The organism is Methanosarcina sp. MTP4 (genome assembly GCF_000970045.1).
In the GTDB taxonomy this organism is placed as follows: domain Archaea; phylum Halobacteriota; class Methanosarcinia; order Methanosarcinales; family Methanosarcinaceae; genus MTP4.
This window is the reverse complement of the sequence record NZ_CP009505.1, coordinates 1,672,472-1,730,142: the sequence shown is the minus strand read 5'-3', so window position 1 is coordinate 1,730,142 and position 57,671 is coordinate 1,672,472. Positions and strand designations below refer to the sequence as shown.

Below are 57,671 nucleotides of genomic sequence, written 5' to 3'. Positions count from 1 at the left end.
TTTTTATTTGCGCTTTTCTATTTACGTTTTGTTTAAGTTGCGTTTTGTTTAAGTTGCAATTTCATTGTTACATTATATTAACTGTATATATTTAGAAACCCGGAACAATAAAAAGGTGCCGGAAAAAAATCAACAGGATGACCGACAGGATAATTGGCAGGATAATTGGCAGGATGATTGACAGGATGACCGACAGGATAATTGGCAGGATGATTGACAGGATGGTCAGCAGGATGATTGACAGGATGGTCAGCAGGATAATTGGCAGGATGGTCGGCAGGATAAGCGGAAGGATTGGCAGGATAAGCGGGAGGATGATTTGCAGAATATGAACTGTCGGTTTGCCAGCGAAAAACTATGGTTGCTGCAGGCCACGCTGCAGCAGGGAATTTAAAGCCGCGTCCCGAAGGTCACGGGCAGTTCATCAGTTTTGCAACGGACAGGCCTTCTTCCACGTCCAGGGAGTCCGCAACACATTCGCATTTTGTAAGGAGGAGGTAGGCAATGGGCCCGAAGTTGTGTTCGGAGAGGGTCTCGTAGTTTGCCATGCCCTTGCTGATGATGAGGGTTGCGTTTTTCATGGCCTCCAGCAACTCATTGGGAGCTTCCTCAACAAGGACACCTATAGCGTTGGAACCGGTGGTAAGGACCCTGTCGACCTTTTTATCGATCTCGTATTTCCGGACATCTTCCATGGTCACGTCGGTAAGAATTGGACCACCACGGACCACGAGGGTGATTTTTCCGCCGAGCTTTTTGATGATTTCAAAGACAAAGATGTCAAAGAGGATCTCCCCGCAGTTGTCGGCAATATAGACAACGTCTTCCATTAGCCCGAGCATCTTCCGGGTCTCGTCCACATCGAGCCCTTGCTCGAAGTATTTCTGGAAGGCAGCCTCAAACTTGTCCTCGCTGGCATCAAAGCCCATGATCCCGAAGTCAAAGTAGTTCGCAATAACGGAGGCAAGCACGGCCCGCTTGAAAACTTCCGCGTCATCGGGGTTTCCTTCGTAAATTTTCTCCCTTGCGAAGGGCAGGACTTTTTCCGCAGCCTGGTTGATCAGTTTCTTGGTAACGGCATAAGGGTCGTTGTCCCCCAGGACTTCATAGCATTTCCTGTGGACTTTGGTGGCAACAACGGAAGAAACGGCATCAGGGCTATAGTTATCATTCAGAACGCAGAGACACTCACGAATTGTTTTGTTTATCAGGTCTTCGTCGTCCGTGGACAGCTTGGACTGGAAGTGCACTCTGGAAAGCATACAGTAAGTACATCGTGGGCTCATTTTCATGGGAACATTACCTGTTTTTTGAGTAAAATGATAGATTTTTCCGGGATGTTTATGTATATTTGTTAGAAATGTAATATGAAGCTACGCAAACTAAAGAAAGTTAAACCTTTAAAAAGATACCCAAATCAGGGAGAATATGTGGCAAAACCCATTATTCTAACCGGGACAAATTATTTATCCCGGATGAATAAAAAAGGTGCAAAAGCAAATTCTTTATATCTGATATCTAAATTAATTTATAATGAAACCAGGAATCCCGAAACACCGCCTCTTTTCAGCGGCAATCCTTTTTGCAGCTGCCTCTGTTTTTTTCGCAATATTTTCCTGCCCGGCCTTCGCCCTTACCGAAGTGGAAATAAGCCCGGTGCAGACCCCTAACGGAGCCGTACTCTTTATCGCAGACGGCATGAGTGCTCCTTTCGTATATCCCGAACTGACCCCTTACGCCCTGGACGGCAGTCCCCTTGAAAGAGCCAGGCTTGAAGCGATTCCCGAAATCAGCAAAGAGAGCGCAAAAGTCCTGGAACTCCGAGTCCCACAGACCTTCACGGGAGGTGGACATTCGGTCCTGGTTACGGGGAACCCCGGGGCGGACAGTGAAATGGTTAGCTTCAGGGACGCCACTCTTTTTGATGTTTTGCATGAGCAGGGCTACCTTTGCATAGGGGTGATGGAAAAGGGGGATTCCTGGTCAATCTGCGCCGAGCATGACGCCATCCTGAGAGACGAAAAAAACTCAATTAGTAAACTGGCGCCCACCCTTGAGAGCTACGAACACAACCCTGGGCCTTCGAAAGTCCCGCCAGGGCTGCTTGTACTTATGGAAGAAAAGGCAGCCGGGGCTCCCGGCTATGTGAGCTCGAAAGAGGCAGGGGAAAGGTACAGCGGGTACAACAGGTGGGGCATCGATACGGCCTATGCCCTTGTGGAATACATAGCCGAGGAATATCCCGGACAGAAATACCTGCTCACGGTCAACGTGGGAGCCGTGGACATGAGTGGGCACTACCGCGGCAACTACGGATACCTGGACTGCATCGAAAACCTGGACGCTGACCTTATGCCCCTCTACGAACTCTGCAAGAGAAATGATATCGCATTCATCCTGACCGCCGACCACGGGATGGCTTTTCCAACAGAAGATTCCAGGGGAGGGCACCAGGGCGAAAAATACTCCGTATCCGATGAAGCCCAGCTGGTCCCCCTGATAATCCGGGCCCCGGATGTGGAAAGAGGAGTGATAAAAGGGGAATTCGGGCAGGAAGATGTAGCTCCGACCCTGCTGGGAGTCCTCAACGTCCCCGGAAAGCCCCGCTTTGCCGACGGGGAGCAGATTGTGCTCAAAAGCTACGTGAACCTGGAGGTAAAACTGCCCGGGGAAGGCTCCGTAGAACTCCTGAAAGCCGGGAAACCTGTAGCTTCCCCTAGGAATGATGACGAGTTTCTTTTCCTGGGCCTTGAACCGGACTTCACCTACACGGTAAGAGCTACCTTTGAAGGCGAAAACGGCCAGGAAGAAAAAGAAGAAGAACTATTTCTGGAAACCGACTCTGTTATCGAATTCAGGAACCTTGAGCTGAAACCCGGAGCCGACGATGGTTCCGGAATTGAGAGCGCCACCGCCAGTGAAGCCCGGATTGGGAGTTGTTCAGGCACGGGAAACAATGGAATATTTGGAATAGATTTCAGGCAACTTATAGGCTATTTCCTGATAGGGATAATAAATCTGACCGGGCTGGTAGTTATTGGAAAAATTCTGAAAAAAACCTGAAAGATCTGAATGAAGGCTGAAAAAAACCCTGCAAGATCTGAATAATACTGATAAAAGCCCTGAGATCTGAATGAAGGTTAAAAGTCAGGATAGACCTCAGGAGGCCGGAAAGGCTGAAAGGGCTGAGAGATTTGGAAGGGTTGGGAGGACCTGAAAAGCTGGAATGGCCCTGAAAAAAACCTTAAAAACCTTAAAAACCTTAAAAACCTTAAAAACCTTAAAAACCTTAAAAACCTTAAAAACCTTAAAAACCTTAAAAAAACCCCTGTGGGCCTGGACAATATTAAAATCCATTTAAATAATGTCTTATAAAATTTGAATGAAATAGGGGTTTCAACTCCCCAGACTAATAATAAAAAATCAAGAGGTACTATTTTAATATATATAACAACATATTTAATGTTTGTATATTGAGCTGACTTTAGGCCGCAAACCCCCGGGAGAAGCCGGAACCCCCAATTTTGCGTGATTAAGGGCGAGATGGGACCGGACCAGAAACGGAGAGGAAACTTTCCGGGGGACCACTGCAGTGGAAGTGATCCGGAATATGGACCAGGATGAGCGTTTCGAACAGGCAGTACGGGTAACGGGCGCAGGGCTATTCGTGAACCTGGGGCTAACTATTTTTAAGCTGTTTGCAGGAGTCCTGGGAAACAGCGCGGCGATGCTTGCGGACGGTGTCCATTCCCTTTCCGATTTCCTGACCGACCTGGTGGTGATCCTGGGCTTCGAGATTGCCAGGAAGCCTGTGGACAGGACCCATAACTACGGGCACGGGAAGGTCGAGACCCTCTCTGCAAGCCTCGTCGGGCTAATGCTTTTCGTAGTCGCAGGGCAAACTTTTCTCTACGGGCTCCGGAAAAGCCTGCTTGTCATAAATGGGGAGACCCTCCAGCAGCCAGCCCTGATAGCACTGTATGCCGCTATTCTTTCCATCCTCTCCAAAGAACTGATGTACCATTACACAATCCGCCATGCAAGGAAAATCAACAGTATGGCCCTGACCGCAAACGCCTGGCACCACCGCTCGGACGCCCTCTCTTCGGTCTGTACCATGATAGGAGTCGGAGCCGCTATTTTCCTTGGCGGCAGGTGGACGGTCCTCGACCCTTTGATGGCGGTTTTCCTGAGCCTCTTCATTTTCAAAGTTGCCCTGAAGATTTCCTGCAGCAGCGTAAACGAACTTATCGAAGCCTCCCTTGACGAAAAGACAAACGCGGAGGTCCGGGAAATCATCCTGAACACCGAAGGTGTCCGGGCTCTTTCGAACATGAAAACCCGGAAGATAGGGAGCAACATTGCCGTGGACGTCCACATAAAGGTGGACAGCGGCCTGAACGTCGGCGAAGCGGACAGGATTGCCCTCCACGTCGAACACTCCCTGAAAAAAACCTTTGGTCCCTACACCTACGTCCTTGTAAAAGCCGAACCCGATATCCCCGAGCCTCCCATCCACCCCGGAAAAACCGGCGTATGCCTGAGAAAAGAAGCGGAAACCAGGCCTGAAGAGTGGGGGTCAGAAGAAAGGAACCCGGATGAAAACAGGTAACGAAAATATACATATGGAATTCAGCAAAAACAGGATATCCAAAGTGGACCAAAAAACGGCAAGATTGGACGCAAAAAGAAACTAATAAAGCCTGCAAAATACTCTTTTCAAGATCTCTTTTTTATTCATTTTGGGGAGGCGCCGCCAGGCAAGCTGGCGGGGGCACTCATATAACACCCGGATCTAAAAACGGTTTCCGGTACCGTATGAAGTAATTCACGGATCCGGTTGATCATAACTCAAGGCTGAAACGAAGACTCGTCCATATTGCCTGTGGGCTCCATAAAAGTATGATAAACATTATCTACACGGGCGAACGTGGGCCCCTCCCACAAATCTTTTATCAGGAGCTCAATGGCTGCACGATGCCCCTCGGCAATTACGAAAACCCTTCCATCCCTGAGGTTCATGGGATTGCACTTTACACCCAGGCGTTCTGCAGAATTTCTCGCAAACCAGCGAAAACCCACATGCTGAACCCTTCCTGAAACATAGATTTCCGCACGCATAATATTTCCATAGGTCACAAATGGCTATTTTGAATAAACATGATATATATCTATGGTTATTCCGATTTGTAAAATTAGGCAAAAAATGGTTTTCAAGATAAAGGAGAAAGATGCAAAATAAGGAAAACAGGTTAAGCTTTTCCTCTGGTTAAGTTTTTCCAAACATCGTTCGTATTTAGTTTTAAATGTTTGGACACGGGATAAATCCCACATCTACATATAAATGTGTCCGAACGAACCACCAGCCCGATTACCCGGACGACCAACCAGGCCACTAATGCGATTGCTATCAAAGTAATTAGGGCAGCAGAAAAGCCTTTCACCCTGAGACCTTTTACGTAACTGTCCGCAGACGTTAAAATAGCCGCCGTAACAAACTCAGTACTGCAAAAAAGATCACCGCAATGGCAGCGCCAAGGCCGTAACCCCCAATTCCTGATTTGCCCACAATCCAGATTATAAATGCGGCGAACAATATTCCTATCAGTATTCCTGAGACTAACCTAACGAATTTACCAGCGGGGCGCATGTCAGCCACAAAAATCCTCCTCCCTGTTTTATAATATTGCACATATATTAAAAACACTTTTCTTTTAACGTGCCTTCCTCAACTCGAACCAGACAAGGTTCCAGTTATCCAATCATATGGGTGGGCGAGTTTTGAGACAAACTTCTTAAAAACAGCCTAGTTTATGTCTTTGGCTTACCGGGTTCCGGAGTGCTCTCAAAAAAGATCTAATTTTAATTTACGGGAAAGCCATATGAACGGAAAAAAGTTCACGTATGAAGACTAAAATTATAAATCAATTTAAATATATATCATACATATTTATACACTCATAAGGGGGGAACAGGTCTGGAAAACTTCGAGGACTCATCAGTCCAGACCATAATGGGAAGAATGTTTGAGTGTTACTGCGTTTTTCAGGGCTGGTAAGCTAACAGGGATTATCCCCCCTTATTCTATATCAGGATCAGGCAACCCTCAAGGGAAGGGACCTGGAATGCAATAAACATAGGGAGTGATTCTTAATGCGAAGAATGATGGGCGGCCTCCGGGGCCGCGGAGCAGAAAGCACACAGCGCTACAAAATGCGCGAAAAACTCATTTCCATCGGGGATGACTACTGGATCGAAAACGAACACGGGGAGAAGGCATTCTATGTTGACGGCAAAGCTATCCGCGTCCGTGACACCCTGATCATCAAGGATGTGCAGGGAAACGAGAAGTACAAACTCAAGGAGAAGCTGCTCCGGGTCAGGGATACGATGAGCATCCAGGACGCAGGAGGCGGAACGGTAGCGACAGTCAAAAAAGCCCTGATCACGCCCCTTCGCGACCGCTGGAAAGTGGATTTGGCGAATGGGTCTGAAATGAAAATTCATGGCAACATCCTGAACCACGAGTACAAAATTGATGCAGGGAGAGAAAAAGTTGCAGAAGTCTCAAAAAAGTGGTTCCGGGTACGGGATACCTATGGAGTGGAGGTTTCTCCCGGACAGGATGACGCCCTGGTCCTGGCCATTACGGTTGCAGTCGACCAGATGGCTCACGGATGAACTGAGAGTTTTAAAAGAATAAGAGGAAAGATGGGAGGAAAGATGGGAGGAAAGATGGGAGGAAAGATGGGGAGATAGATGATAGATGATAGGATAGATTGGAGAAAAAAGGGAGAAATGGTGGGGAGATAGATGATAGGATAGATTGGAGAAAAAAGGGAGAAATGGTGGGGAGATAGATGATAGGATAGATGGCGGGAAAGAATTGGGGGAAGGATGGTTGAAACCGCCTCTTTTTCGAGTTTCCTTGAGACTATAGGTGTCCTTGCCACACTGATCTTCGTGCTTACCAGCATGCTTGGTATGGGGTTCTCCCTTACAGTACCGCAGATAGTCGCCCCTCTGCGCAACACTAAGCTTGTACTCCTTTCGCTGGCAGCCAATTTCATACTTGTCCCGCTGCTTGCTCTCGGGATACTGTTTATCTTCCCGCTCTCCGAAGGGCTTTCAATCGGCCTTTTCCTTGTCGGCACTGCCGCAGGAGCTCCTTTCCTTCCGAAGCTCGCACAGGTGGCAAAGGGGGACACTGCGTTTTCAGTAGGGCTGATGGTGCTCCTGATGGTGGTGACGATTATTTACGTGCCCATAGTCCTGCCGCTCCTGATCACGGGGGTTACCATCAATCCGTGGGAAATAGCGAGATCCCTTATCCTGCTGATGCTCATTCCGCTTGCGATTGCCCTGTTTATCCGGGCCAGGTACGAGGAAGTGGCAAACGGGCTCCTGCCCCTGATGAACCAGGCTACCAGCCTTTCCCTGCTTGTCCTTTTCGTGGCTTTCTTTGTGGTCTACATCTCCGACCTCCTCGGCGTTATCGGGACCACTGCGGTTATTGCGGCGGTGCTCTTTCTGCTTGTTTCGTTTATCATCGGCTATTTCCTGGGAGGAGCAGCCCGGCCTATCAGGAGCGTGCTTGGCCTCGGGACCGCGCAGCGCAACCTATCGGCAGCCCTGGCAATTGCCGCGCTTAATTTCACGGACCCGGACGTAATGGTCATGATTCTGGTGGTGTCCCTGGCAGGCCTCATACTGCTGATGTTTATAGGAGGAGAACTTGGAAAACGTGCTGAAGCGGCGGCAGGAACCTCCCCGGAGCAGGGAAAAACTCCCACGGAACCTGAAAGGTGAAGAGAGAAGCAAAAAAGCAGCTAATGAAGTAAAACGCAGCCAATGGCATAAAAAAACAGTTGATGACACAAAAAGCAACTGATTACCCAAAAAGCAGCCAATGGCAAAAAAGCAGCTAATGAAGTAAAAAACAGACGATTGCACAAAAGGCAGCTGGTGACTCAAAAACGCGATGAAGTAAAAGTGACAGGCGTCACCGAATGCATGAGGATTTCCATGACATCAGAAGCCACAAGTTTTGTCATTGCCTTTGCAACGCTACTCTTTGTCTTCAGCCTTGTCTCCCGAAAAATCTCGGGTACCGTGGTCACTGCCCCGATGATATTTGTGGCGGCCGGACTGCTGCTCAGCCCGGAAGGGCTCGACCTGGTCGAACTTTCGGCAGGCAGCAGTTTCGTCCTCCTTGTGGCTGAAGTGGCACTGGTACTCACGCTGTTTGCCGATGCTTCCAGGATCGAACTGAGGGCGCTTGGCCAGAAGGGGGGACTGCAAAACCGCCTCCTTTTCCTGGGACTGCCGCTTGTAATCTTTACCGGAACTGCATCTGCTGCGGTTATTTTTACGGACCTGACCCTTCCCGAAGCTGCGCTTCTTGGAGCCATCCTTGCCCCGACCGATGCCGGGCTGGGCCAGACGATCGTAAACAACCCGAAACTGCCTATCCGGGCCCGACAGGGCCTGAACATCGAAAGCGGACTAAATGACGGGGGGGCAATCCCGTTCTTCATCTTCTTCCTTGTGCTGGCTAGCGGAGAGGAACTTAACCAGCCAATAGGTACCCTTCTCTCCCTGGCACTTGAACAGATAGGGTTTGGAGCATTTGTGGGAATCGCCCTGGGTCTCCTTGGGGGATGGCTTTCCGGAAGGGCTTCCAGGGCAGGATGGACCTCAGAGCTTTATCACAGGATAGAGTTTCTGGCCCTGGCTATCACCTCCTGGCTTGTGGCTGATGGGATAGGAGGAAGCGGATTCGTGGCGGCTTTTTTAGCGGGTATGGCCAGCGGAGCCATGGGCAGAAGGGTCGAAGAGGAGGAAATCATCTTTACGGAAGCCGAAGGGAGCATCCTGAGCCTTGCGGTTTTCTTCATATTCGGGGTCGTTACCGCAACAAGGCTTTCGGCCATCGGCTTTTCTGAAATCGTTTATGCAGTGCTGAGCCTCACTGCCATCCGCATGGTCCCGGTGGCAATCTCCCTGATAGGTACGAAACTGCACCGTGAAACTGTCCTCTTCCTGGGCTGGTTCGGCCCGAGAGGCCTGGCATCAGTCGTCCTGCTGCTCATCGCCATAGAGGAGGCAGAAGGGATTCAGGGGCTTGAAACGATAAGCCTGGTCGTGACCACCACTGTCCTTTTAAGTGTCTTTGCCCACGGGATTTCTGCAAACCCTGCAAGCGAATGGTATTCAAGAAGAGTAGCTGCACTGCCGGAAGACGCGCCGGAACTGGGTGAGGTGAAGGAACTGCCCGCACGTCCGGAGTTTAATGCTCCCGAAAATCCACAGGGAAACTCCCGGGAGAAAACGCAGTAAAGAGAAAATAGGGAAAAAGGAAAGTGGGAAAAGAAAATCAGGAAGAAGAAAATCAGGAAGAAGAAAATCAGGAAGAAGAAAATCAGGAAGAAGAGGATCAGAAAAAAGAAGATCAGGAAAAAGAGGGAATATTCCAAAATTATATATGTTAATTTATATATATTCTGGGATTTATACATATATTGTATCAATTCAGTAACCTGATACCTTAATTAAAAAAGAGGGGAGATTGGGGTCTTTACACTCTTTCTTTAGTTAAACGGCAGCTGAAAAGCCAGGATGTAATGCTACTGATATTTAATTTTCTTGACTGAAATGCATTGGAAATCCATGGAAATTAGGGAGCAAGACAGGGAAGTGATCTATAATAATTTGAAAAACAAGAGTCGGCAGTAAAAGAAAAATTTGGGGTAAGAAAGATTGGGGGATATAAATATGAATGCAACTACTAGTTCAACGCCAGCCAAAGTTCTAATTTACAGCACTGCTGCAGTTCTCCTTACACTAGGTATGGAAGCGATTTCAAATATACTTGTACCGATTTTTTTTGCTATTTTTGCCTTTCTAATCTTTTCCCCTCTGGTTCACTGGCTCATTAAGAAAGGGGTTTCGGGAAAAGTTAGCGTTCTTCTGGTAATCCTTTTTTTCATAATTGTTTTTGTTGGAACCGTGATTCTTTTCTTAAGCTCTTTAGTCCAGCTTAGTGACCAGATTCCAGACTATGAAAATCAGTTTGATAGCACTCTGGACAGTATTTCAGCATATTTGCCTACAGTTGGAGTTTCCTTGGAATCGATCCTGCGCAATGTTGCAACATTTGCTTTCAGCGTGTCAGGGGAAATTATTTCAGGAGCCTTAAATGCCGGATCAACAATTGTGCTCATTTTTGTCACGACAACATTTTTACTCCTGGATTCTGCAAGTGCGCCAAAAAAGGTGCAAAAAGAAGTTGAAGGTGAACCGGTACAGCTTTCGAAGTTTACCCAATTAAGCAGCAGCGTCGTAAATTACATGGTCCTGAGGACTGAGACCAACCTGCTTGGGGGAATCGGAACTGCCATACTGCTCCTTATAGGAGGCATAGATTTTGCTATTCTCTGGGGACTCCTGACATTCATATTCGGTTATATCCCTTACCTGGGCTTTTATCTTGCCGCTGTTCCACCTATGCTCCTTGCCCTGTTCAAGTATGGGCCTATAGGGGCAGTAGCTGTCCTTGCCGGAATCAGCATTATCAATATGCTCGTGGAAAATGTTCTTTTCCCGTCTCTTGCAGGAAAAGGCCTTAAATTGTCTCCGACGATTGTATTTCTTTCCCTGTTTTACTGGTCCTTCATACTGGGAGCTGCAGGTGCACTGATTGCCGTCCCCCTCACAATGGTTGTAAAGATGGTCCTGGAAAGTTCCGAGGAGACACGCGTGATGGCTAAAATGATGGAATCAAGCGGGGATAGAGATCAGGAAGAGGAAAAGGCTGAGGAAAACGAAGGCGAAAATTAATCCTGAGGTCCTGAAGCCCTTAACCGTATTCATTGCTGCTGTTCCGGACCCATGCCCCGGAAACCGGCGACTGCCGGATTCTATATTTTTCATAGAGGTTCTGGTTTCCACTGTATACATTCCCCCTAAAAACCTCCTTTTCGTTCAAAAGAGAACCTGACTTTCAAAGTAAAAACGATATGCATCGAGGGTAAAAGCATAGGTATGCATATATATTATAAAACCTTTTTTATAAAATAAATTATCTAAATAGCCAGCCTGGGCTACATATTCAGACCTCTAAAGGGGTAGGGAATAATATAGTGGGAAAAGAAGGCACGGATACTCCAGAATTCTATAGCATTATGGCGCTTTGCTTCGACGGATAGAAAAAAGCCGAAACCAAAGAGGCTCCTGCGCAGTGACCCGGCTGCTTTCCCGAGCATAAACAGCCTTTGAAAGCATGGATACCATGTTCACTCCGGAAAGAAGTACGACCTGAATGTGACTTTCGGAGCTGACCTGCTCTTTGATTATAGGGGTAAAAAGTAGCAGCTCCAAAACCTGAACTTCTGGAAACAACGGTATACGTTTCCCTAAATCGTAATTCAGTGACGGCAAACCGGGGGAATGCCGCTACACTGTCAACTGACCTATTCTACCGGGCCTGAAAAAGAATCCTGACGGCTAGCTGACCCTGTAGATCCGGAAAGATTCAGCGGACAGGGGTAGGGAGAGCAAGAGCCGCAGATAAAAGAGCGCTGCAAATGCCCTCGAAAAATACCTGAAACTAACTCAGAGGGAGAGTAGTCGAAACAAGACAATAGAAAGGAGATTGAGAAAATGGTACAGAAACCAGAATTAACCGGACGGGAGATTCTCCCGGTCCCTGACATCGCATCCAAAGGAAAAATGGCACTGGACGCACGAGATGCCGAATTTCCGGCAATAGAGCCGCTTCGCCCTCCAAAGGGAGCTCCCAATGTGGTCATAGTCCTGATCGACGACATGGGCTTTGGTGCGCCGAGTTTGACCGGCGGTCCCTGCCACATGCCTGCAATGGAACAGGTAGCCGGAAACGGCCTGCTCTACAACCGCTTCCACACAACAGCGCTCTGTTCACCCACACGAGCGGCGCTACTGACCGGGCGCAACCACCACTCTGCAGGAATAGGTTCGGTTTGTGAGGTCGCCACCGGCATACCGGGCAACGACAGTGTACGTCCTAACAGTGTTGCCACCATTGCCGAGATGTTGCGGCTAAACGGCTACAGCACAGGCTGTGTGGGAAAGGCGCACCAGACCCCGACCTGGGAAGTCAGCATGTCGGGTCCCTTTGACCGCTGGCCCACGGGAGAAGGCTTCGAGAAGTTCTACGGCTTTGTGGGCGGGGAGACAAACCAGTGGTCGCCCACCCTGTACATGAACAACATCCCGGTCGAGCCCTGGGGGACGGCAGAGGAGGGATACCACTTTTCAGAGGACATCGTCGACAAAGCCATCTCCTGGGTGCGCGGCCTGCAGGTCATGACCCCGGACAAGCCCTTCTTCCTCTACGTCTCGTTCGGGGCCACCCACGCGCCGCATCACGTTCCTCGGGAGTGGATGGACAAATACATGGACAGGTTCGACAAAGGCTGGGACGCCGTGCGGGAAGAGACCCTGGCAAACATGAAGGCAAAGGGAATCGTGCCTCTTGACACCGAACTGACCGGCAGGCCCGAGGGAGTTGAAGCCTGGGACGACCTGAACGAGACACAGAAGAAGGTCTATGCCCGCCTGATGGAGGCTTATGCCGGGTTTGCGGAGCACACCGACGCCCAGGTGATGCGCCTGATCGAGACGCTCGAAGACATGGGCGTCTATGAGGACACCCTCTTCATCTACATCGCCGGGGACAACGGTGCCAGCGCCGAGGGCGGCCTGGACGGTACCTTCAACGAACTGATGGCCTTGAACGGCATTCCCCAGGTGCTGGAAGACGTGCTTCCCAGGCTGGACGAAATTGGGGGACCGAAAGCCTTCAACCACTACCCTGTCGGCTGGGCTCACGCCATGAACTGCCCCTACCAGTACACCAAGCAGGTCGCTTCACACTTCGGCGGCACCCGCAACGCCATGGCCGTTAGCTGGCCCAGGGGCATCAAAGCCAGGGGGGAGATCCGCCAGCAGTTCCACCACGTCATCGACATCCTGCCTACTGTCCTGGAAGCAGCCGGGCTGCCCGAACCCTACATGGTCAACGGCATCGCCCAGAAGCCCCTGGAAGGCGTCAGCATGGCCTACACCTTCGAAAACCCGGATGCTGAGAGCCGGCACATGACCCAGTACTTCGAGATCTTCGGCAACCGCGGCATCTATCACGAGGGGTGGACGGCAGTTACCCATCACAGTACACCCTGGCTCACCCGGGAGTGGCCTTCGTTCGATGCGGACGACTGGGAGCTCTACGACACCAGCAAAGACTGGAGCCAGGCCCATGACCTCTCAAAGGAGATGCCCGACAAGCTGCGTGAGCTGCAGTACCTGTTCATGATCGAGGCTTCAAAGTACAACGTCTTCCCCCTCGACGACCGGCGCTACGAGCGCTTTAACCCAGCCGTTGCCGGCCGCCCGGACCTGCCCGGAGACCGCACGACTATGACTTTTTACCCTGGCATGACACACCTGATGGAAAACACGGTGCTCAACGTCAAGAACCGCTCGCACACCGTCACCGCCGAGGTGGAGGTCGCCGAAGGCAAGACGGACGGCGTGATCGTGGCACAGGGCGGGCGTTTTGCAGGCTGGGCCTTCTACGTCAAGGACAGCGCGGCCAGGTATGTCCACAACTTCTTCGACTTTGAGTACTCCTACGTGGAAGCGTCCGAGAAGCTGCCTGCAGGTACGGTCAACATCCGCTATCACTTCGACTTCGACGGCGACAAGCCCGGAGGCGGCGGCACGGGGACGATCTACGTCAACGATAAGAAGGTCGGCGAGGGACGCATCGAAAAGACCGTGCCCTTTGTCTTCTCCGCCGATGAGACCATGGACATCGGCAGCGACCTGGCCCTGCCGGTGACCGACGACTATCCCGAAGGCGTAGCGAACAGGTTCCAGGGTAAAGTCAACTGGGTGCGGGTTGACCTGGAGGAGGACAACGTCAGCCATCTCGAGCCGGAAGAGACAAAATACCAGCGGATAATGGCGCGGCAGTAAGATGTGAAATGTGAAGCAGGAATGGTGGCCAGCACGGGAAGTGTGGGAGCAGAGAGCAAAGAGCAAAACCGTCCTGATACAGCTTCCTCATGATGGGCCGCCAGCATTTAAAGAAGTAAAACTGCTGACGCAAAGCATCGATCAGAATGGACCAGCATGGACCAGTATGGACCGATTTGCAAAAAGCAGTGATGCTGAAATCCTTTAAGGGTTTGGTCCTGACACTTCTTTTTACATACGATATATCTTAACAAACGTGGGGGAAAGTAAAATGAAGAGATTTGCAGCGGTATCACTGGCTGTTCTCATGCTTCTTACTGTATTTGCACCCGCTGCAGGTGCACAGGATGTAATTGAGGTCCGCAGTTCAGTGTTCAACGGCACTGATATCGACGACATTATTGATACATACGGCAACGGTACCATCCTTCCAATCGATGGTTCTCGATTTCCGATATTCTACTATGACATTGACGACAACGTGTCAACAGAGATTGTTCTCATTGTCGATGTTCCGGGCACTGAAAACAACATCATTGGAGAAAACGGCCTAGTTTACATAACAACGATTCAGCCGATCGGATACGAATACGAAAACCCGGCTGCTGGCTGGGACAACTACAGCATTATCGGTTTCGGCGCACAGATAGCCGTCCCACTCAAACCTGACAGGGCTGACAAACTTTCCAGGCTCGTCCTTGACAGTGACGACAAGTACACCCTCAGAACAGGGGAAACTCTTGAGCTTGGACAGGGATACACGCTTGAAGCAAAGCAGGTTGATGTTAACGGTGAGAAAGTCTGGCTCCAGTTCAACAGGGACGGAGAATACGTAGATGACGAAATCATCTCGGTCTCAGAGGGCAACACTACCGGTAGAACCTGGGATGTCGAGCTCGATGATATCGAGGAAGAAGACGATGTAGTTGTCCTCAGGGTACACGTCAACCAGGTCTTCCAGGGTGCTGTCGACAGCATTGCCCAGATCGAAGGGCTCTGGCTCATAGACTACGCAAATTCAAGGACCATTGAGTCTGATGACGAATTCGGCGAACTGGATGATGTTGCCATCCTGGGACCAGCCCTCAGGCTCACCAACGAGGACAGTATAACCCTTACCAGGGACGGCACAGACAAAATTCTTGAAAACGTGTCCTTCAGGACAGCTGACACAGGATCCGATGTGCTCAGGTTCCATCTCATGAAAGAAATCAGAGAGCCGGGTATCCATGTGATAGCGGGAGCAGCCTCCTTCGGCCCGGGTAACTTCACCTGGGATGCATCCAGCTTTGCAGGCTTCTTTTATGACCTCGACGACAATGTCGAAACCGAATCCCTCAGTGTCTCCAACATTGACGGAAACGTGATTCCTGAAGGAAACCTGGTTTACGAGACTCGCATTGAGAAAGTTGACTATGAGTACTTCAACACGGATGAAGGCTGGGACCGGTACCCCGTTATCGGCTTCTTTGCACAAGAATATGTCCCGCTAAAGGAAAACAAAGCTGACAAACTCTCGAAGCTTGTCCTTGACAGCGATGAAAAGTACACCCTGAGAACCGGCGAAATCCTCGAGCTTGGCGAAAACTATTCTATCGAAGCAAAGCAGGTCGATGTTGAAGGGGAGAAAGTCTGGCTCGAATTCACAAGGGACGGCGAATTCGTAGATGACGAAATCATTTCAGTCGCAGGGGGTAACACTACCGGTAGAACCTGGGACGTCGAACTCGATGATATCGAGGAAGAAGACGATGTAGTTGTCCTCAGAGTACACGTCAACCAGGTCTTCCAGGGTGCTGTCGACAGCATTGCCCAGATCGAAGGTATCTGGCTCATTGACTATGCAAACGCAATGACCATAGAGTCTGATGACGAATTCGGGAAGCTCGACGATGTTTCAATCCAGGGCGATACCCTTAGCATCAGCAATGAAAACACCTTCACCCTGTCCCTGGACTCCGAAGAAGAAATCACTGAAGGCATGTTCTTCAAAATCGGGGACACCCCTGTAGAGGAACTCAGGTACTTCCCATTCGTTGTGAGGATTCTCGGGGAAATAAACGAAACCACAGGGCTTCCTGAAATGAATGAAACCGAAATGGGAGAGAACGAAACCCGACCTGAAGAGAACGTAACCGAAACTCCAGGCGAGAACGGAACTGAGGAACCGTCTGGGGAAGAAACTGAGGAAGGAGCTGAGGAAGAAACTGAGGAAGAAACTGCAGGCAACAACACCACTGGTGGAGAAGAAGGAGAAGGAACTCCCGGATTCGGAATTGTCCCTTGCCTTGTCGGACTCCTTGCAGTCGGCTACCTCTTCAGGAGGAAGAGCTAAATTCTTTGAGTGAAGGGTTTTCCTTACCCTTCGCTCTTTCAAATTATTTTTATTTGGCCTGCTCTTCTTTATGCCTATTTCCAGCACTTTTTGATATCATGGCTGTGTAGAAATCCCGTATATATAGTCACGCCTGCATTTGATGCGACATAAATTGCTTTATTACACATCGTTTTTTGTCGCATTAATTACGCTCGTGACTATAGCTTGAAATGGCCCTGGTTTTTATTACCGGGTTTACTAATGATTCCAGTTCCGGGAATTTTCTTTATTAATATCGGTAACAAGGGCCCTCACCGCTTGCGTAAGCAAGCGGCCCTTCCCGAAATATCTGAAAAAAAGCACATGAAATTCTCTGAATAACAGGCACAAAGAAATGAAAGTACACGTCGACTTTCATGCCAAAAGCAGTTACAAAATAAACTGCAATTATTGGCTTTTATTTTTATTCAACTCACTTCGCGTCATATTCTGATTTTTTTAGTTATCCAGCCATATTTTTTTGGGACTTCCATACTATTTTTAGTTATTTTAATGTACTTTCTGGAAAAGCCGGTCGTCAAAGACGACCGGTGAGAATGCCGGTACCTATAAAGCAAGTCGAAAAAAGGTTTTAGGAAAAGCTGAACAGGGGAATTACAGCTACCCTATACGGGTTAATTGAGCAAGGTTTTTTACAAAAGCCGATCTTACGTGTATTTTTATATGTGCTCAATTTTATATAAACGGGATTTTATATGTAGCATTGCTAATTCTGCTGAAACTGTTTTTCGGGTGCCGAGTTCCGGATGAGGGGAAAAGTGAAGATAGCCTCTTGAAATATGAAAAGATCCCGTGGTTTATCCAGCCAGCCCTTGCCCCTCTGATAAGGGACAGGGAAACTGAGAAAACAAACGGAGAGCGGGGCAGCAGAAGGAAAGAGAAGAAAATAAAGGAAAGAGAAGAAGAAAAAGGAAAGAAGAGAAGAAAAAGGAAAGAAGAGAAAACGAAGAAGAATTCCATTGGGGGAATAAATAAATGGCTGAAGTAATGTATGGACCGATGCAGCTTTTAGTAATCGTATTCGATGACCCGGACTTCCACGGGCAGATCCGCCGTGAACTCGAATCAGTAATGGAAAAAGGGCTTATTCGGCTAATTGACCTGGTATTCCTGTGGAAAGACGTGGATGGAAACGTCGCTTCTCTGGAAGCCACGCAGCTGGACGAGGAGGAGAGGATGCGTTTCGGCGCCGTTGTGGGTGGAATCATGGGGTTCGGAGCCGGCGGTGAAGCAGGAGCACTTGAAGGTATGGAAGCAGGAGCCCTGGCAGCTGCCCGGGAAAACTACGGGATCACCGATGAAGACATCATGGAGATAACCGAAGCCATCCCGGAAAATAGCGCTGCCGGCCTCCTTATAATCGAGCACCTCTGGGCAAAGAAGCTCAAGCAGGCGATTGGCGATGCCGGAGGGGTACTGGTCACCCAGGGTATGATCACGCCCGAACTGCTCGCCCTGGTAGGAGCAGAACTGGCAGAAGCAGTTGAAGCCGCGGACAAGAAGGAGCAGGAACCTGCAGCAGCAACAGCGTGATAAAATTCATAAATGGTATCCAGCATAAAATCCCGAGCTTGGAATCCTTTGTGCGAATTCAATAATTTATTTTTGGCTCCGTAGAAATGCTGCCTTATCGCCGGAAAAGCCCGGAATGTGACCGATTCCTGATCCTGGGAAAGGCCGGTCGTGAGCTTTGAATCGTTTCCGGGGTTCTCACCGCTCGCTTCAGCGAGCGGCCTTTTCCGAATTCACTGAGAAAAATTGCTCGCAAAATAAACCGGTAAAGAAGAAGCTCTTCACTCTAATTTTTCCATCCTTCTTTCTGGTCTTCTGCTTTCTACATCTTACTTTAGGACCCTGTTTTCAACATAATGTTTTCATCATCTTGCTCTCGACATTCTGCATTCTACACCTTACTATTCAGTCATCATAATGACCTTTTTAGATGTCTTGCCATATGCACCCAGTCATTATAATGACCTTTTTAGACGTCTTGCTATATCTACTCAGTTATTATAATGACCTTTTTAGATGTCTTGCTATATCTACCCAGTTATTATAATGACCTTTTTTAGATGTCCTGCCATATTTATTCAGTCACTACAATAACCTTTTTAGATACCTTACGATACTTTTTGGTCACCCAACTATAGTTTTATTTCTGCAATGTATTTTGAGGAAAAGGCCGGCCTCCTTCGTCGGCCAGTGAGAGTTTCGGTACTGAGAAGCAAATCGAAAAAAGGTTTTTGGATAGCTGAACAGAGAAATTAAAGTCGGCCTCTCCGGATTGTTAGAGTTCAATTCGTTTCATTCGGATTGTGATTTCATATTAATATTCAGCTGAATTTCTGGTCCTTCAGAAGTTCTCTAAAATCTCTAAAATAGAAATTCCATTAATTTGAACCGGGTGGTCTAAAACTGACGGTCTGATCAGTACTTTTACATCTGTATTTTTCAGCCACATGAAGCTGGTTTAGTTAATTTTTCTACAAAGCCTTCTCATATATATTTTCTTTAATAGTTCATTTTTTCTTTCGAAAGAAAAGGGAAATCTTAAATGTTCCGGAGAAATCCCAATCAGCAGACCCGGTAAAATAAATCAACATGCATAAAGAAATATACATAAAAATCGAATTATATAAAAGTTAATTATTGAACCGCAAGCCAGGGGGGAAGTCTTGCAGGTTCCGTGAATTGGGGGTACAATATAAAAATAGACAGGGGACAGAGCTGGCACTTTATTTCCCGGCGTTATCATTCTTACACCTAAAAATTACACCTGACAACGTCGCTTACTTCCGGATGTAGGGTTCAGGAGATCCCTGTGGCGGTAGATGGAAAACATCACACAGCCGAAGTCCCGGTCATAAATTTACTATTCCTCAAATCCGGTGCAAAAGGGCTCACTGACCTTCGCAAGATTTTCTCCCGGTGATAAACTGCTACAAAACGGCGAAGATGACAGTTTCACTTCAATTGGCGAAATTGCATAATAAAAAGCAGCGATGAAAATATTTATGCAGAAAAAATTCCAGACATAAAAGGAGGTTAGAATATAGCAACACTAACAGTTCTAAAATTCGACACCCCTGGCGGTGCACAACATACACTTGAAGTGATTGAGGATTTGAGCAAGAGACAGTTGATTACCCTGCAGGATGCAGCAGTTGTCTCCTGGCCAATGGGTAAAAAGAAACCGAAAACACAGCAGTTAACCAGCATGTCCGGGGTAGGCGCACTTAGCGGAGCATTCTGGGGCATGCTCTTCGGCCTGATTTTCCTGGTTCCGATCTTCGGGATGGTTGTCGGGGCCGCTTTCGGTGCGCTTGCAGGCTCTTTTGCCGACGTGGGTATCAGTGATGACTTCATCAAGTCGGTTCGCAGCAAAGTGACCGAAGGCACCTCTGCCCTCTTCCTGCTGACAAGCGACGCAGTGCAGGATAAGGTCCAGGAGGCCCTGAAAAGCATCGAGTTTGAACTTATCGCTTCCAACCTGTCCAAAGAAGAAGAGGACAAGCTGCGCGAAATGTTTGTCGAAGAAGAGGAAGAAGCAGAAGTGGCTCCGGCAGCTTAAATCCGATCTGAAAACCACCTAATTGGGAATGCCTGCATCCCCGAAAATCGGATTTAGGGCAAGAACAACGATTCCTGAATAAAATGAATAAGGGGGAAGGAGCGAAAAGTCAGTTCCTTTCCCCTTTTTTATTATTTCCATATTTATTTTCAGGCTTTTTACGGAAAATCCTAAACAGTAGATAGGAGGATAAATGCCATTAAAAGAATACAGGTCCGACACCGCCTTTCCCGGAGTTATCGGGCGCACTGCAGACCAGTCAGAACCCGCCTGGCCGGAACCCCGGCGGGCTAAAGAAGGGGCTCCGAACGTACTATTTATCGTGCTGGATGACACCGGTTTTGGACAACTAGGTTGCTACGGCTCGCCCATAAATACACCAAATCTGGACAGCCTTGCAGAGGGAGGGCTTGCTTACAGCAATATGCATACTACGGCGCTGTGCTCTCCCACACGAACCTGTATCCTGACCGGCAGGAACCACCATTCAAACAATATGGCCTGCATCACCGAGGGCTCAACCGGCTATCCGGGCTACGACGGTTACATACCTTTTGAAAACGGGTTTTTGTCGGAGATGCTCCAGCAGCACGGCTACAACACCTATGCCGTCGGCAAATGGCACCTGACACCTGCAGACCAGATCTCGGCAGCCGGACCCTATGACCGCTGGCCTCTCGGCCGGGGTTTCGAGCGCTTCTACGGTTTTTTGGGAGGCGAAACGCACCAGTATTACCCTGAACTGGTCTACGACAACCACCCCGCAACCCCTCCAAAGCCTCCGGAAGAAGGTTATACCCTGAATGAGGACCTTGCGGACAAAGCTATCCAGTTCATTGCCGACGCCAAACAGGTCGCACCCAACAAGCCCTTTTTCATGTACTTCTGCACCGGAGCCATGCATGCCCCTCACCACGTCCCAAAAGAATGGACGGACAAATACAAAGGCAAGTTTGACGACGGCTGGGAGGCTTACCGGGAAAAGACTTTCGCCCGGCAGAAGGAACTTGGCATAGTCCCGAAAGACGCCGAACTATCCCGCCATGACCCGGATGTCAAGCCCTGGGAAAAATGCTCGCCTGAGGAAAAGAAGCTCTACGCCCGCATGATGGAAGTCTTTGCCGGCTTTCTGGAACATACCGATTACCACATCGGCAGGCTGCTACAGTTCCTCAAAGATATCGGTGAGTTTGATAATACTTTAATCATGGTAATTTCCGATAACGGGGCCAGTTCAGAAGGGGGGCCGACGGGCTCAGTCAACGAGAATCTGTTCTTCAACAATGTGCCCGAATCGCTGGAAGAGAACCTCGCAGCCCTGCATAAGCTGGGTGGCCCTGAGACTTTCAACCACTACGCCTGGGGCTGGACCTGGGCGGGAGATACGCCCTTCCGCCGCTGGAAGCGGGAAACATACCGGGGCGGCATCAGCGACCCCTTTATCGTCCACTGGCCCCGGGGAATAAAAGTCGGGGGAGAGGTCCGCACCCAGTACGCCCACGCTATCGACATGCTGCCCACAGTCCTGGAATGCCTGGGAATTGAGCCCCCGACGGTTATCAAAGGTGTGACCCAGGCACCCATCGAAGGCTTCAGTTTTGCACCTACTTTCGACGATACCGGTGCGCCTTCAAAGCACCACACCCAGTACTTCGAGATGATGGGGCACCGCTCCATTTACCATAACGGCTGGCGGGCGGTATGTCCGTGGCCCGGTCCCTCGTTCGCCGAAGCAGGAAAATCCTTCGGCGAACCGATCCCGGCAGGGAAGCTGACCGAGCTGGATGCAAAAGGCTGGGAGCTTTACCATGTGGAAAAGGACTGGACCGAGAACCATGATGTAGCTGCGGAAAACCGGCCGAAGTTAATCGAGATGATTGCCACCTGGTATGTAGAGGCCGGAAAATATAACGTGCTGCCTATCGATGCCCGCGGAGTGCTGCGCCTTGCCGATGAACGGCCGCAGATTGCCGTCGACCGGACACACTACACCTATTATCCCGGAACCCAGGGGGTGCCCTCAAATGCAGCGGTCAGGGTCCTCAACCGCCCGCACAGTATCACCGCAGATGTCGAGATCCCTCCGGGGGATGCCGAAGGAGTCCTGCTTGCCCATGGGGGAATCGATTCCGGCTATTCGTTCTACATGAAAGGCGGAAAGCTTCACTGGGTGCACAACTACGTATCCAGGACCCTATATCATGTCGAGTCCGTAGAAAACGTTCCCGAGGGGCGGCATAAGCTCCGCTTCGAGTTCGAAGTAACCGGCGAGCCGGACGTGGCAAGGGGCAAGGGGGTACCAGGCAGAGCTCAGCTCTATATAGACGGAAAGTTAGTCGGCCAAACTGAGGTCCCGGTAACGACTCCACTTGCACTCGGGCTGACCAGCGGGGTCACCTGTGGCTCAGCTCCCGGGGCTCCGGTCACACCCGACTACCAGCCTCCCTTTGAGTTCACCGGCAAGATCTACAGCGTAACCGTTGATGTGAGCGGGAAGCTTATCGAGGACAAGGAAGCCGAGACCCGCATGGTCATGGCGAGGCAGTGAAGATAGGAAAGAAGACAGGATTGGATGGGGGGACTGGCAGGTAATCCGGTGAACAGGCAGACCGGGAACTGCCAGTCCTACCCTGGGGGGAGAATCATTACGGACAAACAACTTCGAAGCGACTTTTCCAGAAGCGCACCTTACTGGCTGCGCCGCGCAGGTATGGTTAGCTGGCTCTTTCTGGGCATCGTGCTCGCCGCCGGTACCGTCCTTAGCTTCATTGCGACCGTGAGCAGTATCACTGTCCCGCTGCTCGTTGCGGTGGTGATAGGAATTGTCTTTCGGCCGCTGGTAGACAGGCTGGAGCGACGGCGGGTTCCCCGCAGTATCGGCACGGTGCTTACGATGTTGCTGATATTTCTGGGTGCCGCCGCCCTGCTCCTAATTCTGGTAAGGGGGTTCATTGACCAGGGGGCCGAGATCGTACGCCAGCTCGAAGCCGGATGGGCAAGCCTGGAAGCCTGGCTTCTGCAGTTCCAGATCGAGGAAGAGACCCTTGAATCCATCAGAGCCGCAGTTGCAAACGGCCTGCCTGCACTGGGCCAGGGAATTATCGGAATCCTCAGCAGCACGTTTTCGAGTGCTGCAGCGCTCCTGATAGGGGTATACTTCAGTGTGTTCATTCTTTTTTTCATCCTGCGGGACGGGCCTGAAATCGAGGTCTGGCTGGCCCGGCAGTTCAAGTTAAAACCCGGAACAGGTACGGCTATCGTTGCCAACATCAGCCGTTCAATACGGCTTTATTTCCGGGGAACTGCGCTCACTGCGACGATTACGTCAATCGTGGTGGCCATCCCCCTGATTGTCCTAAAGGTGCCCCTGGTGGGCTCGATTCTCATTCTCTACTTTTTTACTTCATTCATCCCTTACATAGGCGCCTTTATTGGCGGCGCTTTTGCCGTGATTATCGCTTTTGGTTCCGGGGGAGCAGAAACGGCGCTGATTGTCGCAGTGGCGGTTACCATATCCAACGGGGCGCTGCAGAATGTCATAAATACCTGGGCTCTGGGGACAACTCTCAAAGTGCACCCACTGCTCGTGTTCCTGGTAACGATCGCATCCGGCGTTGTCGGCGGATTCCTGGCCATGATACTGGCAGTGCCGCTGACTGCAGTCGTGATACAGACGGTGCGCCGCTTACGCGAGGAAGGGGTTTTCGCGGAGGAGTAAAAAAGCCGGATGCACAGGACAGAAGGAGAATTTCAGATGACAGAAAATACAGGCAGACCTTATGAAATCCGAAGCATTAGCCAGGGTATGGGCCGAAGTACGGTTCTAAGCATGGTCCAGATCATGATCAGAATCACGGGCCGAAGCATGGAGATCAAAGTCGAACAGGGAAATCACGGCGCAGGGAGGAACTGTTAAATGGCACAAAACTTCCTGCCTCCCCGCGTCCATGTGCTTGCCAAGCCGACCGGAGCAATCTGCAACCTGGCCTGCTCCTACTGCTTCTACCTGCCTAAAGAACTGCTCTATCCCGGAAGCAGCTTCCGCATGTCAGACGAGGTGCTGGAAAACTACATCCGGCAGCTGATTGCAGCCCACAGCAGCCCGCAGGTGACCGTTGCCTGGCAGGGAGGGGAACCCACCCTGATGGGAATCGACTTTTACCGGCGTGCAATCGAGCTGCAGGAAAAGTACAGAAAACCGGGAATGACATTCGAAAATACGATGCAGACCAACGGCACGCTGCTGGACGACGAATGGTGCCGTTTCTTCAAGGAAAACAACTTTCTCATAGGGATCAGCATCGACGGCCCGCGCGAACTTCACGACGCCTGCCGGGTGGACAGGGGAGGAAAAGGGTCCTTCGACAGGGTCATGCGGGGGCTTCGCCTGCTCCAAAAACATGGGGTTGAATACAACGTCCTTGCCACGGTCAACCGCAGGAACGCCGATTATCCGCTGGAAGTCTACCGCTTCTTCCGGGACGAGGCAAAGACAGACTGGGTCCAGTTCATCCCCATTGTGGAGCGAATCAACGAGGACGGGGGCACCCTCTACCAGGAGGGAAACACGGTATCGGACCTTTCGGTACTGCCTGAACAGTTCGGAAATTTCCTTATCCGTATTTTCGACGAATGGGCGCGAAACGACGTGGGTAATGTCTTTGTGCAGACCTTTGAAGCCGCAGCCCGCCGCTGGCTGGACATGCCTTCAGGGATGTGCGTCTTTGAAGAGACCTGCGGCCTTGGGCTTGCCCTGGAGCACAACGGCGACCTCTACTCCTGTGACCACTTTGTGGAACCTGCCTGCAAGCTGGGAAACATCCTGGAAAAGGAACTCGCGGAACTTGCCTTTTCGGAAAAACAGCAAAAGTTCGGGCAGAAAAAACGAGACTCTCTGCCGAGGGCATGCAAGGAATGCGATTTTCTCTTTGCCTGCAGGGGGGAATGTCCCAAAAACCGCTTCCTTACAACCCCGGACGGAGAACCGGGTTTGAACTACCTCTGCGAAGGCTGGAAAACCTTCTTCCGGCACATCGACCACCCCCTGAAAATCCTTGGCTGGCTGATGCAGCGGGGCTATCCGGCACCGGAACTGATGCGGGTGCTGGCTATGGAAGATGCTTTTGCCAGAGCCGGACGAAACGACCCCTGCCCCTGCGGAAGCGGGCTCAAGTTCAAACACTGCCACGGGCGCAAGAAAAACGGACCCGAAAGGAATGACCGGAAGCAGGTAAAACACAGGACCCAGCAGCAGTCTGGACCTGTTATACGATTCTGAAAGGAACAAAGTGGAGAGTAGAGAAAAAAATTCATATTTTGCTTTATCCAACATCGGAAGGCTGCTTAAAAGCGCTGACCCGATATATCAACCAATCTATCAATGGGAAGATTAAGAATGGCAGAAAAGAAACCGAACATTCTGGTCATATGGGGAGATGATATAGGAATCAGCAACCTCAGCTGCTACAGCGACGGCCTGATGGGCTACAGGACGCCAAACATCGACCGCATCGCAAATGAGGGCATGAGGTTCACCGACTCTTATGGGGAACAGAGCTGCACGGCAGGGCGAGCTTCGTTTATCACCGGGCAGAGCGCTTTTCGTACGGGGCTGAGCAAAGTGGGGATGCCCGGAGCCAAACTTGGAATTCAGTCCGAGGACCCGACCGTCGCCGAGCTCTTAAAAGCTCAGGGTTATGCTACGGGGCAGTTTGGAAAGAACCACCTTGGAGACAGGGACGAGCACCTGCCTACTAACCACGGTTTTGACGAATTCTACGGCAACCTCTACCACCTGAATGCCGAAGAAGAACCTGAACACCCTGACTATCCGCCTGAGGAGGACTTTCCTGATTTCCGTAAGAACTACGCCCCGAGGGGAGTGATCCAGAGCTATGCCGACGGCAGGATAGAGGACACCGGACCTCTGACCCGCAAGCGAATGGAAACCGCGGACGAGGAGTTCCTGGACGCAACAGTTGATTTTATCAAACGCCAGCACAAGGCGGAAAAGCCGTTCTTTGTCTGGTTCAACACCACCTGGATGCACTTCAGGGTCCATGTCCCGGAGAGGATACGGGGCCAGTCCGGGCGCTGGCAGTCGGAATACCATGACGGCATGATCGAACACGACCGGCAGGTGGGAGTGCTGCTTGACCTGCTGGACGGACTGGGCATTGCAAAAGACACCATAGTCGTCTACAGCACGGACAACGGCCCTCACATGAACACCTGGCCCGACTCAGCCATGACCCCATTCAGAAACGAGAAAAACTCCTGCTGGGAGGGGGCTTTCCGGGTACCCCAGGTGGTGAGATGGCCGGGAACGATCCCCGAAGGAACGGTTTCCAACGAGATCGTAAGCCACCTTGACTGGCTGCCAACCTTCCTTGCAGCAGCAGGCGAGCCGGATGTCAAGGAAAAGCTCAAAAAAGGCTACAAAGAAGGGGACAAAACTTTCAAAGTGTACCTTGACGGCTATAACCTGCTTCCCTGCCTTACCGGGAAGGAGGAAAAGTCCCCACGCATCGAGTTCTTCTACTTCTCCGATGACGGTGACCTGGTAGCTCTGAGGTACGATAACTGGAAACTTGTCTTTATGGAGCAGCGCGTCATCGGCACGTTGCAGGTCTGGGCTGAACCTTTTGTCCCCCTGCGCGTCCCGAAGATGTTCAACCTGCGCACCGACCCTTATGAGAGGGCAGACCAGACCTCGAACATCTATTACGACTGGCTCCTCGATCATGCCTTCCTGCTTGTGCCTGCACAGGGTGTTGTAGGCGATTTTCTGGCAACGTTCAAAGAGTTTCCTCCACGCCAGAAAGCAGCCAGTTTTACTGTAGACCAGGCAATGGAGAAGCTTTTGAAGGGAATCGGAAGCACATGAACGTGGAGTTGGAAAGGGTACCGGACAGGAACTTTAAGGCTGATATTTAATAGCTGACAGCGGGGGCAAGAAACAGGCAATTAGCAACCGGATTACACCGGATTACACCCACGCACCCAGGTCACACCCGGATTGCACCCGGCCCGCTAATCCCGGCAGTCATCCATCTGGCCTGAGCCCAACGGCTGTATCGAATCGGATTGGGGAAGCAAAATATGAATTCATCAGGAAAACCGTGGCCTACTTCACTGGTAATATTTGCAATCTGGGTTATCATCGTATTTGGTGGAGAACTGCTGCAGGTCGGGGGAAAGCCCACGCAGCTTGATGAACTGGCAAAAAACCAGATAATCTTCGGGGTGCTGGCTGCAGCTGTCTTTTTGATTGGGGTTATTAGCTATTTGAAATGGTGGCCCCAGGTAGCAGGGAAAGGCCCGGAAAATTTACGGGATTTGCGCTTGCTCTGGCTTCCGGCCCTTGTGCTTTTTCTCCTGCTGCTGATTTTATTGTTTACAGGCCTTCCTCCAACTCAGGTGCTTATGCTCGTGATCATCAATACCCTGCTTGTCGGCATCAGCGAGGAATTGATGTACCGGGGAATATTGTTCCATGGGGCTTCGTCGTCATTCGGGATCTGGCGTACAGTGTGGATTACGGCAGTCCTTTTCGGGCTGGTCCATGCGTTAAATGGCTTTATAACCGGAAATTTCACAGCCGCGGCAGGCCAGGCTTTTTTCGCAGGCATGTTCGGGGTCTGGACAGTGGCTTTGCGGGTTCGCCTTGACACGATCATCCCGGTAATCATAATTCACTGGCTGTGGGACTGCCTGCTCTTTCTCACAGGTTTCCTCGGAGGAATGCTGGTCTTTCCCTTTGCCCTGGTACTGTTCATTTACGGCCTCTGGTTATTACGGGATTATTGGCACGGCAAAGGCGGTTTGCAGGAGGAGGAGAAATTAAGCGAATAAGTCGTAAGCTTCCGGTTTTGAAGCTTTCTGAAATTAATTTTTGATTAATTTTCATATTTAGGAGAGAAGCTGAAATGGATCTTGAGAGCCTTGATTTTTATGTTGTTTTTGACCTGTTTATTTTGCTCCTGATCGGCATGGGCCCGAAAATCGCACTTGTGCCCTTTCTGGACCTGACCGCAGGCATGGAAAAGGAGATGCAAAAGAAAGTGGCGGGACAGATGGTAAAAACGGCTGTTGGCGTTGCCCTGGTCCTGGTCTTTCTGGGCTCGCTGCTGATGAGGCTCCTGCACTTTAGCCCGGGAGCGGTATCTATCGCCGGGGGCCTCATCCTGATGCTGCTTGCCCTTCACATGCTGATAGGGGCCGGAGGATCGGAGGAACACAAAGAAAAAGCGGCTTCCCGGGACCCGATGCAGATGGCTCTCTATCCTCTTGCAGTACCCTACCTGCTAAACCCGGCGGGAATTGCCGTGCTTGTCACCGTTTCCGACCAGCTCGACTCGCTGCTTATGTTTGCTCTTGTGGCAGGGCTTGTCCTCCTTATGGGTGTGATCGACATGGCGGTTTTCAAAAACATGGACAAACTGGCAAAGCAACTGGACCCTTCCCGTTTGATGGTTACGGAGGCTGTTTTTGGCGTCCTGCTGGCGGCACTGGCGGTGCAGCTGGTACTGGACGGTCTGGAAACGTTAGGCATCATTTCCGGGCTTCCGGGACATTAAAAGCATTTTATTTCAACACCGGGAGAAATAAATGGACATGTATAAAAAGATATACATAAAAGTGAATTTATATTTACAGGTAAGTAAATGAATTAAAGATCGAAGCGAAGGTCGAAGCAAGGATCGAAGTGAAGGTCGAAGTGAAGGTCGAAGTGAAGGTCGAAGTGAAGGTCGAAGTGAAGGTCGAAGCAGAGATCGAAGCAGAGATCGAAGCAAGGATCGGAGCATTGAACCGCAAGCCAGGGAGTGGTCTTGCAGGTTCCGAAAGAATGGGGGGATAATAATACCTGAATTGATCGAATACGAGCCCGGAACACATTTTCCGGGTATTATCGGAAGGACACTTGAAGAATCCTCACCTGCCTGGCCCAGACCGACACGGGCCGGAGATGGTGCACCGAATGTGATATTTTTTATCCTGGATGACGTGGGCTACGGGCAGATGTCAGTTTTCGGGGGGCTCTGCGAAACACCCAACCTGGAACGGCTGGCGAAAAGGGGCCTGCGCTATACCAATATGCAGACCACGGCACTCTGCTCTCCTACCCGGGGCTGTGCGCTGACGGGCAGGAACCACCATACCCTGGGGCTCTCCGCCATCACCGAACTGTCCATGGGCTACCCCGCACACAACGGGTATATGGGCTTTGAGCACGGTTTTCTCTCGGAAATCCTGCTGGAACAGGGTTACAACACCTTTGCCGTGGGCAAATGGCACCTGACCCCGCCGGAAGAGACGACCACGGCAGGTCCGTTCCACCGCTGGCCCCTGGGGAGAGGTTTTGAGCGTTACTACGGTTTTTTGGGAGGAGATACCGACCAGTGGCATCCCGACCTGACCTATGACAACCACCCGGTGCCGGTCCCCAAAACTCCCGAAGAGGGCTACCACCTGAACATCGACCTTGGGGACAAAGCTATCGAATTTATCAAAGACGCCCAGCACAATGCCCCGGGAAAACCCTTCTTCTTATACTATGCCACCGGAGCAGGGCACGCCCCGCACCATGTCGAAAAAGAGTGGATAGATAAATACAAAGGCAAGTTCGATATGGGCTGGGACAAATACCGGGAGATGGTCTTCAAACGCCAGAAGGGGCTGGGAATTGTCCCCCCCGATGCGCTGCTCTCAAAGCGCGACCCCGACGTGCCTGCCTGGGACTCCCTTTCGGATACCGAAAAGAAAGTCTATGCCCGCCAGATGGAAGTCTTTGCAGCCTTCATTGAGCAGACCGATTACCATTTCGGCCGCATTCTTGACTTCCTTGAAGAGATCGAAGAACTGGACAATACCCTGGTCATCGTGCTCTCGGATAACGGAGCCAGCGCCGAGGGAGGGGTGCACGGGACTTTCAACGAGATGCTCTTTTTCAACAACGTGGAAGAGACCCTGGAGGACAACCTGAAGCGCATCGATAAATGGGGCAGCCCCGAGACCTTCAACCACTATTCCTGGGGCTGGACCTGGGCTGGAGATACCCCATTCCGCCGCTGGAAGCGCGAGACCTACCGCGGGGGGATAAGCGACGCCTGCATTGTCTCCTGGCCGGAGGGCATCCGTGCAAGGGGGGAAAACCGCAGCCAGTACGCCCATGCGATTGACCTCGTACCCACAGTGCTCGAAGCCCTGGATACGGAAGCTCCCAAAACCATCCGCGGGGTACCCCAGTCTCCCATACAGGGTGTCAGTTTCGCCCACACCTTTGACGACCCCGATGCCCCTACAAAGCACATTACCCAGTACTTCGAGATGTTCGGACACCGCTCCATATACCACGACGGCTGGAGGGCGGTCTGCCCCTTCCCGGGCTCAAGCTTTGCCGAGCCCCTGAGGGAGGGCTGGTTCTTCGGGATGCCCCTGAATACCAGGGTGTTAAAGGTGCTTGATTCCGAGGGCTGGGAACTCTATGATCTGGCAGAAGACCCGGCTGAGATGAAAAACCTGGCAGCAGAAAAGCCTGAGAAACTGCAGGAAATGGTCCAGCGCTGGTACACCGAGGCCGGCAAGTACGGGGTGCTCCCCCTGGCAACAGCAGCCCTGGAGCGCATGAACGTGCCAAGGCCGACCATTGCACGCCCGCGCACGAAATACGTCTATTATGGAGGCGGAGCCCCGGTCCAGTTCTCTGCTGCCCCAAGGGTCTACAACAGGCCCTGGAGCATCACAGCCCGCGTGCTCATCCCCGAAGGAGGAGCCGAGGGGGTCCTGCTCGCACACGGAAACCGCCATGGGGGATACAGTTTCTACGTCAAGGACGGACGCCTGCATCACGTCCACAACTACTCAGGGCTCGAAAAGTTCAGGATAAGCTCGCCCGACCCTATCCCGAAAGGGGAAGTCACCCTGCGCTATGAGTTTGAAAAGACCGGCGAACCCGATTTTGGGGAAGGGAAAGGGTCTGCGGGGCGGAGCCAGCTCTACGTCAACGGCGAGCTTGTAGCCAGCAAGGACCTGCCTTACACCGTACCCAACCTCTTTGGCATCATCGGGCTGAGCTGCGGTTACGACGCAGCCGACAGTGTCCACCCTGAAGAATACAGGGCACCATTCACTTTCACAGGCAGGATCAGGCAGGTTGAACTTGACGTATCGGGGGAACTGATCAAAGACGATGAAGCTGACCTGAAACGGATGATGACCGAGCAGTAAGTTTGTGTTTTGATTTTCCGTGTCCAAGGCCCGGAAAAAGCATAGTTTGACAAAAAATTCGGACTGCTGAAAGATCCACTATGGCCAGTTTTTGAAATCTTCAGGTAAATACAAAACTGCCTGGTAACAGATAGGAGAAAATCTAATGGCAACATTAACTGTTTGGAAATTCGATAATCCTACCAGTGCAGGCGAAGCACTGGACAAGCTGGAGAGCTTACAAAAACAACAACTGATTGAAATTCAAGATGCGGCTGTTGTTGAATGGCAACCTGGCGAAAAGGAACCCAAAACCCGGCAAGCGGTGAGCCTGACCGGGCCCGGGGCACTCGGCGGCGCATTTTGGGGCATGCTCTTTGGCCTGCTCTTTTTTATGCCCTTCTTTGGCATGGCTGTAGGCGCGGTCCTGGGTGCTTTCGCGGGCCGTTATAGCGACTACGGCATTGATGACAACTTTATCAAATCAGTGCGTGCTAAGGTAACTGAAGGAACCTCGGCCCTATTCTTGCTTACCGTTACCGGTAGTGCTGCCGCAGATAAGCTGCAAGATGAACTCAAAGGCAAAATGGGGAGCCTGATTGAGTCTAATCTGACCAACGTGCAGGAAGCCAAACTGCGTGAAGCCTTTGGCGAGCAGAAAACTGCATGGCAGATCGGCCCCCGCACATTGCCGCCGCCTGATGGCGCCAGTGATTTCATGCGAGATGCCATCGCCATCACCCCACAACCTGATCCGGCGAAGGTGCAGATCGAACCCCAGAGCGAAGCTGAATGGCTTGCGGTTATCGCGCAATTGGACGAAGGTAAGCTCGACATGGCGCGAGAAATCAGCAAACAGTTTTCGGTATCCGTTGAACACGATATGATCGAGGGAGTCAACGTTTATCATGTGACACCTTCAGAGATAGATCCCAGGTTGGAGGATAAATTATTTGTCCACACTCATGGGGGCGCCTTTGTTTTGAACGGGGGTGAAGTATGCACCCTCGAAGCCATAGTGATTGCCCATCTGGCCAAGGTTAGAGTACTGTCCATTGACTACCGCATGCCGCCTCTGCATCCCGCACCGACCGCGAGGAACGATGTGTTGAGCGTCTATCAACACCTCCTAAAAACGCGACCAGCACGCTCAGTGGCTATGGGTGGCTCTTCGGGTGGCGCCAATCTCACCATGGGGCTGGTGCAGCACTTGATCGAGCTGGGTATTGACGTACCCGGCGCGCTCTTCCTGGGTACGCCTGGCGCTGACATGAGCAAGACAGGTGACTCCTGGTACATCAATGACGGTATCGACCGGAACCTGGTCACCTATGATGGATTCGTCGCGGCTTGTATCCGACTCTATGCGAACGGTCGTGATTTGAAAGATACGCTGGTCTCTCCTCTGTATGGCGACTTTCATGGTTTCCCGCCCACACTCCTAATTACGGGGACTCGAGACTTGCTCTTGAGCGCCACTGCTCGCACCCATATCAAACTCCATCAAGCGGGCGTAGTAGCCGATATCCTCGTATATGACGGCACTGCCCATGCGGATTACGTAGGCGTGCTGGGCTCACCTGAGTCGGATCACGCTTTTGCTGAGCTAAAAGCGTTTCTATTGCAGCATCTTCAATAACTGTCGGCCGAAGATTGCGATTATGAGGGTAAGTTCCGCCCCATGATGCGGATTTACCAGATGCGCCCGAAAACCAGTTGGCCGGAAAATACACAACCAAATAGCATCAGCAGGCAGTGATCAGCAGACAGTGATCAGCAGACAGTGATCAGCAGACAGTGATCAGCAAACAGTTATCAGCAGACAGTGATCAGTACTCAGAATCAAAGAAAGGGGGGTTCTCATGAACTTAATACATCGATTCTCAGCAGAGCTTATAGGTACTTTCTGGCTGGTCCTCGGGGGCTGCGGAAGCGCAGTTCTGGCGGCCGGCTTCCCGGAGCTTGGCATCGGCTTTGCCGGTGTCGCCCTGGCTTTCGGACTGACCGTCCTGACGATGGCTTTTGCGATCGGGCACATCTCGGGCTGCCACCTCAACCCGGCTGTCACGGTCGGCCTGTTCATAGGCGGCCGCTTTCCTGCAAAGGACATCGTCCCGTACATCATTGCACAGCTGGCAGGAGCTATCTCCGCCGCTATTGTGCTCGCGCTGATCGCCGGCGGCCAGCCCGGTTTCGATCTGGTCGAAAGTGGTTTTGCGGCTAACGGTTATGGGGCACACTCACCCGGAGGGTACTCGTTGCTCGCAGCGCTGGTCTGTGAGCTCGTGATGACTTTCATGTTTCTCTTCATCATTCTCGGCTCAACCGACATCCGCGCCCCACCCGGTTTTGCTCCGATCGCCATCGGGCTCGGGCTGACCCTGATCCACCTGATCAGCATTCCGGTGACAAACACCTCAGTGAACCCGGCCCGCAGCACATCACAGGCACTATTCGTTGGCGGCTGGGCAATTCAGCAGCTGTGGCTGTTCTGGCTGGCACCGATAGTCGGAGGGGCTCTAGCTGGCATTGCATATCGTACGGTCGGAGGTGACGCTGGATCAGATACAGAAGAATAAGATTCGGAAGAAAGTCCCGGTTCTCAGCAGTCCCGGCTCTCATGAGGGACGCAGAAAGGAGACCGAGAAATCACACAGTCAGGTAACAGGAGGAATCTGCTTATGAAAGTCGTGAGATTCATTGCCGAAATGAGATACTTCGTCCTGATTCCGGTTATAGGGCTTGCAATCACGGCTGGCATTTTGTTTATCAGGGGCGGCATCGACCTTCTTGACTTCCTCTGGGAAATGCTTCCCGGAATGGGGGAGACGGACACAAACAGTTTCATTATTATCGAACTTGTGGAAATAGTCCATCTGTTCCTGGTCGGGACGGTGCTTTTCATAACCTCATTCGGCCTCTACCAGCTGTTTATCCAACCGCTTCCCTTACCGGCCTGGCTGGAGATAAACGACATCGAAGAACTGGAGATGAACCTGGTGGGGCTCACTGCAGTCGTGCTTGCAGTCAACTTCCTGAGCGTGGTCCTTGAACAGCAGGATGAAAACCTTGCTTTATACGGGATAGGCTACGCCCTGCCCATTGCAGCCCTGGCTTACTTCATAAAGGTTCGCTCGAAGACAACGGACAGCGAGAAAGAAAAACACCGACAAGAAGCGAAATGAATTCTAAAACCAGTGGAGCAAAACGGCTATTGTACGAAAAGGGAGATAAAGCCGGAATTTCAGGTTATTCCACTGAAGAAGAAAAAATCGAAAAAAAGGAAAACAATTTCCAGTCAAAATAAAAATCCAGGCAGGTTAACTGTAATTTCCCTTTATATGAGCTAACCCCAAAAGCCTTTTTTAATCTGCTTTCCAGATACCGGCGCTCTCACCGGTCGTCGAAGACGACCGGCTTTTCCATATAATAATTTAGAAGACAAAAAATAGTACTAAAATGGCGAAGTATAGTACAGCAAAATGACTTAAAAAGTTATTAAAACTACCATAGTCCTGAACGTAAATATTTAGATTTAAATTAATGCTCAAATTTATACTCAAATTTACATTTACAATTACTTTGTAACCACGGAAGACACGGAAAACACGGAAAGATTGTTCCCCTGTTTCCTTTATTCCGTGTATAGCAGAATGTTGAGAACAGGGTGGGAAAAGCAGAACGTTGGGAACAGGACGAAGAAATCAGGGTTGAAAATCAGAACACAGTCATCATCCACAATCAATTTATTTTGAAAACACTTTTTCTCAAAAAATTCGGAAAGGCCGCCCGCCAATGCGGGCGGTGAGGGCCCCTGTTGTCGATACCGTGAAGGAAATTCCCGGAACCGGAATCAGCATTAAACCCTGTCACAAAAACCGGGGCCATTTCAAGCAGTATTACAGCATTTCTGCAGAGCCTTTTAACCTTAATTTTTAAAGGCTGTTTTATCAGCGGTAACTCTTCAGCAGCTTTTCCAGGAAGGCCCAGATCTTTTCGATGGAAGGAATATAGATTTTCTCATCCGGAGAGTGGGGATACTTGATAGTAGGGCCTATGGAAATCATCTCCATGCCTCCTTCATCGTCTTCTCCGATGCTGTACTTTCCATCACCGTTCTCTCCGCCACTATCGCCGGGGTTCCCTTTTCCGCCCCGGAGTCCACATTTCGAGCCGATAACTCCGCATTCGAGTCCGGCGTGCACGACTTCTATGGAGGGGTCTTCTTCGAAAACGGACGTATATGCCGCTTTGCACCTGGAAAGCAGGTCCGATTCAAGGTCAGGTTCCCAGGCGGGATAGCCGTTCTCATGCCGGACTTCGGCTCCTACAAGTTCTGCCACGGCTTCGATCCTCCCGGTAATTTCGTCCAGCCTTGACATGACTGAACTGCGCTGGCTAGACAGGACTTCCACTTCATCGTCTCCTGTCCTCACCATGGCCAGGTTGTTCGAGGTCTCCACCAGGCCCTGAATCCTGTCCGACATCCGGTAGACCCCGTGGGGAAGAGCAAGCAGCAGCTTGAGCAGCCCTGAGTCACTGTTTTCCGTAAGCACCCGGTCAAGGGGAACTTCCTTTTCGTGGATTTCGGTCTCGGTAATTTCGTAAATCACGCCCATTTCGACTTCCTCGAGGTCCAGACGGATATCCGGGTCGCTCCTGGCATACTCGGCCCGGAAAGTTTTCCCGAACCTGTAAACAAGCCCCTTTACCCGGTCGAACTCGCTCCTTTTAAGCGCAAAAAAAACCTCCGCAAAATTGGGGATCGAATTGTGGGTACTTCCCCCGTTCAGGGAAACGAGCCTGAGGATCCCCGGACCTGTCTCCCCGGATTTATCCCGGACTCCCGCCAGGGCCCGGGCGAGCAGCTGGACGGCATTTGCCCGCTGCCTATGGATCTCGACTCCTGAATGCCCACCTTTGAGGCCCTCAACGGAGAGCTTGAAGAACCCGAACCCGTTCGCGTAATCGAAAGGCTCGTACTCTAAAGGCAGCGTAATCCGTGTATTCAGCCCCCCCGCACACCCGACGGTAAAGACCCCTTCGTCCTCGGAGTCCAGGTTCATCAGAACCCTTCCTGCAAAGAAACCCGGCTCAAGCGCCATCGCCCCGGTAAGCCCGGTTTCCTCGTCCACCGTAAAGAGCAGCTCAAGCGACGGGTGCTCGATCTCTCCCGCCTTTCCGGTTTGCGCCAGGACCATGGCAATTGCAAGCGCAATCCCGTTGTCCGCCCCGATGGAAGTACCGTTTCCCTTTAGCCAGTCCCCGTCATACACACACTCAACCGGGTCTCTGGAAAAGTCATGGGCCGAGCCCTTGCTCTTCTCACAGACCATGTCCATGTGCCCCTGCAAAACAAGGGTAGGAGAATTTTCATACCCCGGGGTCGCCGGGACCTTTATCAGCAAATTGTTAACGAGATCGGTTTTTACCTCAAAACCCCGGGACCTGGCCCAGTCCTCAAGCCAGAGGGCAATCTTTTTTTCGTACTTCGAGCAGCGCGGGATTTTATTGATTTCTTCAAAAGTTTCGAGGATTTGTCGGGTTTTAGGGTGCATGGGAGATCAATTCGTAGTTATTTTGTTCAGGTCGGTATCCATATCTAGCTAGATATTAAAAATAAGGCATAAATAGCCACCTGAAAAGTATTCCCAGAATAAATATAATTTTTTGAAAAAAGAAAACAATTATTGGCTCGAAAGCCTGAATTCAAGCCTGTAAAACCGGAATTATAGTTCCAAACGTAAATATTTACACTTACACTATAAACCACGGAAGACACGGAAAGCACGGAAAAATCCTGCCCCTATTCTTACGACCTGAAACTTATGGCCTAATTCTTCCGTTTGGGATCCGTGCACCTCTTAGCCCTTACCTCTTAGCTCTCGTCCTCAGCTTCTTCCAACCCATAATGCTTATTCAATATTTTGCGTGTATTGTAGGAAACTTTCACGTCCATTTCCTTTCCCGGCCTGTAATACGCAAGATGGTGTATCTCGTTACTCGGAGTCGGTTTTCCTTTCGCCCGGATCTTGAAGATCTTGGAAGCATGAAACTTGAATAGATAATTCACATAGTATGCCCGAAGCCCGGTCTCTTCCCGAAGCTCCCGGATTGCCGTCTGGATGCTTGCTTCCCCTTTCTTCGGTTTTCCTCCGGGCAGCCGGTAGTAACCTCCCGAACTGCTCACAAGCAGGACTCCCCTGTCAGTTTCAACTACTACAGAACCTCTCCGGTTGTCATATGCACTGGAAATAAGTGTTACCCCCTTAAAAAGATTAAATTCCCCTGGTTTATTACCTAATGATAGTTGTTTTTTCCGGAATTATTTAAAGCATTCGATAGGGCAAATTTTCTTGCTGGAAATCTCACTTTCTTAACAGAAATTATTATAATCAGAATACTGTTCTGGATCATTATTACTATTCTAAAATACCGTTGATTTTTAAGAAATGCATTTTTACGGACATTTAAAGCGAAAAAAGAGATATAAATACCCCGTTCTCAAGAAAAGATGTTTGGAGACAAGCATAAGGGATTAAAATAAGTATTTTAATATGAAACAATTTTTATAGAAATGACTCTATTTATACTAACAAGTAACAATGCGATGAGAATCGCGATGGGAATTGCCATTGGAATCACAATGGAAATCATGATGAAAATCCGGCCTGCCTCCGGGGGGGAATGGCAGGCTGGCTACTGATTGAGCTACTGATTGAGCTACTGATTGAGGGGGAATCAGATTTTGACAGAAACAACAGACTTATTGATTTTCTGGGCTGTGGTCATGGCCCGTTTCCTGATCCCGCTCACCATTCCACGCTATCCCCTGCCGGGTGTGCTGGCTTCCCTGATCCTCGACATGGTAGACCAGACGATCTTCCAGCTTTTCACGGACCTGCCTCTGGAAGGTTACCAGGGATATGACAAGGCCCTTGACATTTACTACCTGAGTATAACCTACCTCTCGACCCTGCGAAACTGGTCGAACCTCTACGCCTTCAAGCTGGACCGCTTCCTTTTCTACTACCGGCTTGTGGGAGTTGCTATTTTCGAAATCGTACACCTGCGCTACCTGCTGCTTATTTTCCCAAACACCTTCGAGTACTTCTTCATCTTCTACGAAGCCGTCCGCCTGAAATGGGATCCGAAGGTCCTGACAAAAAGCAAATTAATCGCCGCGGCAGCTCTTATCTGGGTTTTCGTCAAAATACCCCAGGAGTACTGGATCCACGTCGCCCAGATGGACACCACAGACTGGATAAGAGCCAACCCCTCCAACGCCCTTATCCTTGTTGCCTATGCTGCGTTCCTGCTCGCCATAGCCTGGTGGCTGCTCCGGGACCTGCCCCCTGCCCGAAAAGGCCTGGAATTTGCCGCCCTCCCCGTTGCAGCCGCCCCGGTAGTCGCCCCTCTCCCGGAGGCCATCAAGAACGAGCGGGAACGCCTTATTAACAAACAGGTCCTCGAGAAGATCGCGCTGATCTCCCTCCTGACCATCATCTTCGCCCAGATCCTTCCGGGCGTGCGGGCAAACAACATCCAGCTATCCATTGCCGTGGCCATAATCATCATAATAAACACAGCCCTGAGTCACTGGCTTGCCCGGCACGGAAGGCACTGGAGTTCCATCGTCAGGGAATTTATCGTGATGTCCCTGGTAAACACCGGCATCGTCCTCCTCCTGGACTTCTTCAGCCCCAGGTACGAAGGCTCAATCGACCTAGGGAACACGCTCTTCTTCATCCTGCTCCTGACCCTGATCGTCACCCTCTACGACCGCTACTGGCAGCTCCATATTAATAATAATTCCAGAGATGTCCGGTAAGGGGAAGAGGGAGAGAAAGAGTGAAGAAAAAGAGAGAGATGTTTAAGTAATCCAAGTATAACTTTTTTCATGGAATTCAAATTTTATCCAAGTTATCTATAAGGATGTCAAAGGAATTGTATCCTAAATACCAAGAACCTTGATTGAATTTTGTGGTAGACAAGTTTAAATTCAAACAAGATTCAACAATTTTTTCCCTAACTATCGTGTCATCCTCATCAATATTATCTATAATTTCAACTTTTAATGCAACCTTTCTAACCCATGTGTCTATAGGCTGTAAAAATATCAAATCCTCTTTTGAAATATAGCTATCTAATGAATACATGTAGATCAGATCCCGAAGGTAAAAAGAACTAACTTTGGGACCAATAGAACGAATACTTTGCAGTTCTTCATAATGATCCCTTACATATCCATTTTTTATTTTTGACACTGAATATTTTAGAATATTTTTATCCTCTATTCTGGGAATAAATTTAAAAATTGAAATGACCATTTCAATATCTCTGTGCCTTCCGACCTTACCTTTTCCTATAACTTCTTCAAGATCACACGTTATTTTTTCATGATTATTTTTATTCAAAATAATTTCTGGATTTTCTTTGTTTCCATTAATATACTTCTCTAAAACAGTAATTACTTCATTTTCTACCCTTTCCGAAACTTTATCACTGCGACCCTGATAAAAAACGTGATCAAACAGAAATTTCAACCCTTCCCACCAATCAGTCGTCAGCCTACTTTTTTCATACCCATTTTCAAGATGTTGCTCTATGTACGTATCACCGTACCCAACAATTTTTTCGATTGCTTTCTCATTTACCATTCTACCACTTCCAAAAAGTGACACATTTTTACTCTTAGACACAGATGAGATATTTATCAAGTTTATCTCCACAAAATATAAAAACATATACAAATTCATAAGAATGAAGGTGATAGCATGGCACTGGCTAGATGCAAAAAATGTGGTCTTCCCGAAGGAAGGACTGCGGTCTATGTGAAGATGGTAAAACCTGTAGGATATCCAGACACTGCATTAGTATGCGGAAAGGCAGGCTGTATAAATCCCGCCCTAATATGCCTTAATGAAGAAGAATGGAAAGAATATCAATCAGGCGTAAGAATCTTTTCACCACCAACAGCAGCATGTAAGTTTAGAGCAAAATGAAAAGAAAAAAGATCTCAAAAGAGCTGCTTTCCACTATAAAAACTGAAAAACTGGTGCTCGATTGGAGAAAAAAACAGTAGGCTATGGCAGCAGTTAAAAAAGAAATTGAAGACGAACTGGATAGAGGACTCCCCGACTCATACGATACGGATATTTATGAAGAAAAATGCAACGCTGTTTTCCAGCACATTTACGACTCATACGCCGGGGATAATCAGAGCGTTTATGAAGCAGTTGCATGAAAATCTCGGATTCAACTTCAAAAACTGTGCTGCCATTTATTTGTCTCTCAGCTTATTTTTCTTCCACAGCGACGTATAAATATTATCAAAGCACAAAATATCTATGTGAAAATATGACTGAAACAGAGCTTCTCAGGAAAATATCCGATGACCTGGATTTCCTCAAGAAAAAGGTCCTTGAAATAGAAGAAAGTCTTGAGGCAATAGATAGCGAACTGCATCCAGTTAAAGAGGAGTACCTTGAAAGGTTGGATGAAATAAAAAAGGAAGGTACTGTTTCTGGCAACGAGTTTGAAAAGAAATTCGGGGTAAAGCTTTGAGACATTCTTTTGAAGTCAGCAAGAGTCTTGAAAAAGAAATGGAAAAACTTCAAAAGAAAAACAAAAGGCGTTTTGAAGCTCTGCTGAGCAAAATGGGGGAGATACTCGACAACCCCTATCATTTCAAACCTTTAAGACATGATATGAAAGGTTTGAGGCGAGTCCACATCGACAAGTCATTTGTTCTTGTTTTTGAAATAGTTGAAGCCGAAAATAAAGTGATATTCTGGGACATCGCTCATCACGATGATATTTACAAATAATCTTATTTTTGCTATCAAAAAACTGATCATTGAAGCGATTTACCCAAATCAAACTGATTTCTTGCCTCTTTTCTGCTTAAGCACACGAAATCCCTCCACTCCCACAAGTAATTTTTTATATCTCAAAACCAAATCTACACCAATGGATGCCTTCTGGTCCCGATCCAATACCCTGGGCGCAAGACAGCGAGCCTTTTCATGGCGAATAGACAGCAGGGGAAACATTTTCATCAAAAGGAAGTTCAGGAACCACCGCTTTCCCAGGATTGACAAGGTTAGTTACAACCACCTGAACAGGCTCGATGAGTTCATGCAGGACAGGGAATGGAAGGACCTGGCAAACAATGCCGTAAACCTGTACAGGGGAAGGGAAAAAGAGGGGATCGGAAAGTTCCTTTACCGGATGAGGCCCGAGGTCCCTTATGCCCAGCTTTCAAGCCAGCTAGGGGCTATTTTTTACCAGTCGGAAGTCTGGGAGTGGAACGAGCAGAGAAGAGGGATAAAGTTCCTGCTGCTGGAAGGGGACTGGCAGGAAAAGACGGTTGAGCATTACCGGAGTTCGCTGGAACAGGCCCCTGACCCGAAGTTCGAAAGCAGTTTATGGAGCCGGTTTTCGGACAGGCGAGAGGTGGAAGAAGACCTTGAGCAAACGATGCTCTCGACTTTTTTTAGATTTTGAGTGAAGTTTGTGGGCTTCTGTTAGCAGGCTCCCAAACCTGAAAACGGTTAAAACAACTGGGGACATTTGGTAAAAACTAAAAAAAGACTGGAAACAATAAAGGTCAGTTAATAAATAATTGGTGACTGGATACTACGCCAGAAACAAGCTCCCTGCCCATTTCTTACCGGGAGCGAGCCAGGAATCCCACACTCAGTTTGTTTCAATCTCTAACTCGATACCTCCGAACCTTCCCGCAATGAAGTTGTAGATGATTCCTATAAGCAAGCCTGCAATTACTCCCATTATCCCATAAAACACAATAATAAATAAGACTACGGCTGCACCTGAAACCGATGTTGTTTGAGCCGCTATAAGGAAAAAGAAGGGCGAGAAGACGAGCGACAAAATCATGTACATAAGACCGAGGACTTTTCCAAGGGACATGCTGTTTATAGATTTGATATGTGCCATAAGGACCATCCAAAAAGATACTCTAAATGATTACTCTAAATGATAATGAGTCCTTCATAAAAATTATCCTGTATGGCAAGCAGGCAAAAGACCACACCCGTAAGAATTTAAAAAGATAATCAGGGGCACTATTATTTCCATCGAATATTTTAACCGTACCGTACTGATTACCTCACTTTTTGATCACTTTCCCCGAATAAGTAAACCCGCTTCGGTTCATCTTCACCCATTTTTCTTCTTCAACCCCTATCAGGTTTCCGCATTTCGGGCACTTAACCTGTCCCTCTTCCCTCAAACTGGAGTCCTCAACTATCCGCTCTTCAAAACAGCGCAGGACTTTTCCTTTCCCGACTTTCAGGTACTTGAAAATCTTTGTTTTGCAGCGGGCACACTTAATGACAATCATATTTTCATCATAAAGATACGCGGAAGGAAGATAAAAAAGAAGCGTAAGGACTTTCGGCTCGGATATAGGAAACAGGGCAGCGTTAATAGTGTCCCAAACCTGTCTTTCCCACTTGCGAAGCAAGTGGCTTTTTCCATTAAAACATTAAAAAAGAGATAGAAGCAAGAAAGAAATCTATGAGTCTGGCCTATTAAATCCAGGAGCATCAATCAGGATGCCCTTGAATTTATCAGGTTGCTACTTACTTTTATTATTCTCCGTCCCGGCGTCTTCCGTTAAAGATGTAGCATAGTCCCAGAACCGCGAATACCGGTAATGCGACGGTCGGGAATTCCGGGATTTCAGCTTCAAAGGATACGGGTACGAGTTCGATTACATCGTTTCCGCAACCGATGCTTACGTGAATGTTGCTGGTCTGTCCAACTGTTGGATTTCCAAGTGCACTTTTTGGAATTTTTGCTTCGATAATGTAGTTGGGTACTACAAGTACACCATTTGGTTCGTACTCATCTGACCCATAATCCACCGTTTCATCATTATTTGCGTTAACGTATACAAGTTCGGCTGTGCCTGTAAAATCACCAGTATTTTTGTCAAATTCAGAGGGTGCATTTACGATGAAACCTCCAGTTGCTTGTGGTAGTGACCAGTCAGGATTGTATCGTATCATACCTATGCCGATACCATGGGTTTTGATACCGTATTCATATCCATATTCACCAGTGTTTTCGTCGGTATCAAGGTCTATGGCAATATCCCCTGCGTCAACGAATCTGCCGTATTCATCTGTGTAGCCAGTTGGTGGCATAGAGGTTACGATTGCGATGTAAACATATTGGGCATCATCATCAAAGTACAGGGCTTCAATATCGTAGTATTCTCCACCCGCAGGTTCCAAGTAATGATCGCCGTGAGCTCTTGCCCACCAGTCGCTATAGGCAAGGGTTGGCTCGCTATAAGCAATATACGTGTCCCCACTTTTTTTGATGTGTACGCCGGTGTCAGTGTATCCGGTCCAGTCTGGATACGCTTCATCTGAGGTGTAAGTAGGGTCTATATTGTCCTCAACTATCCAGTCAACGGTGTTTCTTGTTGGTATCCATGCATTGATGTCGGTTTCATCCAAGCCAGACCGAAGATCAACTCCCCAGTCGTCAAGCTTACCATCGATAATGTATGCCATAGCTGGCAATGATAATAACGTAAGCAGCAAGAAGCTGACAGATAACATAACTATAACTTTCAAATATTTCATTCTGTACCACCCATTAGAACCTTAAGTCCGGGTAGGACCTCAGGTAGATTTGAAGATTCTAATGGATTTTTAGATTTGAGGACTATATAATATTATATACATTCATCTGCTTGAAATTTATAAAAATAATACACATCATACTCATAGTTAACTTTCATACATATGTAGAGATGTCAATTTATAATAGAATTTTCAGTATCAAACACTAGTTTTATATTTTAATATCCTAGCATTTTAAAATTTTAAGCCAATTTTTACGTATTTTGGCCCTAATAAAAATCAAAAATAATTTATAGCATTATGTCCATTGATCTTGAATATTTTTTTAGAAGAAAGAACAAAAATAGTAATGAATGCTGGCATTTCTCTTTGCAAAAGCTGGTTGATGAAAAGAATATCAAGCTTTCTTGATTCTAACAAAAAAATTCAAAAAAATCCGTTTAAGTTCTCCCTTATTTCATTTTATATCCATAATCAGGGAAAGGCCGCTCGCCTGAGGCGAGCGTGGCTGCTGCTGAGATTAACAACTTGATGGTTTCACGGTTTTGATCCCAAAATCACAAACCTGCACATCCCTCAGATCTCCACCTTTCCCTTTTACTCCGAATATATGCTTTCAAGCACCTTATCCACCAGATCCCCTATCAAAGGCAGACTGAACTTTTTCCCCTTGAAGGCCTGGTACATCAGGAAAAGCCAGAGAAGAATGGCTATACCGCTTAACATAAAAACACCTCCGAAAAAGCTTGAGAAGATGTCGGATGGCGCAGAAATTAAAAGGTAGATAATCAACGCCGGATTGAGGTTAAGTATGAAGTAAGCCAGGAAACCGAGCTCTCCGAAAAAAGCTTGCGGGATACTGAGAATGACGGAAAGGACCACGAATGCTATAACGGATTGTAGCGCATGGAACCTGACGAATTTACTTTTAGTTTCGAGAACGAAGAAAAGCAGGCCTGTTAACCAGGTGAGCGTGTAAGACAGGACGGCTTCAGTGTTTTCGTTCAAACCCATTGAAGTCCCGGAAGTTGTCTTAGAAACCGGCTTAGATATTTGCTGTTCACTATCCAGTAAAGACCCCCCAATAAAGTAGCATAGAATTGGCTTTCAATTGCTATAATTATTATAATTACTTGATTATACAAAAAGGATTACCCAATGTACAAAAATAAGAGTGTAAAATAAGAGTGCATAGCTTGAATTTTCAGCTTGCTTTTTACACTCTGGAACTCAGTTTCCTGTAGTTGTCCACCAGTTTTTCAATAGGGAACTCCTTTCCGTGTCCTGGGTAAAAGGTCGCACAGCTTGTTTCGGCAAGCTTTTCCCAGCTTCTAAAAAGCTGTTTTTCATTGTTGGCAAAGGGAGGGAAAACGGTCCAGGGCATTACGTTGAAAAGCGTGTCCCCGACAACTGCATCTTCGTTTTGCAGGATTACGGAAATCGAACCTTTGGTATGGCCCGGCGTCGGGATGACTTTTGCCTTTACTCCGGGAAGGTATTTTTTCAGGTCGTACTCGCCTTTGACTACGATGTCCGCTTTTACGGGAGGATATTTTGCTTTTGAGGACAGAAGGCTGCTTGCCAGCCCTGATATAATTTTCGAAAACCACATGGTGCCTTTAGGAAATGGGGTGTAGCCCCTTTCCAGGTTCCCGGCTTCGGCTTCGTGGACCAGGACCTTTGCCCCGCTGCGGTCCCTGATTTCGGCCAGACAGCCGACATGGTCGTAGTGGGTGTGGGTGAGGATGATAAGATTGATGTCGGGGAATTTCAGGTTCTTTTGCTCGAGGGCTGCTTCAAGGTTCTTAATTTTACCGCCGCAGCCGGCATCGACCAGGACTGCGGAAGCTCCGGCTGTGATGAGGTAGGCGTTGGAATTGCCCATTGGAACGGCATTCAGGGTATAGGATTTTTCCGGGGGCATGGTTTTGAACTCCTGGATATGATTCTGTTTAGTGATAATGTTCAACGATAATGGTTAGCAATAATGTTCAACGATAATGGTTAGCAATAATGTTCGGCGATAATGGTTAGCAATAATGTTTAGAAATACATATGAACTTAATTTTTAAGCCATCCTTTTTATATATTTTTACTTTTTTTGAAACTATTTAACCGAAATTTTACCGAATGAATAAGAAGAAAAATTCAAGCTCATCCGCATTGGCCGGAATACGAGGGGAACCAAACTATTTAAAAAAATCGGCATTCCATAAGTAAATATAGTAGTACTGTGAGAAATGGTAAGAAAAGGCTTATAGTTCAGGGGTAGTTTAGCGAGATGGACGGTATCAGTTTTTTCATTTATTCCTTCATGTCACTTTTTGTAGTCGTAAGCCCCCTCAGTGCAGTCGTGACCTTCATCTCCCTGACCAGTAAAATGACTTTTGATGAAAAGAATGAGATCGCAAATAAAGCCATCGTTCTGGCCTTTCTTATAGCCCTCTTTTTTGCATTCACAGGGAACATAATCCTCGAACTTTTCAGCATCAATGTCGATTCCCTGAGGGTTGCCGGGGGAATCCTGCTCTTCAGCATTGCCTTTGATATGATGAATGCCAAGATTTCATCAGAAAGGATAACAGAAGAAGAGATCAAACAGTCTGAAGAAAGGGAAGACATATGGGTTTTTCCAATAGCTCTTCCACTCCTGTCCGGGCCAGGGACGATCAGCGCAGTAATCGTGCTGATGGGCAGTGCGGGAGGAGTCGACCAGAAATTGATTATAGTCCTGGCAATTGTCCTTACTTTTGCAATCTGCCTTGTAATCTTCCGCTTCTCCAGAAGGATTCACAAGATTATCGGCTACAACGGAATGCTGGTCTTCACAAGGCTCATGGGGCTCTTTCTTGCAGCCCTTGCAGTGGACCTTGTTTCCACAGGGGCGCTGAATATCGTAAGAAACATCTGACCTCAACTTACTTTTTTTACGGGGGACTTTTTCGCAGGGGACTTTTTACTGGTGACCGTTCCCGTTATACCGCCGGCCCACGTACTCGAGAAGTTTGCTGCCGGTAAGCCGCTCACTGGACGGCCCGATCCGGATGTAAAACTCCTCGTCTTTTTTGTTTGGCGTCATGAAGACGGCTTCGTCACTTTTCCGGCAGTCAACTTCCAGGATCTTTTTTTCACCTACCGGGACGAGGGCGTATTCGATCAGGGGGGCATATGCGAGGCCTATATGCTGCTTGATGAGCTGCTTGAAGTGGAGGAGGAACTTGTCCTCGTTCGGGAAACCTTCGTTTTCGATTCCCAGGACTTCCCCATCGTTGGAAACACCTACCAGGAGGGTCCCACCGTCGGTGTTCAGGTAAGCGACGAGGGTCTTGAGGACAGCATGCTCGATATTCCAGTCCGGCTTGCCTGACATGAGGTTCATACGGAGCGTGGACTTGAACTCCAGTTTCTTGCTCTCACCCCTGCGGATGAGTTCCAGGGCGTAGTCGGAGTCGTTTGCAAGCTGGACAGCTTCCCGGATATGGGCGATCTTCTCCTCGATGTGGGCGAGGTTCTTGGGATAGGTGGATAGCCTGCACTCGAAAACGCTGAGCTGGTCCATTAGCTCTTTTATCAGTCCCTTGACCTTAAGGACCTCTTTCTGGGTCTGCAGGTCAGGTAGGTAGATCCTGCTGTGGGATAGGGAATTGAGGTCAACGGTAGGAGGAAGCGCATCCAGGGAATCACCAGCTCCTGCAACCGCAACTGCCCCCGAACCGCCTCCCTCCCCTGCAAAAACATCCGAATAGGCTTCTCCGTAGGCTTCTCCATAGACCTCTGCAACTGAGCTAGTAGATGAAAATGAAGCGCCCTCCGCACAGGCAGTATCATCCAAAACAGTATCTTCCAGCAGTTTTTCCTCTGAAAGGGAATCCGGCCTGCGGATGAAGCCCCTGGCTTCCCAGGCTTTCCGGATCTTCCGGCCCAGGGGGTTGTTTAAAAAGTCTTCAAGGTATTCTGCACTCGCTTTTCCGGGATCGAGAACCAGCTGGATGTAAGCCGAGGGCTCCGCCTCTGTGAGGAAAGACAGGGAAGAAACAGCGTTTGCGCCGTCGGAAAGGGGAAGATAGAGGGTATTTTCCAGTTCCCTGAACCCATCCTCAAGTGCAGGGTCAGGCAAATTGATTTCAAGCGTAAGTTCCGATAAGTTTGTAGGTCTCAGCCCGTACTGGCTGCATAAGGAATCGATCTCTTTTTCTACCATGTGTGATCGTGGTGTGAGGGTTTTTAGGATTATTAATGAAGGGTTAATGCAGATTTAAAATTCATATAGTTTTTTCTTTTCAAATTACTTAAAAATTTCATTTATTCTGAGCCGAAATTGGAAAATGCTAGAAAAAATTAGAGAAGTGGGGGATATTTATAAAAAGAAAGAAAAGAAGAAGGAAAGAGGAAGGAAAGAGGAAGGAAAAGCTTTCATTCCCCTTAATTCCAAATTCTATGTCCTTTACTTTACTTTGCTTCCGCTTCCAGAAGCCCTATAAGTTCATCAAGGGCTTCGATATGCTCTTTTTTGCCCAGGTTCCCGAAAGAGACCGAGGCGTTCTGGATGTAGTTGCGGTCTATTGCTATCGTCTTTATGGAACTGAAGTTCCTGAGCCCTGACAGCACCTGGTTGATGTAATATTTCTTGTGGGCGAGCACTATGAGGGTATCATAGCTGCCGTTGCCGTCCAGGCCGGGCCATTCGGGATCGGGCAGGTAAAAGCCCAGGGCGTGGAGGTTGATGTAGCGGGCATCCACGTCCTTTCCCACAAAAGCGGGCATTGAACTCCCGGTGGCTGCAATAGGAAGATTTAAGGTTCTGGAAATCGAAATGATGCGTTCCAGAAGCCCCTGTTCGGCTGCGGCTGTCCCCACCACAAGGAGGGGACGCTTTGCTTTTGCGATCATCTTCGCTGCCACTGCCGGGGTTACGGTCCTGGAAGTCGTTACCCCGTAGCTCGTGAAGACTTTGGTGTTTTTTGTCGTGTCGACCATTTTTCAGCTCTCCTACTCTCTTCTACTTTCTCTCCTGCTCCCTACTTGCTTATTCCGAAGCTTTTGAAGCCTGTCCGGCTCCTTCCGGCTGTTTGCAGAGCCGCTTCAGGTTGGTTGGCTGGGCCGAGACGTCGAACTTCGTTTCAGGGCCTGAGAGGATCTTCTTTTTGTCCCAGTCAATCTTCCAGCCGTGTTCGGATTCCAGGATCTTAAGGAACTGTTCGCGGCGGGAGAGGGGGAGGTCGCTTTCGGTCCGGACGAACTTCCACCAGTCATAGGGGAGAATTCCCAGGTACTTCTCGGAAAGCTCGATGTAGTGGGTAAGCTTGATCATCCTTCCCATGTTGTTATCGGAAGGCCGGATGCAGGCTTTTGCAAGCATGGGGACAGCTTCCTGCCAGCTCTCTGCGGTGATGAGCAGGAATTCCGGGGCAGGGGGGATCTTCATTTTCTCCCCGTTCCGGGCATCGTAGACTTCCCACTTCTCCTCGGCGTAGGGCTTTGCGATAAGAGCTCTCCTGTACTTGGAACCGTGGGGGCCGAGCACAGCCGGGATGCCGAGCATGTTGCAGCCGGTCCCGATGGAAGCGGCTTTCTGGGAATAGGCTCCCCAGGCAAGGCCGACTGCGCCAACCCGGTTCAGGATGTAGTCCGAGATCTCTTCGAGGTTGCCTCCAAGGTCCCTCCTGGCAAAGATCGCAGCCACTTTCTCGGCGGTACCCGTGATGTGGGAGTTTGAGACACAGGAGCCCATGTTCAGGCAGCCGCCTCTCTCGAACCTGCCGGAGAAGCGTTCGTAAAGACTCTTTCCTTCCTCATCCTTGAACATGCCAAGGTCCATTGCCGCACAGCCGCTGGCAAGCACGATGTAGTTCCTTTTCAGGAACTCCTCGGCGATGTTATAGACGTCTTTGCTGCCCTCGCCATAGTTCGGGCAGCCGATTATCGCAACGACGCCAGGGGTAGTGCCCATAACAAGGTTCACACCCTCAGCCCGGATTTCCGCATCCGTAACCTGACCCCTGCCGGCCCTTACAAGGCTTTTTTCCTCACTTATGACCTTCTTCGAAGCCGCTTCGATCATGCTGAGGATAGGGATCCGCTTCCTGCAGACCTGTTCACAGCGGGCACAGCCAATGCACTGGTCGTGGAGGGCTTCGAGAGCCGTAAGGTCTCCGGCATGGGCAAGTTCCATGGCTTCCGGGATTTCCAGTTCCTCGGGGCAGGCAATCCGGCATTCCCCACAGAGGGTGCAGCGGGCAAGTTCTTTTTCAAACTCTTCTTCGTCAGGCAGGCCGGAAATTCCCTCCGCTTTCCTGACCGCAGCCATTTCCATGGCAAGCCTTGGCCCCAGTTCCCCGAGCTTTTCGTAGTCAAGCACGACTGCTCCGGCTTCTTTTCCGTTCTTTAGTTCCTCTATAACAGAATCCACACTCTCATTCGAGCGGTTCGGAAGCCCGTACATGATCTTTTCGTTGGAAGCGATAACCGGAATTTTGAGCTTTGAAGCTTCGGCTACGATGTCCCCTCTAACGCACTGCTCGTCCACAACAATGACGTCCGGGACCCCTGATCGGATGATCTTGAGTTCCTTTGCCATGGAACCAACGACTTTTGCGTAGGGCTCCCTTCTTCCGGCTTCTTTGTACCTGGTCATGTCAAGGGCGGTACAGCAGAGCCCCACAAGCTCGACTTTGTCCGTAAGCCCGTACGTTTCCATGTAGTCCATCATATAGGTAACGCCGGCAACGTTATGCCCGATGGCAAGGAGCACCGGTTTCGAAGAGTCAATGCTCCCAAGCCCGATTTCTACCAGAGGGGCATCCGGGTCGGACTTTGGGAATTCATAGCCTGAGACCTGGGCGATATCGGAAACTTCCATGCCCACGTGGTCAAGCAACCCTGAAAAGAGGGCTTTTGCGTCATAGTCGATTTCCGCACTCTCCTGCCCGGCATGCACGGTTGCAAGGAGCTGGGTGAGCTGTTCTTCCACATACTCCATTGCGTGCTGCAGGTCCCCGAGGGTCTTCGGGGAAAGCCCTGTGATCATTTCGATGTTCGGGGTCATTACATCCGAAGCCCCGGGAGCTACCGGATAGTCCCTCCCGATGGTCTCGGTCAGGTGGTCAAGGAGGTGCCTCCCGTGGGCTGCATGGCAGGCTGTCCCCGTTATCACCCGCAGGAAAAATTCCCTGCCCGTATGCCCTTTCATATCGATTCCGCAGGCCCCCCTTTTGTTGCCCGAAAGGTCACAGGGGCCGTAAGTGCAGTAGCAGCACTGGTCACACATGGGAGTGAGCACGGGTTCGTAGCGCTCAAGCAGGTTGAAGCCCCACTCCCGAAGGTCGGCCATCCCGGGCTTCGGGGTTGGCCCCATCTTTTCGGCAGTTATCCCCGAAAGGTCCTCTGCCGCCCCCACTATACTGTTGATCGTAATCTGGAGAGATTCCAGATTTTCAACGGAAAAAGTACCGGTCTTAAGTTTACTCATCGTTTTCTCCTCTGGAGTCCTTCCGGCGCCCAGCAAGCCAGATAGGACTTTCGCATGAAGTTAGCATTCTAATGAATACGGATTTTATGAGTATCGTTCCCGCAAATGTCGTTTTCACGAATATCGTGTTCACGAGTTTCGATTTCATGAATGTCGTTTTCATGAACATTGATCTCATAAAAATTGCCGAAATTATTATCACGATTTATAATGATAATACGGCAAGCACCATTATTTACTTTATTAATATAAATCTGTTGAGTAACATATAAAAATTAAAACAGATTGAACCAATAAAACAGAAACAAACAACTGTTTGTAAGTTTACGAATTAATATTTCCTTTTTAAAAAAATAAAAAACCTCAGTCAACAGCCGTGGAACTTCAGGAGATGATGTCCTTTTGGAGGTATGCATTCGGACATATTAGCTATCTAGTTTTAGCGATCTATAGTCTCGAACGTAAATATTTACACTTACATTATAACCAAGGAAGACACGGAAAGCACGAAAGAATTGTGCCCCTATTTCCTTTATTCCGTGTTTTCCGTGCTTTCTGTGGTTAAACTCTCACTTGAGATTGGTTAAAGAATTTGGGTCCTTGACTATAGTTTTAGCTGTTACCTGCTTCAGCGCTTCGGACCCTTTGAGATCAGGCCTTTACCTGCTCAACAGTTGCTGTGGAGAGCGTGGAAGATGCGGATACGGACGTTGTACAGCCGCATTTCCTGCAATAATAGAATGTATTCGAACCGAGTACCTGCTTCTTTAGCAAGGTACCACACCTGCTGCAATTTGTGGGAAACTCTAGCATATTGTATCTCTCCCTTATATTATTCAAAGATCATTATCGGTTCAAGTCTTGCTGTTTTCTTTCTTGTCCAGTACCCACAGACATGGCAATACTGGAATTCCCCGAAACAATCGTTCTTCAGTTCGGAGTTACACTCCGGACATTTTTTCAACAACCCCGTGTTTCTTCCCCCCTCTTTACAGCTTTTTCCAGCTTTCTTACGGATTTTTCAGATATTAATTTCGAATCAGACGTATATTGCGCTCAAACCCCATAACCACTGCCAAATATATATAGATAACCTCAATAGACTATAGAAAACCTATAGAGCCTCATATTTCAAGCAGATGTCTCACACACTTTCCGGCACCACATTCAGGGCTTCCCTGATTGCAGGTTGTAGACCCGCATGGAAAGCAAAGTTGAAAATGGCATTTCCCGGAGTTAAAAAAATTAATTTAAAAAGTGTGTTTTGGAGGCATGCCCTTCCCCACACACAGGCCAAAGAGCCAGCGTGTTTTGCCTTATTCATAAATCATTATAGGCCCAAGCATTGCGCTTTCTTTTCTAGTCCAGTATCCGCAAACAGTGCAGTACTGGATAACTGTTCCGGGATCTTCTTTCAATTCGGAGTAACATTCAGGACAAAACTTCAGACTACCCATTTCCAATCCTCCCTTTGTACGACTTACCGGAAATTCCCTCAATGTCCGGCTGTTAGACACACTGGAACAAAAACATATTCCCACTCAACCCCTTAAGAACCGTTTTTAGAGTTACGGAATATTTACAGATATTTATATAGATGGATTCCCATAAATACTTTTGCAAGATATTCATTACATAAAATATATTTATGAGGAATTAAAGAGTATTTTAAGCATTTTAACGCCTTTAAAACAATTTTTAGATTTAACACTGACTAAATATTTATAAATGAGATTTGTATTCTCTCTTGTTGACAGTCCTATCTTACGGCGGATTTTATAGGAATACAACAACCCAATTCCGACTTGATATTATTTAAAATGTTTGCTTAATCCATTAATTCACAGGCCCCATATAACTGCTTAACTTTAACCGCCTCAATCTAAAAATTACGATATTAACTTTCTGATTTTAACCCGATTCTGATTTTAACCCGATTCTGATATTAACCCGATTCTGATTTTAACCCGATTCTGATTTTAACCCGATTCTGATTTTAACCCGGTTCCGATTTTAACCCGGTCCCGGTTCCTTTTCGGTCTCCAGGACTTTCAGGGTGATTTTCATGACCGAATCGGGGTTCAGGGATATGGAATCAATCCCCTCTTTTACCAGGAACTCCGCGAATTCCGGATAGTCACTGGGAGCCTGCCCGCAGAGCCCGCTGTGCCTTCCGTTTCTCTTTGCCCCCTGTACGGCCATGGACACGATCTTCATGACCCCGGGGTCCCGCTCGTCAAACTCGGCAGCCAGCAGTTCGGAGTCCCGGTCCACGCCCAGGGTGAGCTGAGTAAGGTCGTTGGAGCCTATGGAAAAGCCGTCAAAGAGTTCGCTGAACTCATCGATGAGGAGGACGTTATTTGGAATCTCGCACATGACATAGACCTGCAGCCCGTTTTCTCCCCGCACAAGCCCGTTTTTCTCCATTTCGGCAAGCACTTTCCTGCCTTCTTCCAGAGTCCGGCAGAAGGGGATCATGAGGATAAGGTTCGTCAGCCCCATCTCGTCCCTGACCTTTTTCATGGCCCTGCACTCCAGGGCAAAACCTTCCCTGTAGCGCTCGTCAAAGTAGCGGGAAGCCCCCCGAAAGCCGATCATGGGGTTGCTCTCCTCCATTTCGAAGTAACTTCCCCCGAGGAGGTTTGCGTACTCGTTGGTCTTGAAGTCGCTCATGCGGACAACCACGGGTTTCGGGTAGAAAGCCGCAGCAATGGTCGAGACTCCTTCGGCAAGCTTTTCGACAAAATACGCTTCCTTGCTAGCAAAGCCCCGGGTCAGCCCTTCAATTTCTTCCAGGACTTTTTTGTCCGCGACCTTTTCCGGGTGCACAAGGGCCATGGGGTGGATCTTGATGTAGCTGTTGATAATGAACTCCAGCCTGGCAAGCCCTATCCCGTCGTTCGGGATCATGGAAAAGCTGAAAGCCTCTTCCGGGTTTGCCAGGTTCATCATGATCTCGGTCTTCGGCCGTTCCAGGTCTTTCAAACTGAGGGTATCCACATGGAAAGGCAGGATACCGGCATAGACAAGCCCCTCTTCTCCCGTACAGCTAACTGTAATTTCCTTTCCAGTGCTGAGAAGCTCGGTTGCATCCCCTGCCCCGACCACCGCAGGAATCCCGAGTTCCCGGCTCACGATTGCAGCGTGGCAGGTCCGCCCACCTTTGTTCGTGACAATGGCAGCCGCCGTTTTCATGACCGGTTCCCAGTCAGGGGTCGTGGTGTCCGCAATCAGGACCTCTCCCGGCTTAAAGGAAGGCAGGACGGAAACGTCAGGGACCACATGCGCTTTTCCGGCTGCGATCTTGTCCCCGACACTGCTCCCCCTGACAAGCACTTCGGCCTTCTCTTCCAGGACATAGGTCTCAAGCACGTCTCTCCTGCGCTGGGACTGAACGGTTTCGGGCCTTGCCTGCACGATAAAGAGCTCGCCTGTTCCCCCGTCCTTTGCCCACTCGATATCCATGGGCCGGGCTTGCCCGGATTTTTTTGAGTAGTGGTCCTCGATGGCAATCGCATACTCAGCTAGCTTCAGGACCTCGTCATCGCTCAGGCAAAAGCGCATCTTCTCAGCCTCAGGGACGTCCACGTTCCGCGTCAGGACCTTGGAATCCCCGCGCCCGTAGATCATCTTGATTTCCTTGCTCCCGACCTTCTTCCGGATAATGGGCCTGTACCCCTCCCGGAATGTGGGCTTGAAAACGTAAAACTCGTCAGGGTTGACCTGTCCCTGGACAATGTTTTCCCCAAGCCCGTAAGCCCCCGTGATAAACACAACATCCGGGAAGCCGGTCTCCGTGTCCAGCGTAAAGATCACCCCGCTCGCCGCCAGGTCCGACCTGACCATCTTCATGACCCCGATGGAAAGCGCCACCTTGAAGTGGTCGAACTCATGAGTGACACGGTAAGAGATAGCCCTATCCGTAAAAAGCGACGCAAAACAGCGCACGCAAGCGTCCCTCAGCGCCGGGTAGCCCCGGATGTTCAGGTAAGTCTCCTGCTGCCCCGCAAAAGAAGCCGTGGGAAGGTCCTCAGCCGTGGCTGAACTCCTCACTGCCACATCCGCCTCCTCCCCGTACTCCTCGCATAGCTCGTCATAAGCCCCCTTAATCTCCTTCCAGAGCACGTCCGGAATTCCCGCCTCCAGGATCAGGTCCCTTGCAGCCTTTCCCCTCTTCGAAAGCTCAGCCACGTCCGAAGTATCAAGCCCCTCCATAACCTTCTTCAATTTCTCCAGGATCCCCCCTGCCTCCAGCAGCTTCCAGTAAGCCTCAGCCGTAATCGAAAACCCGTTCGGGATCTTAATCCCCTGTCCGGTAAGCTCCCTGTACATTTCCCCGAGCGATGCATTCTTCCCGCCCACAAGCGGGACGTCGTCTATCGTGGTTTCGCTGAACCAGCGGATGTAATTGGTCTCCGGCATATTCCCTTCCCCGTGCTTTGTAATTATAATATGGACTTGATTTTATTTATGCGTTGAGAGGGGGGAGTGGATTTGTACCTTCAAGCTGAGATTATAGAGATAAAACAAAGTGTGAAAGGTTGACACCTTATGTTGGATACTTCACTGTAGAGACTTATTTTACGTAAAAAAGTAATTTCTATCTATTCACTTTATACTTACTTCATTTTTTTGATTACATCTAAAAGTATAGTTGCAGTCTCACCTAAAGATAAAATGTTTGCAGAAGAGAATGCGAAAATAAAGTTAGCAGTGGTTAATAAAATTTGTGAAGGATGTTTTTTCATATAATCTAATGCTTGCATTTTAACATGCTTGTAATGATCTAAAAATTTGGCAGTAGGAGATGTCAAAGAACTTTGCAAACATTCCAATCTTTTTTCCTCAGGTTTTTTTCCACACTCTTTAATAGATTCTATCATCCCGCTAAGAAGATAATATAGACTGTCAACATCCCAGTCTGGAAGTGAGCGAACTACTACTTTCTGACATTCCAAATTATTGGGATCGGTAAAAAGAATCAAGCAAGGGTATTGTGAAATCTTTATTTCTGGTTCAAATAAATCTCCGTATTGAACAGCACCACCTGGCATAAATCCACTTTTCCATTCCTCCCAAAAAATCTCAAATTCTTCACCTAATTTTTCTGTCCAATATTTCTTGAAATCATCTCTCCATTCGGTTGGTGGATTAAAAGCAATGAGTAAGAAGTTGGAACCTGTAAGATTATGAAGATCATACCAACGCTCACTTACCATTTTTGAGAGTGGATGCTTGAAGTCTCTCGTCAGCAAAAGCCCGTAAACGTTTATATTAGGCACTTTGTTCAAAAAATTAAACGTTTTTTTCGGACCTTCTGTACTAGGCCCCGCAATTGTACGAGCACTTTCATCGGCAAAAAATGATCTAATAGAAATTCCTCTCCCCCCATATCAAATATAATTAACCCTTATTTATAATACTCGTTTTAAACATCTCATTTTAAACCTGTCAGCATCTTAAAATCCCAAACAATCTTAGACCTCACAAATCAAAAATTTGTACCTGAATATTCAACAACAAGCCTTTGGATAAAATTCCTAAGTTATTTATATAAGTGGGTATAATTGATAAAAGATTTTTAGCAACTTATCATTCACCTTTCATTTTATATCTACAGAGAACTTTCCTGAGGAAAAGCAGTGGACGACCTGAACGAGTTCCAGACGAGAAAGCAAAAAATAGATGTCCTGCTCCAGGAACAGGGCTGGGACGTGAATGACAGGTCAAAAATTGTCCTCGAAGTTGACACCAAACAATCCGATTTTGCAAAACAGGACTACAAAAGGGTGAACGAAACCCGTAGAAACGATTCCGAAAGCAAGTATGCGGATTACCTGCTCCTTGACAGTACGGGAAAGCCGCTTGCAATTATCGAAGCCAAGCGCACTACTAAAGACCCGCTCCTGGGACAGAAGCAAGCCGAAGAGTATGCCGATGATATAAAGGCACAGACCGGGGAAGACGTTTTCATTTTCCTGTCCAATGGCTATGAAATCTGGTTATGGGACAGGGAACGGTACGGGCTTCGCCTAATAAAGGGCTTTTACACTCAGAAGGACCTGGAGCGGCTGCTCTACCAGAGAAAAAATTCGGAACTGGAAGCCGAAATCGACATTGACGGCAGCATTGTTGACCGGCCTAAGAGCATTGAAGTTGCAACCCGGATTGTCGAGCAGATCCATAAGGGGCACAGGAAAGCCCTGATTGTTATGGCGACCGGAACGGGAAAAACAAGGGTTGCAATGGCAATCATCGACCAGCTTATACGGGAAGGCAGGGTCCAGAGAGTCCTATTTTTGACAGATCGAAAAGCCCTTCGAAAACAGGCTTATGATAAGGGATACCTGCGCTTTTTCCCGGAGGAAACTAAAGATATAATTCTTTCCGGAAACTACAAATCCA

The 57,671-nt window shown here is 49.0% G+C and carries 52 protein-coding genes (1 of these 52 cut by a window edge); 34 read left to right on the top strand and 18 right to left on the bottom strand.

The window, feature by feature from the left end; genetic code table 11:
- Window positions 1–137: 137 nt before the first annotated feature.
- Window positions 138–332 carry a hypothetical protein gene (locus MSMTP_RS07390; RefSeq protein WP_048178466.1) on the top strand — a complete coding sequence of 65 codons (195 nt, stop codon included), beginning with the start codon at window positions 138–140 and terminating at the stop codon, window positions 330–332.
- Window positions 333–410: 78 nt separating this feature from the next.
- On the opposite strand, the gene MSMTP_RS07385 is transcribed toward MSMTP_RS07390, so the two are convergent.
- On the bottom strand, window positions 411–1,292 hold the full coding sequence (locus tag MSMTP_RS07385) for a DUF89 domain-containing protein (protein WP_048178465.1): 882 nt from the start codon (window positions 1,290–1,292) through the stop codon (window positions 411–413).
- 241 nt (window positions 1,293–1,533) lie between these two features.
- Here MSMTP_RS07385 and MSMTP_RS07380 point away from each other — a divergent pair, with 241 nt between their 5' ends.
- Together MSMTP_RS07380 and MSMTP_RS07370 are read left to right on the top strand one after the other, a co-directional pair.
- Window positions 1,534–3,063 (top strand): sulfatase-like hydrolase/transferase, encoded by a 1,530-nt coding sequence (locus MSMTP_RS07380; RefSeq protein WP_048178464.1) that lies wholly within the window; start codon window positions 1,534–1,536, stop codon window positions 3,061–3,063.
- Window positions 3,064–3,592: 529 nt separating this feature from the next.
- Window positions 3,593–4,612, top strand: coding sequence for a cation diffusion facilitator family transporter (locus MSMTP_RS07370; protein ID WP_231582956.1), 1,020 nt, complete (start codon window positions 3,593–3,595; stop codon window positions 4,610–4,612).
- 239 nt (window positions 4,613–4,851) lie between these two features.
- Here MSMTP_RS07370 and MSMTP_RS07365 read toward each other — a convergent pair whose 3' ends face one another.
- Complete coding sequence (locus MSMTP_RS07365; protein ID WP_048178462.1) at window positions 4,852–5,121, bottom strand: acylphosphatase; 270 nt, start codon at window positions 5,119–5,121, stop codon at window positions 4,852–4,854.
- A gap of 355 nt (window positions 5,122–5,476) precedes the next feature.
- A complete protein-coding gene (locus MSMTP_RS07360) occupies window positions 5,477–5,659 on the bottom strand; it encodes a hypothetical protein (protein WP_048178461.1) in 183 nt (60 codons plus the stop codon).
- 494 nt (window positions 5,660–6,153) lie between these two features.
- Here MSMTP_RS07360 and MSMTP_RS07355 point away from each other — a divergent pair, with 494 nt between their 5' ends.
- The 22 genes from MSMTP_RS07355 to MSMTP_RS07250 all read left to right on the top strand — a co-directional run bounded on the left by MSMTP_RS07355 (window position 6,154) and on the right by MSMTP_RS07250 (window position 34,360).
- Window positions 6,154–6,681, top strand: coding sequence for an LURP-one-related/scramblase family protein (locus MSMTP_RS07355; RefSeq protein ID WP_048178460.1), 528 nt, complete (start codon window positions 6,154–6,156; stop codon window positions 6,679–6,681).
- Window positions 6,682–6,897: 216 nt separating this feature from the next.
- A complete protein-coding gene (locus MSMTP_RS07350) occupies window positions 6,898–7,809 on the top strand; it encodes a bile acid:sodium symporter family protein (RefSeq protein WP_048178459.1) in 912 nt (303 codons plus the stop codon).
- A gap of 156 nt (window positions 7,810–7,965) precedes the next feature.
- A complete protein-coding gene (locus MSMTP_RS07345) occupies window positions 7,966–9,339 on the top strand; it encodes a sodium:proton antiporter (RefSeq protein ID WP_231582955.1) in 1,374 nt (457 codons plus the stop codon).
- Window positions 9,340–9,362: 23 nt separating this feature from the next.
- Entirely contained in the window at window positions 9,363–9,491 is a 129-nt protein-coding gene (locus tag MSMTP_RS20175; RefSeq protein WP_255351023.1) for a hypothetical protein, read from the top strand.
- 283 nt (window positions 9,492–9,774) lie between these two features.
- Window positions 9,775–10,839 (top strand): AI-2E family transporter, encoded by a 1,065-nt coding sequence (locus tag MSMTP_RS07340; RefSeq protein WP_048178458.1) that lies wholly within the window; start codon window positions 9,775–9,777, stop codon window positions 10,837–10,839.
- An 891-nt stretch (window positions 10,840–11,730) separates the two neighbouring features.
- Complete coding sequence (locus MSMTP_RS07335) at window positions 11,731–14,019, top strand: arylsulfatase (protein WP_197076166.1); 2,289 nt, start codon at window positions 11,731–11,733, stop codon at window positions 14,017–14,019.
- Window positions 14,020–14,290: 271 nt separating this feature from the next.
- Window positions 14,291–16,354, top strand: a complete 2,064-nt coding sequence (locus MSMTP_RS07325) for an S-layer protein domain-containing protein (protein WP_048178455.1) — start codon at window positions 14,291–14,293, stop codon at window positions 16,352–16,354.
- An 814-nt stretch (window positions 16,355–17,168) separates the two neighbouring features.
- Entirely contained in the window at window positions 17,169–17,384 is a 216-nt protein-coding gene (locus tag MSMTP_RS07320) for a hypothetical protein (protein ID WP_156153726.1), read from the top strand.
- Window positions 17,372–17,929 carry a DUF1269 domain-containing protein gene (locus tag MSMTP_RS07315; protein ID WP_048178453.1) on the top strand — a complete coding sequence of 186 codons (558 nt, stop codon included), beginning with the start codon at window positions 17,372–17,374 and terminating at the stop codon, window positions 17,927–17,929. The genes MSMTP_RS07320 and MSMTP_RS07315 overlap by 13 nt, the downstream gene beginning before the upstream one ends.
- 1,591 nt (window positions 17,930–19,520) lie before the next feature.
- Window positions 19,521–19,967, top strand: coding sequence for a DUF1269 domain-containing protein (locus MSMTP_RS07310; protein ID WP_231582954.1), 447 nt, complete (start codon window positions 19,521–19,523; stop codon window positions 19,965–19,967).
- Window positions 19,968–20,160: 193 nt separating this feature from the next.
- On the top strand, window positions 20,161–22,515 hold the full coding sequence (locus MSMTP_RS07300) for an arylsulfatase (RefSeq protein ID WP_048178450.1): 2,355 nt from the start codon (window positions 20,161–20,163) through the stop codon (window positions 22,513–22,515).
- A gap of 24 nt (window positions 22,516–22,539) precedes the next feature.
- Window positions 22,540–23,685, top strand: coding sequence for an AI-2E family transporter (locus tag MSMTP_RS07295; RefSeq protein WP_052718307.1), 1,146 nt, complete (start codon window positions 22,540–22,542; stop codon window positions 23,683–23,685).
- 36 nt (window positions 23,686–23,721) lie between these two features.
- Window positions 23,722–23,883, top strand: coding sequence for a hypothetical protein (locus MSMTP_RS07290; RefSeq protein ID WP_156153725.1), 162 nt, complete (start codon window positions 23,722–23,724; stop codon window positions 23,881–23,883).
- Window positions 23,884–25,245: an anaerobic sulfatase maturase gene (locus MSMTP_RS07285; RefSeq protein WP_048178448.1), complete on the top strand. Its 1,362-nt coding sequence runs from the start codon at window positions 23,884–23,886 to the stop codon at window positions 25,243–25,245. It begins immediately after the preceding gene.
- Between the two features lie 117 nt (window positions 25,246–25,362).
- Entirely contained in the window at window positions 25,363–26,853 is a 1,491-nt protein-coding gene (locus MSMTP_RS07280; RefSeq protein ID WP_048178447.1) for an arylsulfatase, read from the top strand.
- Window positions 26,854–27,068: 215 nt separating this feature from the next.
- A complete protein-coding gene (locus MSMTP_RS07275) occupies window positions 27,069–27,821 on the top strand; it encodes a CPBP family intramembrane glutamic endopeptidase (RefSeq protein ID WP_048178446.1) in 753 nt (250 codons plus the stop codon).
- A 74-nt stretch (window positions 27,822–27,895) separates the two neighbouring features.
- Window positions 27,896–28,546, top strand: a complete 651-nt coding sequence (locus MSMTP_RS07270) for a MarC family protein (protein WP_048178445.1) — start codon at window positions 27,896–27,898, stop codon at window positions 28,544–28,546.
- 128 nt (window positions 28,547–28,674) lie between these two features.
- Window positions 28,675–28,827: a hypothetical protein gene (locus MSMTP_RS19090; protein WP_156153724.1), complete on the top strand. Its 153-nt coding sequence runs from the start codon at window positions 28,675–28,677 to the stop codon at window positions 28,825–28,827.
- Window positions 28,828–28,838: 11 nt separating this feature from the next.
- Window positions 28,839–31,196, top strand: a complete 2,358-nt coding sequence (locus MSMTP_RS07265; protein WP_048178444.1) for an arylsulfatase — start codon at window positions 28,839–28,841, stop codon at window positions 31,194–31,196.
- Between the two features lie 145 nt (window positions 31,197–31,341).
- Entirely contained in the window at window positions 31,342–32,814 is a 1,473-nt protein-coding gene (locus tag MSMTP_RS07260; RefSeq protein ID WP_052718306.1) for an alpha/beta hydrolase fold domain-containing protein, read from the top strand.
- A 223-nt stretch (window positions 32,815–33,037) separates the two neighbouring features.
- Entirely contained in the window at window positions 33,038–33,754 is a 717-nt protein-coding gene (gene aqpZ, locus MSMTP_RS07255; protein WP_048178443.1) for an aquaporin Z, read from the top strand.
- A gap of 102 nt (window positions 33,755–33,856) precedes the next feature.
- On the top strand, window positions 33,857–34,360 hold the full coding sequence (locus tag MSMTP_RS07250; protein WP_048178442.1) for a YqhA family protein: 504 nt from the start codon (window positions 33,857–33,859) through the stop codon (window positions 34,358–34,360).
- Window positions 34,361–35,125: 765 nt separating this feature from the next.
- Here the strand turns inward: MSMTP_RS07250 and MSMTP_RS07245 are convergent.
- On the bottom strand, window positions 35,126–36,733 hold the full coding sequence (locus tag MSMTP_RS07245) for an aminoacyl-histidine dipeptidase (RefSeq protein ID WP_048178441.1): 1,608 nt from the start codon (window positions 36,731–36,733) through the stop codon (window positions 35,126–35,128).
- 320 nt (window positions 36,734–37,053) lie between these two features.
- A complete protein-coding gene (locus tag MSMTP_RS07240) occupies window positions 37,054–37,431 on the bottom strand; it encodes an NUDIX domain-containing protein (RefSeq protein WP_082090537.1) in 378 nt (125 codons plus the stop codon).
- Window positions 37,432–37,923: 492 nt separating this feature from the next.
- On the opposite strand from MSMTP_RS07240, the gene MSMTP_RS07235 reads away from it, so the two are divergent.
- Window positions 37,924–39,006 (top strand): hypothetical protein, encoded by a 1,083-nt coding sequence (locus MSMTP_RS07235; RefSeq protein WP_048178439.1) that lies wholly within the window; start codon window positions 37,924–37,926, stop codon window positions 39,004–39,006.
- 76 nt (window positions 39,007–39,082) lie between these two features.
- On the opposite strand, the gene MSMTP_RS07230 is transcribed toward MSMTP_RS07235, so the two are convergent.
- Window positions 39,083–39,835: a hypothetical protein gene (locus MSMTP_RS07230; protein WP_048178438.1), complete on the bottom strand. Its 753-nt coding sequence runs from the start codon at window positions 39,833–39,835 to the stop codon at window positions 39,083–39,085.
- Between the two features lie 117 nt (window positions 39,836–39,952).
- Here MSMTP_RS07230 and MSMTP_RS07225 point away from each other — a divergent pair, with 117 nt between their 5' ends.
- The 5 genes from MSMTP_RS07225 to MSMTP_RS07210 all read left to right on the top strand — a co-directional run bounded on the left by MSMTP_RS07225 (window position 39,953) and on the right by MSMTP_RS07210 (window position 41,684).
- Window positions 39,953–40,180: a hypothetical protein gene (locus MSMTP_RS07225; protein WP_048178437.1), complete on the top strand. Its 228-nt coding sequence runs from the start codon at window positions 39,953–39,955 to the stop codon at window positions 40,178–40,180.
- Between the two features lie 83 nt (window positions 40,181–40,263).
- Window positions 40,264–40,422 carry a hypothetical protein gene (locus MSMTP_RS18445; RefSeq protein WP_231582953.1) on the top strand — a complete coding sequence of 53 codons (159 nt, stop codon included), beginning with the start codon at window positions 40,264–40,266 and terminating at the stop codon, window positions 40,420–40,422.
- On the top strand, window positions 40,419–40,742 hold the full coding sequence (locus MSMTP_RS19085; protein ID WP_156153723.1) for a hypothetical protein: 324 nt from the start codon (window positions 40,419–40,421) through the stop codon (window positions 40,740–40,742). The genes MSMTP_RS18445 and MSMTP_RS19085 overlap by 4 nt, the downstream gene beginning before the upstream one ends.
- Complete coding sequence (locus MSMTP_RS07215) at window positions 40,739–41,005, top strand: type II toxin-antitoxin system mRNA interferase toxin, RelE/StbE family (protein WP_048178435.1); 267 nt, start codon at window positions 40,739–40,741, stop codon at window positions 41,003–41,005. The genes MSMTP_RS19085 and MSMTP_RS07215 overlap by 4 nt, the downstream gene beginning before the upstream one ends.
- Window positions 41,006–41,147: 142 nt before the next feature.
- Entirely contained in the window at window positions 41,148–41,684 is a 537-nt protein-coding gene (locus tag MSMTP_RS07210) for a hypothetical protein (protein WP_048178434.1), read from the top strand.
- A 192-nt stretch (window positions 41,685–41,876) separates the two neighbouring features.
- On the opposite strand, the gene MSMTP_RS07205 is transcribed toward MSMTP_RS07210, so the two are convergent.
- From MSMTP_RS07205 to MSMTP_RS07185, 5 genes are all read right to left on the bottom strand, one after another.
- Complete coding sequence (locus MSMTP_RS07205) at window positions 41,877–42,137, bottom strand: hypothetical protein (protein ID WP_048178433.1); 261 nt, start codon at window positions 42,135–42,137, stop codon at window positions 41,877–41,879.
- Window positions 42,138–42,309: 172 nt separating this feature from the next.
- On the bottom strand, window positions 42,310–42,543 hold the full coding sequence (locus MSMTP_RS07200; protein WP_048182970.1) for a hypothetical protein: 234 nt from the start codon (window positions 42,541–42,543) through the stop codon (window positions 42,310–42,312).
- A gap of 250 nt (window positions 42,544–42,793) precedes the next feature.
- The gene (locus MSMTP_RS19930; protein ID WP_048178432.1) at window positions 42,794–43,798 is read right to left on the bottom strand and encodes a PEF-CTERM sorting domain-containing protein; all 1,005 of its coding nucleotides are present in this window, start codon (window positions 43,796–43,798) and stop codon (window positions 42,794–42,796) included.
- A gap of 597 nt (window positions 43,799–44,395) precedes the next feature.
- Window positions 44,396–44,812 (bottom strand): DUF4870 domain-containing protein, encoded by a 417-nt coding sequence (locus MSMTP_RS17905; protein ID WP_052718305.1) that lies wholly within the window; start codon window positions 44,810–44,812, stop codon window positions 44,396–44,398.
- 202 nt (window positions 44,813–45,014) lie between these two features.
- On the bottom strand, window positions 45,015–45,722 hold the full coding sequence (locus tag MSMTP_RS07185) for an MBL fold metallo-hydrolase (protein WP_197076165.1): 708 nt from the start codon (window positions 45,720–45,722) through the stop codon (window positions 45,015–45,017).
- 357 nt (window positions 45,723–46,079) lie between these two features.
- Between MSMTP_RS07185 and MSMTP_RS07180 the strand changes: the two genes are divergently transcribed.
- Window positions 46,080–46,709, top strand: a complete 630-nt coding sequence (locus MSMTP_RS07180; protein WP_048178431.1) for a MarC family protein — start codon at window positions 46,080–46,082, stop codon at window positions 46,707–46,709.
- A gap of 45 nt (window positions 46,710–46,754) precedes the next feature.
- Here MSMTP_RS07180 and MSMTP_RS07175 read toward each other — a convergent pair whose 3' ends face one another.
- Window positions 46,755–47,999 (bottom strand): helix-turn-helix domain-containing protein, encoded by a 1,245-nt coding sequence (locus MSMTP_RS07175; protein WP_048178430.1) that lies wholly within the window; start codon window positions 47,997–47,999, stop codon window positions 46,755–46,757.
- 124 nt (window positions 48,000–48,123) lie between these two features.
- On the opposite strand from MSMTP_RS07175, the gene MSMTP_RS19075 reads away from it, so the two are divergent.
- Window positions 48,124–48,279 carry a hypothetical protein gene (locus MSMTP_RS19075; protein WP_156153721.1) on the top strand — a complete coding sequence of 52 codons (156 nt, stop codon included), beginning with the start codon at window positions 48,124–48,126 and terminating at the stop codon, window positions 48,277–48,279.
- Here MSMTP_RS19075 and cdhB read toward each other — a convergent pair.
- From cdhB to MSMTP_RS07145, 6 genes are all read right to left on the bottom strand, one after another.
- Entirely contained in the window at window positions 48,248–48,775 is a 528-nt protein-coding gene (gene cdhB / locus MSMTP_RS07170; RefSeq protein WP_048178429.1) for a CO dehydrogenase/acetyl-CoA synthase complex subunit epsilon, read from the bottom strand. The two genes, MSMTP_RS19075 and cdhB, sit on opposite strands and share 32 nt — an antisense overlap.
- Window positions 48,776–48,824: 49 nt before the next feature.
- A complete protein-coding gene (gene cdhA / locus MSMTP_RS07165) occupies window positions 48,825–51,266 on the bottom strand; it encodes a CO dehydrogenase/acetyl-CoA synthase complex subunit alpha (protein ID WP_048178428.1) in 2,442 nt (813 codons plus the stop codon).
- Window positions 51,267–51,917: 651 nt separating this feature from the next.
- Window positions 51,918–52,079, bottom strand: a complete 162-nt coding sequence (locus MSMTP_RS19070) for a hypothetical protein (protein ID WP_156153720.1) — start codon at window positions 52,077–52,079, stop codon at window positions 51,918–51,920.
- A 503-nt stretch (window positions 52,080–52,582) separates the two neighbouring features.
- Complete coding sequence (locus MSMTP_RS19685; protein ID WP_197076164.1) at window positions 52,583–52,723, bottom strand: hypothetical protein; 141 nt, start codon at window positions 52,721–52,723, stop codon at window positions 52,583–52,585.
- Between the two features lie 556 nt (window positions 52,724–53,279).
- On the bottom strand, window positions 53,280–55,688 hold the full coding sequence (gene ppsA / locus MSMTP_RS07150; RefSeq protein WP_048178425.1) for a phosphoenolpyruvate synthase: 2,409 nt from the start codon (window positions 55,686–55,688) through the stop codon (window positions 53,280–53,282).
- Window positions 55,689–55,885: 197 nt separating this feature from the next.
- Window positions 55,886–56,521: a hypothetical protein gene (locus MSMTP_RS07145; RefSeq protein WP_197076163.1), complete on the bottom strand. Its 636-nt coding sequence runs from the start codon at window positions 56,519–56,521 to the stop codon at window positions 55,886–55,888.
- Window positions 56,522–56,908: 387 nt separating this feature from the next.
- Between MSMTP_RS07145 and MSMTP_RS07140 the strand changes: the two genes are divergently transcribed.
- Window positions 56,909–57,671, top strand: partial view of a DEAD/DEAH box helicase family protein gene (locus tag MSMTP_RS07140; protein ID WP_048178423.1) — the 5' portion only. Its footprint extends 2,081 nt past the window's final position; 763 of the gene's 2,844 nt are visible here — the first part of the coding sequence; the start codon lies at window positions 56,909–56,911; the stop codon falls past the right edge of the window.

Bases quoted from the DNA above. Each gene is read 5' to 3' on its own strand.
- MSMTP_RS07380 (WP_048178464.1), top strand. From the start codon at position 1,534: ATGAAACCAGGAATCCCGAAACACCGCCTCTTTTCAGCGGCAATCCTT.
- MSMTP_RS07355 (WP_048178460.1), top strand. From the start codon at position 6,154: ATGCGAAGAATGATGGGCGGCCTCCGGGGCCGCGGAGCAGAAAGCACA.
- MSMTP_RS07365 (WP_048178462.1), bottom strand. From the start codon at position 5,121: ATGCGTGCGGAAATCTATGTTTCAGGAAGGGTTCAGCATGTGGGTTTT.
- MSMTP_RS17905 (WP_052718305.1), bottom strand. From the start codon at position 44,812: ATGGGTTTGAACGAAAACACTGAAGCCGTCCTGTCTTACACGCTCACC.
- MSMTP_RS07260 (WP_052718306.1), top strand. From the start codon at position 31,342: ATGGCAACATTAACTGTTTGGAAATTCGATAATCCTACCAGTGCAGGC.
- cdhB (WP_048178429.1), bottom strand. From the start codon at position 48,775: ATGGTCGACACGACAAAAAACACCAAAGTCTTCACGAGCTACGGGGTA.
- MSMTP_RS07175 (WP_048178430.1), bottom strand. From the start codon at position 47,999: ATGGTAGAAAAAGAGATCGATTCCTTATGCAGCCAGTACGGGCTGAGA.
- cdhA (WP_048178428.1), bottom strand. From the start codon at position 51,266: ATGAGTAAACTTAAGACCGGTACTTTTTCCGTTGAAAATCTGGAATCT.
- aqpZ (WP_048178443.1), top strand. From the start codon at position 33,038: ATGAACTTAATACATCGATTCTCAGCAGAGCTTATAGGTACTTTCTGG.
- MSMTP_RS07270 (WP_048178445.1), top strand. From the start codon at position 27,896: ATGGATCTTGAGAGCCTTGATTTTTATGTTGTTTTTGACCTGTTTATT.
- MSMTP_RS07230 (WP_048178438.1), bottom strand. From the start codon at position 39,835: ATGGTAAATGAGAAAGCAATCGAAAAAATTGTTGGGTACGGTGATACG.
- MSMTP_RS07315 (WP_048178453.1), top strand. From the start codon at position 17,372: ATGGCTGAAGTAATGTATGGACCGATGCAGCTTTTAGTAATCGTATTC.
- MSMTP_RS07300 (WP_048178450.1), top strand. From the start codon at position 20,161: ATGCCATTAAAAGAATACAGGTCCGACACCGCCTTTCCCGGAGTTATC.
- MSMTP_RS07385 (WP_048178465.1), bottom strand. From the start codon at position 1,292: ATGAAAATGAGCCCACGATGTACTTACTGTATGCTTTCCAGAGTGCAC.
- MSMTP_RS07340 (WP_048178458.1), top strand. From the start codon at position 9,775: ATGAATGCAACTACTAGTTCAACGCCAGCCAAAGTTCTAATTTACAGC.
- MSMTP_RS07185 (WP_197076165.1), bottom strand. From the start codon at position 45,722: ATGCCCCCGGAAAAATCCTATACCCTGAATGCCGTTCCAATGGGCAAT.
- MSMTP_RS19085 (WP_156153723.1), top strand. From the start codon at position 40,419: ATGAAAATCTCGGATTCAACTTCAAAAACTGTGCTGCCATTTATTTGT.
- MSMTP_RS07205 (WP_048178433.1), bottom strand. From the start codon at position 42,137: ATGGCACATATCAAATCTATAAACAGCATGTCCCTTGGAAAAGTCCTC.
- MSMTP_RS07250 (WP_048178442.1), top strand. From the start codon at position 33,857: ATGAAAGTCGTGAGATTCATTGCCGAAATGAGATACTTCGTCCTGATT.
- MSMTP_RS07285 (WP_048178448.1), top strand. From the start codon at position 23,884: ATGGCACAAAACTTCCTGCCTCCCCGCGTCCATGTGCTTGCCAAGCCG.
- MSMTP_RS07350 (WP_048178459.1), top strand. From the start codon at position 6,898: ATGGTTGAAACCGCCTCTTTTTCGAGTTTCCTTGAGACTATAGGTGTC.
- MSMTP_RS19075 (WP_156153721.1), top strand. From the start codon at position 48,124: ATGCTAGAAAAAATTAGAGAAGTGGGGGATATTTATAAAAAGAAAGAA.
- MSMTP_RS07245 (WP_048178441.1), bottom strand. From the start codon at position 36,733: ATGCACCCTAAAACCCGACAAATCCTCGAAACTTTTGAAGAAATCAAT.
- MSMTP_RS07325 (WP_048178455.1), top strand. From the start codon at position 14,291: ATGAAGAGATTTGCAGCGGTATCACTGGCTGTTCTCATGCTTCTTACT.
- MSMTP_RS07280 (WP_048178447.1), top strand. From the start codon at position 25,363: ATGGCAGAAAAGAAACCGAACATTCTGGTCATATGGGGAGATGATATA.
- MSMTP_RS07335 (WP_197076166.1), top strand. From the start codon at position 11,731: ATGGCACTGGACGCACGAGATGCCGAATTTCCGGCAATAGAGCCGCTT.
- MSMTP_RS07290 (WP_156153725.1), top strand. From the start codon at position 23,722: ATGACAGAAAATACAGGCAGACCTTATGAAATCCGAAGCATTAGCCAG.
- MSMTP_RS07200 (WP_048182970.1), bottom strand. From the start codon at position 42,543: ATGATTGTCATTAAGTGTGCCCGCTGCAAAACAAAGATTTTCAAGTAC.
- MSMTP_RS19930 (WP_048178432.1), bottom strand. From the start codon at position 43,798: ATGAAATATTTGAAAGTTATAGTTATGTTATCTGTCAGCTTCTTGCTG.
- MSMTP_RS18445 (WP_231582953.1), top strand. From the start codon at position 40,264: ATGGCAGCAGTTAAAAAAGAAATTGAAGACGAACTGGATAGAGGACTC.
- MSMTP_RS19070 (WP_156153720.1), bottom strand. From the start codon at position 52,079: ATGCTAGAGTTTCCCACAAATTGCAGCAGGTGTGGTACCTTGCTAAAG.
- MSMTP_RS07275 (WP_048178446.1), top strand. From the start codon at position 27,069: ATGAATTCATCAGGAAAACCGTGGCCTACTTCACTGGTAATATTTGCA.
- MSMTP_RS19685 (WP_197076164.1), bottom strand. From the start codon at position 52,723: ATGGGTAGTCTGAAGTTTTGTCCTGAATGTTACTCCGAATTGAAAGAA.
- MSMTP_RS07210 (WP_048178434.1), top strand. From the start codon at position 41,148: ATGGATGCCTTCTGGTCCCGATCCAATACCCTGGGCGCAAGACAGCGA.
- MSMTP_RS07295 (WP_052718307.1), top strand. From the start codon at position 22,540: ATGGGGGGACTGGCAGGTAATCCGGTGAACAGGCAGACCGGGAACTGC.
- MSMTP_RS07225 (WP_048178437.1), top strand. From the start codon at position 39,953: ATGGCACTGGCTAGATGCAAAAAATGTGGTCTTCCCGAAGGAAGGACT.
- MSMTP_RS07390 (WP_048178466.1), top strand. From the start codon at position 138: ATGACCGACAGGATAATTGGCAGGATAATTGGCAGGATGATTGACAGG.
- MSMTP_RS07180 (WP_048178431.1), top strand. From the start codon at position 46,080: ATGGACGGTATCAGTTTTTTCATTTATTCCTTCATGTCACTTTTTGTA.
- ppsA (WP_048178425.1), bottom strand. From the start codon at position 55,688: ATGCCGGAGACCAATTACATCCGCTGGTTCAGCGAAACCACGATAGAC.